The organism is Staphylococcus sp. ZWU0021 (genome assembly GCF_000798895.1).
GTDB lineage: Bacteria > Bacillota > Bacilli > Staphylococcales > Staphylococcaceae > Staphylococcus > Staphylococcus saprophyticus.
In genome coordinates this window covers 358-58028 of record NZ_JTLN01000008.1, presented here as the reverse complement: position 1 = coordinate 58028, position 57671 = coordinate 358, and the positions used below count along the sequence as shown (strand labels likewise).

Below are 57671 nucleotides of genomic sequence, written 5' to 3'. Positions count from 1 at the left end.
GGGAACTTGTTAAAGATAGAAAACTTGCAATATTCATTAGAAAATCTTAATGATTCAGTTCGAAAATGGAAAGCTTCATCATATGGTAAGTATTTATTGAGATATCCAACGGTTTATATAATAAACGATAAAAAGCGTGGAAGTGATTTTGAAGTATATGTTGGGGAAACTGCAGATATTAGAAATAGAACTAGACAGCATCTTAATGTAGATAGAAAAATGAAAACATTTTGGGAAGATTTTTCTGAATCAAATAGTTCATCAATGTATGTTATAGGTCATGAATTATTCAATAAGTCATTGACCTTAGATATTGAAAATAGATTAATGCAGTATTTATTAAGTGTAGATAATATTTCTAGGGTTCATAATAGTAGAACAAACCAACAAAATGAATACTTTACTTCTGATAAATTAGATGAGATATTTTCTGATATTTGGAAATCACTAAATAAGAAAAATAAATCTTTATTTCCAATTGAAAGCATAATTAAAGATTCAGCAATATTTAAAGCTTCTCCTTTTCATAAACTAACTCAAGAGCAAATAAATGCAAAAGAAGAGATATTAGATAAAATAAAGGAAGCAGTTATTCTAGATGAAAAAGGACAATTGATAATTGTTGAAGGAGAAGCTGGATCGGGAAAAACTGTTTTGATGAGTACGTTACTTTATGAAATAGGGAAGTACAATTTAGATTTAGATAAAAATCTAGATATTCATTTATTAGTAAACCACAATGAGCATGTATCAATCTATAATCAAATAGTTACTAAATTAGGTCTTTCTACTAAATCTAATAATATTGTCAGTAAACCTACTAGTTTTATTAATAATCATTCATCAAACGAAAAAGTAGACGTTGTAATTGTAGATGAAGCACATTTACTTTTAACTCAAGGTAAACAGAGTTATCAAGGTGAAAACCATTTAAATGATTTGTTAGAAAGAGCTAAAGTTGTAGTTATTGTTTTTGATTTAAAACAAGTACTAACAACTGAACAAATATGGGAAGTAGATAAGTTGAATTACCATTTTGATTCAGCAAAAAATAAGAATAATCATATCATATTAAGAAATCAAATGCGTATAAATAGTGACGAAACAACAATTGAATGGATAAGAAATTTGGTTGATAATCAAAAAGTACAAAATATTCCTTATGATAAAAAAGGATATGAAATTAAGGTTTTTGACAATCCAAATGAGTTAGAACAATCTATAAAAGACAAGGCACAAAATACTGATAGTGGTATATCTAGAATGCTTGCTACTTTTGACTGGCAATATAAGACCAAACCTCCTGAAAATGAGGATTATTGGAGAGTGAAGGTCGGTAATTGGTCAATGCCATGGAATTATCAGTTTAAAGTAAGTAAAGAACAATCCAAATTACCATGGGTTGAACAAGAGCAATCAATAGATGAGATAGGATCAACATATACCATTCAAGGTTTAGATTTAAACTTCGCAGGAGTAATAATTGGACCTTCTGTAAAATATAGAAATGGTAAAATAGTTTTTGATGAACAGAGTAGTGCTAATAAAAAAGCTACACGTCGAAGAACCTTAGAAGATGGTTCAAAGCAGTATTTCTCAGAAACACTATTAAAAAATGAATTAAATGTTTTGTTAACACGTGGTGTAAATGGATTATATATTTATGCAGTAGATAATCAATTAAGAGAAGCACTTAAAAAAGCATCAAAAGGTGATAAAAATGAATGAAATAAAAGAATTACTAAAAGAAATCAATCAATTTAGAGACGAGCGTAACTGGAGACAATTTCACAATGAAAAAGATTTATCTTTATCGATAAGTTTAGAAGCAGCTGAACTACTTGAATTATTCCAATGGAAATCATCTGAAGAAGTAGTAGATACTAAACAAGAGAGATTAGCAGAAGAACTAGCAGATGTATTAATCTATAGTTATATGTTAGCGGATAATCTAGACTTTGATATTAATGAAATCATCCGTAAGAAATTAGTAAAAAATGCTGAAAAGTATCCACTAGACAAAAGTAAAGATAATAATACTAAATACAAAGATTTATAATTAAGTGGAACATCAGTTCAAAAGTAATTCGTGAAAGGGAATTTGAATTATTAGCTAATGATTGGCATGAAGCAATTAAAGATGACCAGGTAGAACCTAGTTCAATTGTGATATCTTCATTTTCATCAGTGTAAAAACAAATAAAATATTTAGTGAAATCCAAATTGCCTATTAATGTTAATAGTAAGAAAATAAATATGTAGGTGTATAAATCTATAGGGACTGTTCATACTTTTCAAGGATAAAAAGACAAAATGTTTACTTTGTAGTAGGTATTGGCAACAATTAAAATAGTGCTGTGAACTGTGGTCGTGTGAGAAACTTAACTAATTAGATGTAGCCGTTACAAGAATTGAAAACAGAATACTTTTATCAGTTAATAGATTCGATCAGTTCATCGAATTAACCTAAAAGAAGCCCTTCACAAGTATGAAGGGCTTCTTTAGATTAATATAATATATGTTTTTCTTTTTTAATCAGTTCTATAAAATCTGTCGCTGCAAATATGTGTTCTTCATCTTCACCATGTTTGCGAATAGAAAGGGTATTGTCTCTTACTTCATTATCTCCAATGACAATAGTATAGGGCACTTTCTTAATTTGAGATTGTCTAATTTTGTAACCCATTTTTTCATCACTGCTATCCTAGGTAATTAAAATACAGTTAGACTTTAACTGCATTTTAATTTGGTCTTCATAAGCTAAATATAATCTTTTGTTTATTGGTCTAATATTAACTTTTTGGGTGCTAACAATAATGGTAAATTGTCTGGAAAGAAATAATAGTAAGATTAAATTTTACGTATATATATAAGTTCTTTATAAAAAAACTAGTAATAATGAAAATAAAAAGTATATGAAGTGAAAAAATCACTTTAATATGTGTAGAAATATATTGCGCGGTGTATTATTATAAATATATGGTTTAAAATGTTTTATAAAAGAAAAAAATAGTTTTTTTATCTTTGAAAAAGGGGGGTGTAGATCATATTTAATTTTCCTGATTATTTCGATTTGGATGAGGTTAAAAAGCACAGTTACTATATGTCTAAATACTTTAATGATAAGGTAATGGACAATATGAGAGAGTTATATAAACAAGACAAAAAAAGATTGAATCAATTTCGTAAAGAATTACATATTAGAGGTATTGGATTTAAGGAAGAATTACAAAATAATTTTCTCAAAGGTATAGATTATAATGTGTATCCTTATATTAGCATTAGTGATAATAAAGATAGATATAAGTCTTTTCCTTTCGAACTATTTGGATTAACACAAATAGTGGCTGATTTAAAAATAAATTCAGATAAATTTTTTAGTTATGTACCAGTTAATGGTTTTGATAAATTTATAATACCCGAACGAAAAGAGTTATTTATATCAAAACTAAAAGAATATGGTTTTGATGTAATATATAAGCAAGAGAATATTATTGAAAAAAGATCACATAATGATCTAGATATATCTAATTATGTTCCTGATAAATTATTTTCACACTTCATTAAATATTGTGACAAGAATGACTATACTATTAATGAAATCGATGAGGCTTTAGTAGAATACAAAAATGCAAAAGGAACTAGAAAAAAAACATGGGAAAAGATATACCAATACTGTGTTGAAAATGAATTAATAAGAAATAAAAGTATCTCAAAATACAACTTTCATAATAAAGAAATAGATGCACTATTAAGTAGGTATAATAAAAGTTACTTGGAGTTTATGGATGTGTATTTTAGTGAAGACAATTTATTATCAAAAAGGCCATATTTATATGGACAAAGTGTAATATGGGAGATTTTTGAAAATAACAATGTTCAACATGAACATTATTTATTAAATCTTAATTCTAAATTGACAGAATTGAAAAACCATGTTAATTATGTATTTATTAAGGATATGACTATTTCTGACATTATAAATTTTTATGAGTTATCATATATATTTTTAAATGAAACAAGATTAGTAAAAGAATTAGGAACAGAATTTTATGATAAAGCAATTGTAGAAATACTTTTGGATTTTATAGAGAAATTACCTGATTTTACAAAAATTAAAGATGAGATTTTAAAAACAATATCTGAAAAAGAATTTAAAGTACTCAGAGATAGAAATAAAGGTAAAACCTTAGAAGAAATAGCTAAGGAAATTCAAGTTACGAGAGAAAGAGTAAGACAAATTGAAGCAAAAGCTAAACGTAATCTGAAAGAATCAAGTGAACTAAAAAAAATGATAAAGTTCATTCTATTTAAATTTAGAAAGAAATCTATCATCCAATTAGCTCAAATTATAAAATATTTAAGTATAGAATTAGAATATAACTTTATAATTGCTATTTTACTAGAAGAAAATTCTAAATATTTAGTAAACAATGAATATATGCTTTTGATTTCACATAAATTATATAGAAATATAAAAGATGAAATAGAATGGTATGTTGCAAATGGTAGTTTGGTGATACCTTTAAATGAATTAGAATATATATATGAAGAAAACATGGAATTCGCTACAAAATGGTTGAATGAATTTAATTATAAATTAGTAAATAATAATTTTGTTCAGTCTAATATAACAATTGTAGCGGCATTAGAGTATGTTATGTATTTGAACAAAGATAAAATATTTATAAATAATGATGAAGGATATCAAATTTTGAAGCATAAAGTCGAGACTTTATTTGATAAAGAAATTAATTCTAATCCAAGAGCATTATTCTCAAGAGTAGCAGATGCTAAAAATGTCATTTTAATAGACAGAAATGCTTATAAATATGAAAATTTTGAAGATATTGATGGAGAATTTTTAGTTGAAATTAAACAACTTGTAAATGAAGAACTTACACAAGGTCAGTATGCAGATCCTAGATTAATTTATAAGAATCATTCAAAATTAATGCAAGAGAACAATATCTATTCTTATTCACACTTGTATTCTATAATCAAAAATTTTTATTCAGAAGACTTTAAAGTTGGACATCAAAACACACTATATATTTATCCGAAGGAATCAAACAATTTAACTGTTGAAGACATATTAACTAAGTATTTGGATGAATGTCCAATTGTTTCGATTGATAAAGTATTAAAAGATTTAAAATGGAAACGAATTAAGTTAGAACAAATGATTCCAAGACTCACCAACGTAATACTTAATGGTAATCAAGAAATCATTTTGATTAAAGGTATAGAAGAAGAAGAAGATTACGATGTGCTGTATAATTTAGTGAATAATGAAGTAGCAAAGGGCTATCTAATCACAGCAGACTTGTATATTATGGTTGCTTTTGATGAAAAGTTATCTGTATTGATAAATAAATATAATATTAAAGATCTTCATAGTTTTGCGCAATTTGTAAAATCTAAATTTATGTATATGATGGGGCATTCACAATTTTTATATAGTAAATATACAGAGTATAGAAATATAGAAGATATAATAGTATCTAAATTGCCTCAAATGATTACCACAAAAGAATTGCGGAATTTTGTTGTTGAAAAAGGATATTCAGAACAAAGGTATTATAAAATGAAAAACATATTAGTCGATGAAAATAAAATAATCCCATATAACAATGATATTTTTCTGAATCTTGAAAAATTTAACCTTTCGTCAAATATAGAAAATAATTTATTGGAGATATTAAAAGTTAAATTAGACGAAAATATATATTTAACTAAGAATCAGCTTCAAAAAATAAATGTTGAGATTAATGAGTCGCTTATGGCAACACCTGAAATAATAGCGCATATTGCAAAAGTAAATGGTTATCATTTACTTGAGGCATATTATGGTTCTACTTATGAATTACCTATTATAACTAACAAATTCAAATCTTATTCCGAACTTGTTTACACAATTATAAAAAAAGACTTTAAAGGGATATATAGTGAAGAAAAATTATTATCCTTTTTAAAATTAAGAGGATTAGTAACTGAAAATTCAGATCAAATATATTTCACAATTAAAGAAAGTGACTATTTCACTTTTGACAATGTAGGTTTTTTTAACTTAAATGAAAGAGGTGTGTAAATGCTCGATAGTTTAACGTTCAAATTACAATATAGGTCAAGTCACGATAACTTGTTTGAACATTTTTATAAACCTTGTTTAAATAAGGCAGTTAAGTATGATAGGGCATCAGGATATTTCACAAGTGAGAGTTTGAAATTATTAGCTGAAGGTTTAGACGTTTTTCTATTGAATGGTGGACAAATTAGAATTGTAGCTAATCCTAATTTATCACAAAAAGATATTGAAGCCATTGAAAAAGGGCATGCTGCTCGTGAGAGTGTGATTGAAAGACATCTATTAAAAGAAATTGAATTAAGTTATAAAACAATTGAAGATGATACACTCAATGTTTTATCTTGGTTAATTTATAGAGGACAATTAGATATTAAAATTGCTTTTGCTACTAATGGTTCAATATATCACGAAAAATTTGGAATTTTCACTGATCAAAATAATAATTCAATTGCATTTTCAGGTTCTGCTAATGAAACATATAATGGATTAAGTCAAAATTTTGAAAAAATTGATGTTTATTCAAATGAGCAAGATAAACATAGAATTGATAATGCAATAGTTGATTTTGAAAAGTTATGGTCAAATGAAACTAATGAATTAAAAGTAATAAATTTACCAGAAACTATAAGAAAAAAAATGATTGAATATAAATCTTCGGAACCACCACTTGCCTTAAAAAATAAAAAATTAGAAGCAAATGAAAGAAAAATTGAACCTAGAAAATATCAAAAAGAAGCAATCAATAGTTGGGAAACAGCTGGATACAAAGGGATATTAGAAATGGCTACAGGAACAGGTAAAACGATAACTAGTCTATTAGCTGCAAAATCTTATAATGAAACAGTGAAAACTTGTGTGACTGTTATAGTAGTACCATTTCAGCATTTAGTGAACCAATGGGAAAAAGATATAAATTTTATTTTAAGAACAGATGTAGTTAAATGTATGGGTTCTCAATCTTCGTGGATAAACAAAACTAAAGAAATGGTTCAAGAGTATAATTTAGGACTTATTGATCAATTTACAGTTGTGACGACTTATAAAACTGCAACGTCAGCTCATTTTAAAAACCTGTTTAGAAAATTGAACGATTCGGCAATGCTAATTACAGATGAATGTCATTACATAACTTTTAAAGGATTCAAAGATTTTCCATTTGAAAAATTCGATGCTCGATTAGGTCTGTCAGCGACGCCAGATCGTTGGTGGGATGAAGAAGGGACCGCATATATGAAAAAATCAGTTGGAGAAGTAGTCTATGAATATACTTTAGATCAAGCTATTAGTAATGAAAAATTAACGAAATATGATTATTATCCACATCTTGTCGAATTTACAGAATCAGAAATGCAAGAATATAATAAAATTACGCAACAAATTATTAATAATTTAAATAAAGATGATGCTGACACCAAAGAAAAATTAGAGATTTTATTTAGAAAAAGATCTAATTTAATCAATAAGGCTAGTAATAAGATAAATGCTTTCTTGCAAGATTTTAAAGCAGAGGACCTTTCTAAAATCTCTCATACACTAGTTTATTGTGCGCCTGGGGATATAGAAATGATTGTGAAATCAATTTCAGATTTAGGTGTAAAAGTTTCTAAATTTAATTCGGATGTTAAGAATAGAGATAGAGAAAAGTTGCTAACTATGTTTGAACAAGCACAAATACAAGTTTTAGTTGCTATTAAATGTTTAGATGAGGGTGTGGATGTGCCTGCAACTAAAACAGCATATTTTTTAGCAAGTACATCTAATCCTAGAGAATTTGTACAAAGACGTGGACGAATTCTTCGAAAACATAAAGGGAAAACTTTTGCGATAATACATGATTATATTGTATTACCAATTGGATTAACTTATGATGATTTTTATAAAATTGCAGTAAAGGAATTACCTAGATTTTCTGAATTTAATGATAGTGCGGTAAATACAACACAAAATAAATTAGAGATGAGTAAAGTATTAGAAGATTATAATTTAACCCTCTTAATGTATAAAAAACCGTGGGATGTATATAAAGAAACGAAGGAGTTGTATGATAATGACAGCATTAAATAATGAATTAAGTAAAAGATTATCAAATTTGGACGATGAGTATGAAACATTATTAAGACCATTGCTTAATGATTTAGCAAGTGCGAATACAAGTACAGAAGAAACATTAGCTAAAGATAAGTTCAAAAAACACTTGAGTGAATTTGTCAAAGAAAGAGATGAACAATAATATGAAACTTATTAAAATGGATTTAGAAAATTTCAGACAATATTATGGTAAGCAGTCTATTGAATTTGCATATCAAGGCGACCAAAATACTACTATCCTTTTTGGGGAGAACGGTAAAGGGAAAACAGGCATATACAGAGCGATTATGTTTGTGTTATTTGGTTCAAAGAAAATATCTCAAGATGCAGCGAATGAAAATATACATTTGACAAATTTTAAAGTTATTGATGATACTTCGGGGCCAGCTCAGTCTTCTGTTACATTAAAATTTGAGCATGAAAATAATGTGTATGAAATCAAAAGAGTGATGAGAGCTATAAAAATATCTTCAAATTCAATTCAAGAACAAGAAGGGGATGTAAGTCTCCTTGAGATTGATGCAAAAACTGGGAACGTCAAAGCGAATGCTTTATCTGACAAACAAGAAATTAATATAAAAATAAATAAAATTATTAATGAAGATATTAAAGATTTCTTTTTATTTGACGCTGAAAAAATAGATACTATAGCAAAAGCAGATTCTAACGTGAGAAAAGAAGTTAAAAATGCAATATTTAGTTTGCTACAATTAGATAAAATTGAAACTGCTAAATCATTTGTGAAGGATATTAGTAAAGTTGTTCGTCATCGCTTGTCAGAAGGTATGAAAGATGGTAACGCGAACCAAATATCAAAGAAAATGAGTGATATTGATATAGAGACGGAAGAAATCAAAAGCATACTAGTTAAAATAGATGAAGATAAACAAGTAATGGATGAAATGATCGCAAAGCATTCATTAACACTAGAAAAAAACAAACATATTGTTGAGACAAAAAATAGAATTAAAGAAAAAGAAGATCAAATAGAATTATTGCAAAATCAATTAGAGAATAATAAGACACAACTGAGTCGCAGTTTATTTGAGGTTGGTCCATCTTTATTATTGGAGGGCTTCCTAGATGAAAACAAAAATTATTTTGATAATTTTTTAGGTGATAATAAAGTAAGCATACCAAAAGAAATTTTGAACTTATCATTATTAAACGATAAGTGTATCGTTTGTGATAATGATTTAAAAGAACATGAACAAAACAAGAAATACATTGAGTCTTTACTAGAAACATATAAACACTCTGAATCATATGAACTAGCAAGAAATTTATTAAAAGAAGCAAAAGATAGTTTAGATGAGCATAAAAAAAGTGAACAAGATTTTAATAGTAATTTAAAGAGTTATAAAACTTTGAGTAACCAAATTTCAAAAGAAGTAGATTCTATTAAAGACTTTAAAGATGATATTGCTAATTCAGCTAAAAATTCTGTCGATTTAGCAGATATTCAAAGTATGATAGAACAAGAGGAAGCGAAAAAGGAAAATGCTATTAGAGAAATCGCACTTAAAGAAAATAAACTTGAAGAATTAGACGTGCAAAAAGAAGAACTTGAAAAGCAATATCAAGAACTTTTGAAAAAGGAAAGTAGAAATGAATTTGATCAATCACAGTTACAAATGTTGGTAACACTTGAACATGAATTAAAAGATATTTCAAAAACATTTAGCGAAGATGTAAGAAGTTTACTAGGTAAATATACATCTGATATTTTCAAAAAGTTAATAGATAAAAAAGATATCGAGGTTATTAATAATGTTGAAATAGATGCACATTTCCAAATTGTTGCCTTTAATAATAATGGATATAAAATAACTCAAGATATTTCACAAGGACAAAGACAGATACTCTCCCTTTCTTTTATAACTGCATTAGCTAAATTAGCAGTTAGAGAAGATTCTGTTGATAAAATTGACTACCCACTATTTATGGATTCTCCATTTAATAGATTGAGTGGAATGAACAGAGATAATTTAATTGAAAAGATACCAAATTTAACAGCACAGTGGATACTACTTGTTACAGATACTGAATTAACTCCGAGTGAAGAAAAAGTGTTTAAATCGACAAATCGTTTAGGGCGATGGTATAGAATAAATCAATTAGACATACATCACTCTGAAATTGAAGCTGTAGATTTAAATGAAACAATGTCTACTAGAGGAGGGCTTTAAATGGGTATATTAAAAGATAATCAAATGATATTTTTTACCGACAGTAAATATAATGATGTTTTTGATACTTTTAACAAAAAAGAATCAAAAAACAAAATAGAAATTAAGCAACTATATATACTGGCTGCAGCAGTAGGATTTAAAAATTCAAAACGTGTTCAAATTGAAAATAAAGGTAAAGAAACAAGAACTAGTTATTTATCATATAAAGAAGAAGCATTATTACTTAATATGGTTTTTGCTGATAGTGAAATAGATAATAATATTGATGAAATTGTAAATTTAAATAATAAAATGAAAATTAAAAATATAATCGATGAATATGCAAATGGAGGATTAGAACTAATTGTTGAAAGTGGATTATCTCATAGATGGAATGGCGAGTTTCTTAACAATGAAGATGGAAATTTAACATTTGATTTATCAAAGTATATACTTTCTGAAGTTCAAAATATACCATTTTAATCAATGTGGATTTTAAATGTTTAAATTTAAAACAAAGCATTTTCGACAATAAATCGCAATGGTTATTGTGTATCTGTTAGTTATTTTTACATTAGTATATATAAAGAATAAGAACTATCAGTTTCAAAAAAATAATTTATATGCCCATAATATATTAATTTTGATAAAAATTACGATATACTGTACTAGTTATCTGCGAAGAAATGGGAAAAGAATAAACATTAAAAATCAAAGACATAGAACTGCTAAAATACAACCTCCCCTATTCAATAATGATTAGGGGGATTGTTGTATTTATTGAATTTATAGTTATTAAATTTGTTGCTTGGCGCTATTAAAATATTGAAACATCTCATACCAGGATGTTTCAATATTTTAATTTAATCCAAAAAGTCCACTGCGTCCTAATATATAGATATCTGGTCCAGCTTTTTGAATCTTTTCAAATGTATTTTTATTCTATGACCCATCCATTTCAATAAGATAATTGTAGTTATTATTATCTCTAAGAATACGTAACGCTCGTATTTTTTCTAATGTATTATCAATGAATTTTTCACCTGCAAAACCTGGATCAACAGTCATAATCGTTATTTTATCGACTAAATCTATATAGGGCATGATGATATCAATTTTAGTTTCTGGATTTAATACTACTCCAAATTTTAAATCTGCGTTGTGCACTTGATTGATTAAACGATAAGCAATGCCGTTCATAACTTCTGCGTGTACACATATAAATTCACTTTTAATTTTTATTAACTGATCTATCCATTGCGTTGGATGCGTGACCATTAAATGTGTAGAAATTGGTACGGAAGAAATTTTTTAACTTGTTCAATAAACCATGGTGACAACGTAATGTTTGGAACATAGTGTCCGTCCATAATATCTATATGATACGAATCTACATGTTGATCTAAGAAAGTGATTTGTTCTTTAAATTTATCTAAATCCATCGTCATTAATGACGGCGAAAATTGTGCTTTAACCATAAATGTCCCTCCTCAAGAAATTTTTAGTTCATTTAAATCTATATCGTCTTCTTCTGTTTCTTCTTATATATCATTGGATTCATCGATCGGTTTTTTTAGAATAGTGAGTACTAATGCAGTAACAATTACGGTATGGAGATATTGCATTCGCACATGAACTAAACTCAATATTTAAAAATACGAAAATTAAATTAACATATGAGGCAAAATTTGAAGATTGGTTGACGTCACATGCTGCTTCAATTTTACCAATCAACATGCTTTTTATTCTAAAACAAAGTAAAAAACATCACACGGATGCTTTAATCAAAGAAACAATAGCTGCTTTTAATGAAATGTATCAATTGTTGGAACATCAAGGTCATCGTATTAGACCGAAAGCACAGACTATTATTTTTAAAAAATTTAAAGGTTTATCCTATATATTATTGAAAGTAGTTATGAACATTGGACTTATTGATCAAACACAAGGTTCATTTAAAGAGCTTGAAGCAATTTATAACGATATTAAAGTGCTAAATCAAGATACTGCCTTGACTACACGTCATCTAGATAATCTATTTGAGAAAAATAAATCTGTCAGTGAAAACAACTAAAATCACCGAAGCTAAAATGAAATGTATCCTAAGGTAACGTATGCTACTTCACTATTCTAAAACACACTCTTAGTAGTATTCGAAAATATAGCAAGTAAAAAAGGTAGTATAGAAAAATAAAGTCTAACCCTGCCAATCTATTTCAGATATTGCAGGGTTAGACTTTATTTTATATTTTTGATTACTTCTTGACGAAGTTTGCCTCTTAATTCTGCCATGGTATTAAGGTGATATTTTTTATAATCTCCTGAATCAATTCTGAAAGCATGTACTCCTAAAATTTCATTTTTGCTATTTAAAATTGATCCACCAGAAGACCCTGGTTCAGCCATCATTTGATAATAACCCATTGGATTTACATTTCGAGCCATGAGTGAATATTTACCTTTTGAATGATACATAGTACCCATTGGATCTTTTTTATATTTTCCAGTTGGTAAACCGTAATGATATAAGTGAATAGGTGTATTGGATTTGATATTTGTAATCGATTTTTCAGGAGCAATTTTACGTATCTTCATATATTTTGAAATATCTTCATTTGTATACACTAAAGCAACATCGCCATATTGTAACATTTTGACACCAGTTATTTGGAGAGAGCGCGCCACTTTTGAACCTTCTTGTAATAAGTTTATTCTTAAATTTTGTGTTGATGAAGGTGTCATCGGTTTATGTACTTGTTGATTATTGGTGACATGGTTCGCTGTTATTATTGTATGTTTGCCAATTGCAGTTCCAGTGCCATAAGTTAACGCTTTTGCTGTAGGATTCCAATTGAATACAGTTGCAATATTAGCTGCTTTTGCATTTGTATGTTCTAAAGTAACGCCTTTATTACCTGAAGCTTTCATAATTTTTAATGCATCATTGATACCAGAAGCACTGGTTGTTTGACCGAAGTCTCGAACATTATCACTACCAGGTATCTTGGATGACCATCGTTTTGGCGCTTGATTATAGTAGTTAGGGTTTGTCTGTTTTTTTTTGCTTGATTTTGGCGTAACTTTTACACTTTTAGATGCCTTTGCTTTTTTTATTTGTGTGTTTGATGGTTTGTTTTTTACAGTTGCTGATAATATTTGTGGTTTTTGAATTTTAGTTTGATTGTGTTTTGGTGATGGTTCCACTGGACTTTTCTTAAACTTCGTTACTTTACTAGAAGTTGATAGTACCTGTGGCTTCTTCGCTGTTACTTTGCTAGATTTTTGCCCGGTTTTATTAAGTTTAGTTGATTGAACTTGCGTTTTTACCTGCTTAAATTGTCTTGGTAAAGTATATATTTTTTTCTTTTCACTTTTGATTGCTTTCACATTAGTATTTGTATTATTTTTGGTTATTGTATTCGATTGTACGAGTGTTTTGTGGTTTTGTATGGGTTGTGTTATTGTTTGTAGTTTTTTAGACTTTAGTATCTGTGATGCAGGTTGTGCTTTTTGATTTACAGCTTTTTTAGAAGATGAATAAATACTATTGTTTTTAACGATATTTTTGGCAACTTGTTTCTTATTGTTATGGTCCAATAAGTTATTTTGATTAAATTTGGTATCCTTTGTTTGAATTGAATTGTTTTTAGTTAATTTATAGTTGGCTGCATGGTACTCATTAGTAGTCGTTTCAGCTGCTTGTAATTTAGTCATATGAAATGTCATTATGAATACAATTGCCATTAATAATGATATAAAGTGGTAAACATATTTATATAAACTTTTGTTCACTTAACCTGTCCCCTTACTGTTATTTGTGTAAAAAGTTAACGCTAACGTATTTATTCAATATTATATACATGTGCTATTTAGTATAGCAATATATTTTTCAAGTCAAAATAAAGAAAATTTTTAAAGTTTTAGATTCACGGTATTTTTTAATAATAAAAATAATGATATATCAGAGATTAGTAGGATGAAATATGCAAAAGAGAAATGATTTTATAGTTAAATTATTAGAAAAAGCATCGATCCAAAACGGAATGCGTGTACTGGACGTAGGTTGCGCTACGGGCGAGGTTACTCAAATTGTTGCCAATAAAGTTGGTGACCAAGGTGAAGTAATTGGTGTGGATATGAACCAAGATATGCTTCATATGGCTGAGGAAAATAATCAATTTGAGAATGTAAAATATATTAAAGGTGATATTTATAATTTGCCTAAAGACATTAGCAAGTTTGATGCAATTGTGGGTAGAAGAGTTTTGATGTATTTACCAGGTGCATATAAAGCTTTAAATGTATTGAAAGGTCATTTGAAACCTAATGGTATATTCTGTTTTCAAGAAAGTGATGCTATTAATGGCGGTGTAGGCGCAGATAATTTACCAATGCATCAAAAAGCGATTCAACTAGTATGGGAAACTGTAGAAAGTGAAGGTGGCGATATTCATATTGGCCAAAAACTTTATACATTATTTCAAAAAGTAGGCGTAGTGCCTGTAGAATTTATCGCAGAAGCAGTGATTCAAACCTCAGACGATAATGATTTGAAGTGGCTTATAGATATCATGGCTACCAGAATGAAAGAACGTCAGGTAGTTAAATCATCTTTTTCTATTGAACAATTTTTAAATGATCTAACAAATGAATCTGAAAAGCATCACAGTGCTTTTATAAGAGATATGGCATTTGGCATTTGCGGTAGGATTTGATGAATCAGCACTTTAAATGATAAATAATAGGAAAAGTTTCTAAGAAAAATTAATAGCAACAGTGAGTATATTTGAAAAGTCTTTACAATAGATGAATGATAATAAGGAGCGGGGTCATTCACTGTAACTATAGGCTTATACAAGCGTTAGGTAACTATGCGGTTTGTCTGAAGTTAGACTGAACGTAGGATAATGTGCAATAAAAAAAGCTAATTTCATACAAGGTGAAATTAGCATGTAAGTTATCATTCCATAAAGTTGATCAAACAATTTTTCGACATTAATTTCTTGTTGCGAGTAATATACAATGTTATAAATATCTTTCTTTTCAATTAGGTGATTTTTCATGCGATGAAATCCTTTCATGATGTCCAATTTTAAGCAAAAACAGTAATACAATTAATAAAATAAATGATGGTAACCAAACAAAATTTAAATTCAATATGCTTAAATAAATACATAGCGCAAGAATAGGGAGACCTAAAGCATTTCCCAGGGAATAAATGTGTTTTACGGTATGGCTCGCATAGGCTGTAACAATCATTTTTCTGAAAATAATTCTAGCACCACCAAAAGTTAAACCGAATAGTAACATTAAAACTAATTTAAATAAGAGTATATCTTCTAATACATACCATGAGATAGTGATTACAATACTGAGGATGAATAATAAATGCATCCACTTACTTGAAATAAATTTACTAAATAGTACACCAATGATAGCCATGCCTATACCTAAAACACTGTCTAATAGCGCGACTTCATGAACTTCACCGCCTTTATAAGTTGTAAGCGTAGGTAGCATAAAGTTAATCGTTCCCAATATTGGCCACATCAGCATGCTCATAAAATAATGTATTAATTTTACAGATGACTTGGGTGGAGATGATTCGTTTATAGAGGTAAGATGCATCATCTTATTTCTACTTCTAATTGCTAAGCAAAGAATTAGGTAGGCTAAACAGATAAAACGGTATAATGCAGTAATTATTAAATAATTAGTCATGATGCGCATCACTACAATCAAAAATTTTAGATGCCAGTTCATTGGCTTTATGAATATGTTTGAAAGTTTTTGTAGTCGATAATTCAGGCCAGCTAAACTGCACAAGTCCTTCACGACTGCTCCAATTTTCAGGATTGGTTACATTGTCTCCAATCCCCTTTAATAAATTTACTTTTTTTATTTCAGAATCATTGGCTATATCACGATAGTTAATATTTTGTATCTTACCTTTTTTAGCTTTCATAAAAGCGATAGCAGACGTACGTTTTGGTGTGAATATATCTGCTGATTTAACTTTATTATTAATGTACATAGAAATATGGAGTTGATAAGGGTTCATATCATAAGCATTTTCAACTAAGTCCATTATAACGTCACCACCAGGTCTAGCAGCAGCTTCTATGACATAGAGTTGGTCGCCTTTGATTTTTATTTCCACATGAGCAACGCCTCGCGTAATACCTAAAGTCTGACACGTGCGGATTGCAAGGTTTTTAATATCTTCATTTTTATATCTGTGACTTGGGACTAAATGACCCATTTCAGTAAACCATGGTCTGGGAGATAAATATTTTTCGGTAACTGTAATGACCTCATAAAAATGATGACCACACAACACTTCAACTGAAACTTCGTCATCACTATCAATAAATGTTTCAATCAGAAATTTATTTTTAGATACATGAAAGGTATCAGCATAAGTCTCCATAATTTGTTTCGATTTTCTATAGGCATCCATGCATTCTTTTTCGTTATTTGCTAAGTAAACCCCATCACTGCCTCCAAAATCCATTGGTTTTATAATTACTGGGAAAGTAAATTCTTTGATACATTCTTTCAATTCTGTTGCATCATTAAATTGTATCGACTTTGCTGTAGGAATGTTTGCTTTTTCAAATAAGGATTTCATGATGTGCTTGTTTCTGCAAGCTTTAATAACCTTTGGTTCCAGGTAAGGCAAACCGTAGTCTCGATTTAATTGATTAGCTACTTCTAATGTCCAATCATTTAAGGGGACGATGCTTTTTGGTTCGTACCCCTGAATTTGATAATATGCTATCTCTTTCTTTATCTCTTCATAGCTTAAAGGATTGGCATCAATGCAAAAATCAAAATACGCATTGTACTTATATTTTGCATTTTGAATTGCTGTTCATATTTGAAAATCACCGATTGCTTTGCCACCAGCGTAAGCACGTTCTCTTAAAAACTAATCTGCACCTAATAACAATAGATATTCTGTCATATGAGCTTCCTAATTTTTATGAAATGATTAATATATAAAAATAATACTATATAAAATTATATTTGGAATATAGTTGGAATGAATTTTGGGAAATATGAATTTTATTAATTTGAGTATTTTGAATTGGTTTGAGAGAAGTGTAATGAAATTCGAAGCATGATTAAGAAGATTGGAAATATAAAAAAAGACTAATTCGCTCAAGCGAATTAGTCTTTTTACAATTAAGAGTGGGGGTCGTTCTAAACTCTCAATTGAAGCCCTACAATTGTTAGTTGTTTTTAATATTCGATATTCGGTGCTTTATTCACGTGTTTTTGATAACGTTTTAAAGCGCAAAAACCGATAGCGCCGATTACTGAAACTACTAATAGTTTTTTCATTTTTTTCACAATCCTTTAAAATTATTATGCATTAAACTACTATTTACTATAATAGTTTAGGTTTAAGCTTTTAGAAGTTTGTTGACGTGTACGTCTCATTAAATCAGGATCTTCAATTAATGATTGACCATAAGATGGAATCATTTTTTTGATTTTTGGTGTCCATTCTGATTTATATTCAGGGAAGTTTTTCTCTAATACTTCTAATGCAACTGATACTGAAGTAGAAGCCCCTGGAGATTCACCTAATAATGCAATTACAGTATGATCTTCAGAATTAACCACTTCTGTACCGAATTGGATAAAGCCTTTACCGTTTTCAGGTGTATCTTTGATTACTTGAACACGTTTACCAGCATTGTATAATTGCCAGTCTTCGTCACGTGCTTCTGGGTAGAATGTACGAAGATGGTTCATAGTACCTTCTTTAGTCATCAAGATTTGATCAATTGAATATTTAATTAATGGTAAGTTTTTAACTGCTGATGCTAATAAAGTTGTGATGTTATATGGTTTAACAGATTTAAATAAATCTAAATTAGAACCTTGTTTAAGGAATTTAGGTCCAATACTAGCGAATGGTCCAAATAGTAATGTACGTTCACCATCAATATAACGTGTATCTAAGTGAGGTACAGTCATTGGTGGTGTACCTTGAGGTTCTTTACCGTATACTTTAGCATCATGTGCTTGTATAACATCTGGATTTGTACAGATTAAGAATTGACCAGTGATTGGGAATCCACCTAAGTGTTTACTTTCAGGAATACCTGTTTTTTGTAATAGTGGAATTGCGCCACCACCTGCACCAATAAATACATAATCAGCTAGTTGTGTTTCTACACTACCACTGTTACGTTGACGTACTTTAACTTCCCATTTACCGTCTTTACGTTGGTTAAAGTCCATTACTTCGTGGTTGTATTGAACATCTACATTAGGTTGTTTTTCTAAGTTTTTGGCCATTTTACGAGTAAGTTCACCAAAGTTTACGTCAGAACCTTCATCAATTTTACTAGCTGCCATAATGTCACCTGCACTATGACCTTGCATCATTAATGGAATCCATTTTCTCATTTGTTCAATATCTTCTGTATATTCAATATTGTCGAACATTGGGAATTCTTTCATAGCTTCATAACGATCTTTTAAAAATTGAACATTATTTTTACCTCTTACAAAGCTAATGTGTGGTAGCGGACGAATAAATTCTTCAGGGTTACTGATTGTTTTGTTTTGAACTAAATGACTCCAAAATTGTTTTGATAATTCAAATTGTTCATTAATCTCTTTCGCTTGCTCAATGTTAATTGAACCATCTGGTTGTCTAACTGTATAATTCAATTCACATAAAGCAGCGTGTCCTGTACCAGCGTTATGACGCTCGTGAGAACTTTCATCACCTGGACGATCTAAACGCTCGTATAATTTAATATCCCATTCTGGTGCTAATTCTTTAATCATTGTACCGAATGTAGTACTTAATACCCCAGCGCCAATTATTACAACGCTTTTTGACTCTTTGTTAGTAGCCATTATCTAATCACCTTTCCTTATCTCTACTTGCAACTATAGTATAATACTAAATCACCTATCATTAAAATACATATTTTTTATAGGTGCCATTCTAATATGGAATCTTTTTTATTTCTACTATTAAAACATAGAGAGAAATAAATTTTTTAAATATCTTTTTTGTTATTCTATTGATGTATAACTTCATTTAAACAGAAAATTTACAAACATTCCATAATATAGCATTGCTAATTAAATATAGAAAAATTATAGTTCTATGTAATTTTACCCCGATCAATCTTCAACAAACACAACTATTAAAATATATGTACATTTATTTATGCACGCACGCGTGTAAGTACTAAATAAGAGAGTTTAATTTTTCAAGTATCAATATATGAGCAACTGGAAAGATAATAGCTATTTTAAAAACTTCCTATATAATAGTTATCCATATACACGCAAATTATCCAACTTTCACATGTTCTAACCATTACTTTTTTCTATGGGTTAGATAGATAATATGTATTTTATATATATGTTGCAGCGTTTTATAATAAGTATGTAATCAATTTACAGCGCAAATCATTCGTTATGACATGCCATGGTATAGGACTAAATGTGAACAGCGCTAATTTAGAGTATTAAATATGAATTTTTCATAATAATGTAATGAGATTAAATTTTTAATACATTGTTAAGTGAATAATTTAAATTGCTTGCAATGATTAATGATTTTTTGCATTAAATGTTGAAAGGGAATGAATGTAAAATGGCTGACAAAAATTATACAGCAGCAAATATGGTAATAAATACTTTGAAAAATAATGGTGTGGAATATGTATTCGGTATCCCAGGTGCTAAAATCGATTATTTATTCAATGCACTTGAAGATGATGGCCCAGAACTTATTGTAACGCGTCATGAGCAAAACGCGGCAATGATGGCACAAGGTATTGGACGCTTAACAGGTAAACCAGGTGTTGCCTTAGTAACAAGTGGCCCAGGGGTAAGTAATTTAACGACTGGACTTTTAACAGCGACATCAGAAGGAGACCCTGTATTAGCATTAGGTGGCCAAGTTAAACGTAACGATTTATTACGTCTAACACACCAAAGTATTGATAATGCAGCATTATTAAAATCTTCAACAAAATATAGTGAAGAAGTTCAAGATCCAGAGTCATTATCAGAAGTTATGACAAATGCGATGAGAACTGCAACTTCAGGTAAAAATGGCGCAAGTTTCATAAGCATACCGCAAGATGTTATTTCTGCACCGGTTGAATCACAAGCGATTGCACTTTGCCAAAAACCTAGCTTAGGTGTGCCAAGTGAACAAAATGTTAATGAAGTAATTGAAGCGATTAAAAACGCGAAATTCCCTGTATTATTAGCAGGTATGAGAAGTTCAAGTTCAGACGAAACGAATGCAATCCGTAAATTAGTTGAAAAAACAAATTTACCAGTTGTAGAAACATTCCAAGGCGCGGGTGTGATTAGTCGTGAACTAGAATCCCATTTCTTTGGTCGTGTTGGTTTATTCCGTAACCAAGTCGGTGACGAATTATTAAGAAAAAGTGACCTCGTTGTTACGATTGGTTATGATCCAATTGAATATGAAGCGAGCAATTGGAATAAAGAATTAGATACTAAAATTATTAATATAGATGAAATTCAAGCGGAAATTACAAATCATATGCAACCAGCAAAAGAATTGGTTGGTAATATTGCTGGCACAATCGAACTTATTTCTGACAAAGTCGATGAACCTTTTATCAGTCAAAAACATTTAGACGAATTAGAAACTTTAAGAGCGCATATACTTGAATCAACTGGTATCAAACCAACACATGAAGATGGCGTGTTACACCCAGTTGAAGTCATTAAGTCAATGCAAAAAGTATTATCAGATGATACAACAGTAACTGTAGACGTAGGTAGTCACTATATTTGGATGGCACGTAAATTTAGAAGTTACAATCCAAGACACTTGCTATTCAGTAATGGTATGCAAACGTTAGGTGTTGCGTTACCATGGGCTATTTCAGCTGCTTTAGTACGTCCTAATACACAAGTTGTATCCGTTGCTGGTGATGGTGGTTTCTTATTCTCAGCACAAGACTTAGAAACTGCTGTACGTAAAAATCTTAATATCATTCAATTAATTTGGAATGACGGTAAATATAACATGGTTGAATTCCAAGAAGAAATGAAATATGAACGTAGTTCAGGTGTAGACTTTGGTTCAGTAGACTTCGTTAAATATGCTGAATCATTTGGTGCTAAAGGCTTACGTGTAACAAATCAAGAAGAATTAGAAGCGGCAATTAAAGAGGGATACGAAACTGAAGGACCAGTATTAATTGATATCCCAGTGAATTACAAAGATAATGTCAAACTTTCAACAAATATGTTACCTGACGCTTTTAACTAATATCGAATCAAACGGCGAAAATGATTAATTATTTATCAAAATAGGAGTGAATAAAGTTATGACTAACGTACTATATCAACACGGCACACTAGGTACATTGATGGCAGGCCTTTTACAAGGTACTGCTTCAATCAATAATTTATTAGAACATGGAGACATTGGCATTGCGACTTTAACAGGTTCAGATGGTGAAGTGATTATCGTTGATGGTAAAGCTTATCATGCCAATGAACATAAAGAATTTGTAGAATTGAAAGGTGATGAATTATCACCATATGCAACCGTATCAAGATTTACACCTGATAAAACGTATAGCACAAGCAATAAATCTTTAGCAGAAGTTTATGATGAAGTTAAAGAAAAAATGTTAAGTGAAAATTTATTTTCTGCTGTTAAAATTTCAGGAACATTTAAAAAAATGCATGTACGTATGATGCCAGGACAAGAGCCACCATATACAAGATTGATTAACTCAGCGAATAGACAACCTGAACAAATTGAAGAAAATATCAAAGGTTCTATTGTAGGCTTCTTTACACCAGAATTATTCCATGGTATTGGTTCAGCAGGTTTCCATGTTCATTTCGCTAATGATGACCGTAATTTTGGCGGACACGTATTGGATTTTGAAGTTTCAGATGTTACGGTAGAAATTCAAAACTTTGAAACATTTGAACAACATTTTGCAGTCGATGATGAAGCATTTACAAATACGGATATTGACTACAAAGATATTGCAAAAGAAATAAGACAAGCAGAATAAAGGAGTAGCGAGCAAATATGTTAGTTGAAAGTTTTAACCCTTTTAATAATCTGCTACTTTCAAGTATTGTAGCCGCAATACCAATTATATTATTTTTATTATGTTTGACTGTATTTAAAATGAAAGGTGTTTATGCAGCAATTACAACGTTAATCGTTACAATTATTGTTGCTATGGCTTTCTTTAAATTACCAGGAAGTATTGCAGGCGGCGCTACTTTAGAGGGCTTTTATCAAGGGATTATCCCAATAGGCTTTATTGTAATCATGGCAGTTTGGTTATATAAAATTGCTACAAAAAGCGGCCAATTTGCTATTGTTCAAGATAGTATCGCGAGTGTCTCACGAGACCAACGTGTTCAATTATTATTGATTGGCTTTGTATTTAATGGATTTTTAGAAGGTGCTGCAGGCTTTGGCGTACCTATTGCCATTTGTGCGGTACTATTAACACAATTAGGTTTTAAACCTTTGCAAGCTGCGATGTATTGTTTAGTAAGTAATGCAGCAGCAGGTGCTTATGGTGCGGTAGGTATACCGATTGCTATCGTGGATACTTTGAATTTGCCAGGTGGTGTAACAACATCTCAAGTAGCGTTAATTGGTAATTTAACGTTAGGTTTTATTAGTTTCGTTGTGCCATTTTTATTAATGTATATTATGGATGGCTTTAAAGGTGTGAAAGAAACTTTCCCAGCCACTTTAGTTGTGGCAGTTACTTTCACAGTTTTACAAGTGCTTATTGCAGCTTTTGCTGGACCAGAGTTGGCTGATATTATCCCTGGCCTTGTAGCAATGATTGCATTAGCATTGTTCTCAAGAAAATGGCAACCTAAAAATATTTTCAGAATTAATAAAGATGAAAAAGCAGATGCCGTGCCTAAACATTCTATTGGACACATCACTTATGCATGGAGCCCGTTTATCATTTTAACGATTGTTGTGATGATCTGGAGCTTACCAGCATTTAAAGGTTTATTTGAAAAAGGTGGTGCCCTAAGTGCACTTGTTGTGAACTTTAATGTGCCGGGTACGATGAATGCTGTGACTAATAAACCGAATGAACTGACATTCAATTTCTTTGCTCAAACAGGTACAGCGATTTTAATTACAGCGATCATTACAATTATTATTGCGAAAAATATGAGCTTTAAAACGGCTGGTCATTTACTGGGTCTCACAGTTAAAGAATTATGGATTTCAGTGTTAACCATTTGTTTCATTTTAGCAGTATCTAAAATTACAACATATGGTGGATTAAGTAATGCTATGGGACAAGGCATATCTAAAACAGGCGCTGCCTTCCCATTATTGTCACCACTACTTGGTTGGATTGGTGTATTTATGACGGGATCCGTCGTAAACAATAATTCATTGTTTGCGCCAATTCAAGCCTCTGTTGCTGAACAAATTGGTACAAAAGGTTCATTACTTGTTGCAGCTAATGTCGCTGGTGGTGTAACTGCTAAGATTGTATCACCACAATCTATAGCTATCGCTACAGCAGCAGTTAATAAAGTAGGTAAAGAATCAGAACTGATGAAAATGGCAATGCGTTTCAGTATCGGATTGTTAATTCTCGTTTGTATTTGGACATTTATTTGTAGTTTATTTATTTCATAAAATGAATTTGAAAAGACCGAAATTAAAGCATATCATGCTCGCTACTTAGCTATATGAGCATGTATGATAAGTTAAAAAGTTAGTGGAAATACCGCATAGATTATTTCCTGGAAAATATTTATTATAAAACCAATTAAAAAACACTAAAGTCGATGGCGTTTTGTCATACGACTTTAGTGTTTTTTGTGTTCCTCAAAGTTTTGCTGTATATAAAGTATTATTTATGCTAAAGATTCCCCAATCAATTCTATACACATTTTCAATTTTATTTGGACAAAAATGCTAACTGCGATACACCAACTCTAACTATAAAAATTGTGTTAGTTATCGCTTTTTAAAATTAAATATAGGTGTGGCTAGCAGTGGTTTAGTTAAATTGTTTAAGTGTTAAGTCAATGAATTGATCACTTGCTTTTGTTAAATTTTCTAATTTGTTATAACCAATCACTACTGTGTTTGTAAATGATTGATTTAATTCAACGTAAATGGCGTCACTATTATGTTCAGTAGAACTACTTGGTATAAATGTGAGGACGCCTGTAGAAATTGCAAGGCGATCGGCATTGTCTACGTTTGAAGTTTCTAAAATAATATTAGGGTAAATGTCGTATGTTTCTAGAACTTTATTGATGATCTGTTTAAGTCCGTATCTATCTTTTAGAATGATAAAGTGATCGTGAGATATGAGTGACATGATTTCATTGGAATTTAATTCATTTTGTTGGATTCTTTTATATAAATGGTGCTGAGGTGGCACAACTAAATATATCGGTTCCGTATAGATTTGAGTGTATTGAATATTTTTATTCCATAATGGTAGTGTATTTAGACATAAATCGACTTTACCCTCTAGTACTTGTTTTTCAATGTCTTGGGAATTACCTTCGATTAAGTTAATTTTATTATTAGGAAAAAGATTCATAAATTTAGGCAGAATTTTATGTAGTATATGGAACGCTAATGTAGGTGTAACACCTATGTTTAAAAAACCGGAATTCAAGTTTGAAATATTAGTGATTTTTCGCGTTACATCATGATAAAGTCGCTCTTGTTCTTGTAGATATTTATAATAAAGTTGACCTTCGGGCGTAAAGGTAATGGGATGTTTTTTACGATTAAAAATAATGATGTTCCACTCAGTTTCAATATTTTTGATAAAACTACTGAGATAGGGCTGGGAAACATAGAGTTTATTGGCTGCCTTGGTTATTGTTCCTTCATTGATGATCGTTTCAATATATTTATAGTTACGGTTAATAAGGCTCCCTACTTAATGACATAAGTAATTACTTATATGTTATATATACTAAAAACTATTTTACATTTAGTCAATATGAACAGACAATATATATGTTGCGTTTAATTCTTAAGGGGAAGGCACTGTAACTAGAAAGGAAGTCAATTTTTTATGGAAAATAGTACAATGGATATGGAATGAATTTGGACAAAAAATTTCACGATGAATTTTGTAGTTAACTTTTTGGTTAATTTGAATATGTATTTACTGATTGTTTTAATTGCAGGCTATGCGCAGTCTCAATTTAATGCCTCAGATAGTTCGGCTGGGCTGATAGCAGGTTTATTTATAGTCGGATCACTGATGGGTAGATTTGTTATGGGGAAATATATCAATAGTTTAGGACCTAGAAAGGTACTCTTAATTGGAACTGTATTATTTACAATTACGAGTGTTTTTTATTTTGTAGAATCTTCATTATTATTTTTAATTATTGTTAGAATCATTAATGGATTTTCATTTGGGATTTGTACAACTTCAACTGGATCAATAGCAGGGTATATAACACCGGAAACTAAAAAAGGTGAAGGTATCAGCTTTTTTAGTTTGAGTATGGTGCTTGGTGCAGCCATTGGCCCATTTTTAGGTTTATTGTTAATGCAACAATATTCAATAGAAGTCATCTTTGGACTTAATCTTGTATTGAGTTTTATTTCATTGATTTTGGCAATATTTATGAAAGTACCTTTTGAAACAATTGCTAGAACAGCAGAGGATAAAGGGTTTAAGGTTTCAGATTTTATCGCGAAAGAAGCCATTCCAATTGCCATTATCGTGTTTATAGTTGGTCTTTCTTATTCTTCTATTCTTAATTATATTAAAGTTTTTGCGCAAGAGAGAGACTTAATTACAGCTTCAAGTTATTTTTTCGTTATCTATGCAATCGTCTCAATTTTTTCAAGACCAGTTTGTGGTAGATTAATGGATGCAAAAAATGAAAATATAGTTATATACACTAGTATTATATTTCAGGCTATCTGTTTCTTAGTTATTGCATTTTCACATTCAGCATGGATGTTATTAATTGGTGGTGCTTTATTAGGATTAGGTTATGGTAATATCACGTCTACGTCTCAATCGGTATCTGTCAAAGTCGTACCAAAAGAAAAAATTGCGCGAGCAACCTCAACATTCTTTATCGGTTTAGATTTAGGCTTAGGATTTGGGCCCTATATACTAGGTTTGTTTACTAATCAGATCGGGTTAGGCAATATGTATATAGTAATAGCTGTATTATTAATTGTCATTTTCTTTATCTATCACTTCATACATGGTAGAAAAGTGAGTGTGTCAAAAGCATAATCATGCCCCTCGTGAAATATTGAATCCATTTTCAAGAATTTGAATTATTTAATTAACATATGCCCCTTTCAATGATGGCACATATAAGTGCAAACTTGAGAGGGGATTTTTATATATTTTAAATGATCACACATATTACAGCTGCTAACAAATTGATTAAAGCCTGAGCATCTATTTATGTTATACAAGCGCAATCAGTTTACGATATGTACAAAGCTGTAATTTTAGTTGTTTAGTTGGTACACTGAATATACAGTAGTTGTTAATACAAATACATAAAAATTATAAGATAAATGAAAGGAGGTTGTTTATGTTTTTAGCATGGAATGAAATAAAGCGTAACAAATTGAAATTTAGTCTGATTATCGGTGTCTTAATTATGATTAGTTATTTGCTGTTCCTATTATCAGGTTTGGCAAGTGGTTTAATGAATATGAATAGAGAAGGTATTGATAAATGGCAAGCAGACGCCATCATTTTAAACAAAGATGCGAATCAAACGGTTGAACAATCAATGTTTGATAAAAAGGATGTTGCAGATACATATAAAAAACAAACAACGCTAAAGCAATCCGGTGTCATTGTATCTAATGGAGATAATGAAGAAAATGCATTGCTATTTGGCGTAACAGATGATTCTTTTCTCGTGCCGAATATGATTGATGGAAAGAAATTTAATGCTGATAATGAAGTTGTTGTTGATGAAACGTTAAAAGAAAAGGGATTCAAACTAGGTGATACATTATCGCTATCACAATCCGACGAAAAGTTAAAAATAGTTGGGTTTAGTGAAAGTGCTAAATATAATGCTTCTCCGGTACTTTTTTCAAATAACAAAACCATTCAAAAAATTAATCCGTCTTTAACTGAAGATAAGACGAATGCAGTTGTTGTAAAAGATAAAGATTGGCAGTCTAAAGATTTGAATCATAATTTAGAAGCGATTGGTATTGAAAGTTTCGTTAAAAACTTACCAGGTTATACAGCGCAAAACTTAACGTTAAACTTTATGATTTCATTTTTATTTATCATCTCTGCTACAGTTATTGGCATCTTTTTATATGTCATTACATTACAAAAAACGAATTTATTTGGTGTATTAAAAGCACAAGGCTTTTCAAATGGTTATTTAGCCAAAGTAGTGTTGTCGCAAACGTTTATCATTGCCTTGATTGGTACGGTCATTGGACTGGTATTGACCATAATTACAGGAGCGTTCTTGCCGAGTGCGGTACCGATTAAATTTAGCGCCACAACATTATTAATTTATGGGGTTGTCCTTATCGCTGTTTCATTAATAGGTAGTCTATTCTCCATATTAACGATAAGAAAAGTTGATCCACTGAAAGCGATAGGGTAAATGAGGAGTGTATAATAAATGCTAGAATTTAAAAATGTCACGAAATATTTCCAAGATGGAAACCAAAAAATAGAAGCTGTGAAACCTACCTCACTAAAATTTAATCAAACTGAACTCATTGCAATTATAGGACCTTCAGGATCTGGGAAAAGTACTTTCCTAACTATGGCGGGCGCACTTCAAACACCGACGTCTGGAGAGATTCTCATTAATGGTAAGGAAGTCTCCCAGATGTCTCAGAAAGCATTAGCAAACACGCGGATGCAGGAGATTGGCTTTATACTTCAAGCAACTAACTTGGTGCCTTTTTTAACGGTGAAACAGCAGTTTAAATTATTGGCTAAACAAAAGAAAGATGTATTAAGTCAAACTGAATATAAGCAGTTGATGTCACAACTCAATCTCGAAGCAATTGAAAATAAACTGCCGAGTGAAATTTCTGGTGGGCAAAAGCAGCGTGTAGCCATTGCTAAAGCGCTATATACACAACCTTCGATTATTTTAGCGGATGAACCAACGGCTTCGCTTGATACACAAAATGCGATGGAAGTCATGGAAATTTTAAAAGCACAAACATCAGAAAAAAATAAAACGTGTATTGTGGTTACACATGATGAACGACTTACATCCTATTGTGACAAGGTTTATCATATGGAAGATGGCGTGTTAACACATACTTAAATAACGGTTTAATATGGGTACGGTGATATTAAATTATTGTGAAAGTTAAAGTTATAATCTCTAAATAAGGGGATGAGCATAATCAAACATAGGCATGAAATGGAATTGTTATGGAAAGCATATAAATATGAGGTCATGTGGCATAGTCAACAAAACTATAATGAGATTAGAGAAATGCTTAAAGGGCAATGTGAATATAGAGATGTTGAAGAAGCAATTGATCATGCACTGTCCATACAGCCTAGCAAAGGTTCGGTAATCAATACATTTAGCCATATATGGGGTTATTTTAAAAAGTTTTGTAGCGCCTCAGAGAAAGCATTATTTAAAAAGCTGAAGGCACAATACTTACTAGATCGAATCGATACACATACGCTCATTTTCTTTATCTATTGTATGACAAGATATTATGATGTTACGTATCTCAAGGAATCCACATTAATCAAAAATTTTTCAATCGCAAATAGATCATTTAAATAGGATGATTTGCTAACACGATGGTTGATTCAAGTTTATGATATACGCTGTGTGATTTAGTCGATGGTATGGGCGATAATTTTAATGTCATTACAATATAAAGTTTCTTAATCTTAACGGTTGGTGCATATGAAGCATCAATCGTTATTTTTGTTTTAAATTTAAAGAAAGTTGTTTCATATACTGTTTATATAACTAATTGACTCTATAATAATGGAATGGTAATATTATCCCTATTAATCCAATCGGAATAATAAGTGTGTGGAGGGATAAAGATGAAAAGAATGAAATTAGGATATTTTTTAACTGGTTTTGGTCACCATGTTACGAGTAGTAGACACCCAGATGCATTAGAACGTGGGGGTATGAATTTAACGAAAACCATTGAACAAGCAAAAACGTTAGAGCAAGCTAAATTTGATTTTCTATTTGTGTCTGATAGTTTATATCTTGATAACAAGACGCATCCAGATATGTTTACGATGTTTGAGCCAATTTCTTTAATGTCTATTGTAGCTAGAGAAACTCAAAATCTTGGATTGATTGTGACAGGATCTACTTCATTTTCAGAACCATTTAGCCTTGCGAGAATCTTTTCGTCTTTAGATCATTACAGCAATGGCAGAGCGGGTTGGAATATTGTTACATCAGGTATTAATCATACAGCGAAGAATTTTAATGGCACTACGAATGCAAATCATGATTTACGCTATGATCAAGCCGAAGAATTTGTGAATATTTCTAAGCAATTATGGGATTCTTGGCGTGGCGTTAATACGGAACATCTTCATGCTGCAGGAGGCTTTTTTAGTGAAAAAGAGCCAGAACCAATTAATTATCAGGGGGAATTTTACAGTGTAAAAGGCCCATTAAATATTGAAGCATCACCTCAAGGTTATCCATTACTTGTACAAGCAGGTTCTTCAGAAAAGGGTACAGAATTTGCGTCGAAACATGCAGAAGTTGTATTTACAGCGCAAAATGATATCAACGATGCAATCACGTTTGCACATAATTTGAAAAATAAAGTTGAACAAAAGCACGGAAATGCACATGAAATTGTTATTATGCCAGGTATTTTTCCATTTATTGGAGAAACACGCGAGGCAGCGGAAGCGCAATTCCAAGAATTACAAGATCTCATTGTGCCAGAGATGGGAATAGAGTTATTATCTTCTTATTTAGGTGATACAGATTTAAGTCATTACGATTTAAATACACCGTTTGAAAATATTGAAGTAGAAAAAGGAAACAATATACAAAGTCGTGTAGACTTAATCAAAGATACAGCGAAGAAGAATGAATATACTTTAGAAGATGTAATGAAGCACGTTGCTGGTGCAAGAGGGCATCATATCGTCGTTGGTACTGCTGAAGATGTAGCGGATAGAATGGAAGCATGGTTTACAAGTGGTGCAGCAGATGGATTCAATATTATGCCACCGCTCAATCCGACGCAGTTTGATTTATTTGTCGATAAAGTGATTCCGATTTTAAAAGAAAGAGGTTTGATTCAAGCGGCTTATAGTGAAGGGACTTTACGTGAAAAGTTGGGATTAAATCAAAAAATACATAGTTAATATGGATAGATAAAAAGCTAGAAAAAGTGACGACATCGCATCCATTTCGATATTAATTAGAAGGTATTTGCATATAAAAAATAAACAAAAAGAGAACGCACCGTTTAAAAGCGCGTTCTCTTTTTTATATGTGCAAACGCAACATATAGCCTTTAGCTAACTTCATTAATCACGAATCGCGTTAACTACATCAACCATGTCATCGTGAATAACAACATCTGCATCTCGATCATAAGGCGTTGCATCCTTATTAATGATAATAAGGTGTTGACCTTCAAAATAAGAAATGAGACCTGCTGCAGGTTGAACTACAAGAGAGGAACCTAAGACGACTAAGGTGTCAGCTGCTTGAATTTTTTGAATCGCATTAGAAATAGTCTGTTGATCTAACATTTCACCGTAAAGTACAATATCGGGTCTGATTGGACTACCACATGTTTCGCAATGGCGTAGATGCTTTGCCATCACTGTGGCTTTATCATATTTATGTTCGCATTGGATACAATAGAAGCGGTTTAAGGTTCCATGAAGTTCGTCAACATTCGCGCTTCCAGCATCTGTATGCAGTCCATCGATATTTTGAGTAATAACACCTAATGAACGTTGATGGTGTTCAAGTTGAGCAATCCATTCGTGTACGACATTAGGTTGCTTGTCTGCCAATAGTAGGCGCTTATGATAAAAATCAACAAATCCTTCTGGATCATTTTGTAAGTATTCAGCGCTTAGTAAATATTCTGGAGCGTAGCCTTCCTTTGAAATCTCATCAAACAAGCCGCCCATAGATCGAAAATCAGGCACGCCACTTGCGACAGAGACGCCAGCACCTGTGAAAAATGTAATCTGATTCGCATCTTTAATAATCTTTTTTAAGTGTTTAATATTTTGATTCATTTATCTCACTCCATTGGAAATTTTAAATAATATGATGCAAATACGAGTAATATGCGTTGCGCTTTTAATATAATTTTAAATTTTAGAAAGTATTTTAGCAAATATAAGAGAATTTAAATGATGTTCAAAAGAGGTTCGTCAGATACAAGACAATTTTATGAAGCATGCTTTATAATGGGTTTAAAACGAGAACCGAGGTTATTTTAGTGAAGAAATTGTGGATTTGGGGAGCAAGTATCATAGCGATAGTTATTGTAGTAGGGATTGTGATGGCAGTCTTTGTAAGTCAAAAGCCATCAAAACAGGTAACACACTCAAAATTCGTGAATCATCCGATACCTACATTATTTTTACATGGGTATGGTGGCAGTGCCAATTCAGAGAAGTTCCTGGTACAACAAGCTGAAAACAAAGGTGTCACTCACGATGTCATCACCGCAGTGGTATCTGAAAATGGTAACGTCACGTTTAAAGGTCAGTTAAACAAAAATGCCATCAATCCTATAGTGAAAGTTGAGTTGGAAAATAATAAAGACGGTGACTACGATAAAAATGCAAAATGGTTTAAAAATGTTCTGGTAGCCCTACAAAAGGAATATCAATTCAAGCAATTCAATTTTGTAGGTCACTCTATGGGAAATTTATCATTTGCGACGTATATGCTGAATTATGGTAACGATGCCTCTCTACCACGTTTGAATAAACAAGTAAATATTGCGGGGTCATTTAATGGTGTCTTAAATATGAATGAACAAGTTAACGAAATCAGTGTGGATAAAGAAGGGAAACCAAGTCGTATGAATCCACCGTATCAGCAATTGCGTGAATTGAAAGCAATTTATCAAGGCAAACAGATTAAAGTGTTGAATATTTATGGTGATCTTGAAGACGGCACGCACTCTGACGGTCGTGTATCGAACAGTTCTTCAAAGTCATTGAAATATTTATTGAGCAGTAGTCCGGAAAGTTATCAAGAATCAAAATATCATGGTAAGCAGGCACAACATAGCCAATTACACGAGAATAGAGATGTCGCTAATGAAATTATTAAGTATTTATGGGGAACGTCATAAAATTAAACATTTAAGGGTTAGAATTGAAAATTTATAAAGCGTGAATTGGTTTATTGTTATGGATAAATTATACAGTATAAAAGACCTAGAAATGCATGGAAAGTGCGTTGCCTAGGTCTTTTATATTTTGTCGTATTATCATTGTTAAGCTTCAAAGTAGAGATAGCGAAGTCGAAGTGTTTAACTTTTCATTATGTCGTGAAAGGTGTTCACGTAATGTATTTTTTATGTTTGGGCTGTGTAATGAGTTGGTTGCTATTAGCTTAGCAACATATTTAATATAAGTTGTTAAGGATCAGACAATTTTATTGTTCTGAGCCTATGTTCGGGTCAGTAATGATTTGCATTAACTTAGAAACTTCGGAAATTAATGTTTCTTGGTATGGTGAGTCTGCACTGAGGTATAAATCGATAAGGCGCACCATGCCGTTACTAATAAATGTAAGGTATACATAGTCATCTAATTTTTGATTTAAGCCTTCTTCATAAGGAATTTTTTTCTCGAATTCTTTTTCCATAAAAGTACGCAAATTTTTCTTATATTTATCAGAATATTGGATACTGAAGAGTTTGGTGAAAAACGCTTTGTTTTCTTCAAAAAACGCAAACCAAATTTTAACACCCTGCTGCATACCGAGTTCTTTTTGGCTTCACAAATTTCTTCGAGCGCTTTGAATTTTTTATCGACAATACGGTCTAATAAGTCATATTTATCAATATAATGTAGATAAAATGTTTTTCTCCCGATTTGCGCGTGTTCTGTAATATCTTTTACTGTAATTTTATCAAAATCTTTCTGTTCAAAAAGCTCATAAAAACTATCATTAATGGCCTTTCTTGTTTTTACAATACGTAAATCCATCGTGATTACACCTTTCTTATAACCCACTTTCAATAAAATGAGTATTATTTCTCATATTGTACTACTTATGAATTGTATAATTGATTCTATTTGTTATGATTCAATTATACACACATGATACATAATTAGTTGTCAAAAATCTTTTTATTGGGAAATATTATTGTGATAATTTATGCATAATACATTTATTATTAAACAAATTTCTTGAACAATAATTACTCTAGCTAATAAATTAAATATTAGTAAAGAATAATTTGATTTAAAAAGGCGTCATAGGGATGTCTGATCACAAGGAGAAGAAAGTGCTTCAAGAATTAAACGATTTTATAAAACATTATATCAGTCGCTAGGAGATGCTCACTTCAATGTTATCATTATAGTGTTTTACACAAAATCATATTTTAAATAATTGCTTTTAATATATAAAGGACAAACAAGCTTATATACAAATGACGCACCTCAATTTAAAAGCGGTTAGTCTTTTTTATTGGATATATCTTTCGTAAAACACCAATTTAAGGTAGAAAACAACTAAAAAATAATTTAATATTAATCTAAGGAATAATATGACCTGGCTTATATATTATAGAGATGCATACGGACACATATACCTTAAGTAATGAATCATTGTGGAGGTTTGTAATGTCAACAGAGATTAAGGGAATTACATTTTTTACAGATAATTTAGTGGATACATCATCCCATGCTTGTAATACATTCAACGTCAATCCAACATACAAGGAACTCTTTTTTGATAATAATGTTTATACCATGTCGAGTGCGCAAGGAAAATTCAGGTTGTCAAATAACCACCCATTAAAAGTAGCAAATTATGCACAAATTGAACAATATGCAATATTTTTTGTAGGAAATGTGTTTCATACTATGGGTGCTTTTAGTTCAACGAATAGTCAATTACCAGTTAATACAATCGTTGGTCGCTATAGCTCAATCGCTGCTCAAGTTAGAAGAATGGCTGGCAATCACCCGATGGAACGTTTTACAACGTCAATGTTAACTTACAGTAAAAATACTTGTGCATTTAATGACTATCTTGATGCGGCAGGCGTTGAATTCGATCATCGCCCCTCAACAGTCGGTGGCATGGAACCGATAGTTATTGGGAATGATGTATGGATTGGACAAGATGTATTGTTTTCTTCAAAAGGTATCGCTGTCGGTGATGGTGCGATAGTAGCAGCTGGTTCAGTGGTTACCAAAAATGTGCCACCTTATGCAATTGTGGGTGGTAATCCCGCTAAAGTAATAAGATATCGATTTGAAGCACATATTATTGAAAGATTACTTAAATTAAAATGGTGGCAATATGGATTTGCAGATTTCAAAGGCGTGACTGCAGACGATTCGATTGAGGTATTTTTAGAAAAAGTAGAAAAACTTGTGTCTACAAATCAAATTCAGCCATTTCGTCCTACAACCATATCAGTAAAAGACTTTTTAGATATTGAAAAAAGTTCAGAGGAATAATTTCAAATATGGATGTATGAATTGTATAAAAGTGAAGATGGTACACGGAGTCCTATTAATTGGTTTTCGTGTACCATTTTTATTTGTTAATATGCGAGTTAACAAAGGGGAATCAAGGTCAATTATGAATGTTATAATTAGTTGCTAATTTTATACATATAATACTTTACTTAATAAAAAACGGGACAGCAGCTGAATTAAATCAGGTTTGCTGTCCCGTTTCGGGCTGGAAAGGATTAAGTTTAGAATGGATTGGTTATAGTGTGTGTATTGAAGTTTTAGCTAAATTTTAATTATAATTCTATTAGTTTTGTTCGTTACTACCTTCAAACAATGCAATCAGTCCATAGGGTGCATCTTGACCTAAGCACAAGTCTAATAATTCATGAGATTCTTCGGCCTCTGCGGCACTACGTTTAAATAGGGCTTGTTCATAGTTTTCAAGTGCAAGTTCAATATCATTTGGATATTCAACAATTAACTTGCCAAGCTCTGCTGCATCATACATTGCTAGGTTTGCGCCTTCTCCAGATGGTGCCATTAAATGCGCAGCATCACCGAGTAGCGTAATATCAGGTGTACGTTGCCAACTAGGTTTTACAAATAATTCAATACCATTTGCAATTATATTATCAGTATTATCATAAAGCTGATATTCAAAATAAAGTTCGTTCAAGGGTATATTTGCTAAATCATTTAAATGAAGTCCAGATAATTGGAAATGGTGATTAGCAGTGACTGTTACAGGCACTTCTCCAGAGTTTAAAAGGTTATTATAATGTTTAAGTTGCCATGTAAAAAGTCCTTCAAATGAATGCGTTAAATCGTTAACAACTGTCATGTTTACACTTTTATGGCTTATGTGAATGACTGGAAGGACAGATGCATAGAAACGTTTAGTGAAATATTGTTGCGCTTTCCATCGACCATAATAATCTACCCCCAGACCATGAAATGGTTGGCCAACAATCATTCATTTGCCATAGTAGCACACCACGACAATAATCATTTTCTGAACGGAAATGTTCAACTGAATAGCGCATCACGATACCGGCAAGTATTTGTGATAAATATACATAATCTGTAAAATCTTCAGTTAATTTAAACTCGGCTTGCATATAATTATCAATAATTTGATTGCCATCTTTACATTTTTGATGGGTCAACATCACTGACGAATTGGGAGATTGATCACTTGTTTTGGAAAATGAGTCAATCGCCTTCATACCAGGATAACTTTGAAAGCCCATTTCTGAAATGAAACGTGCATGAAGTTGTTTGATAGATTCGTAAGGTGCTTGGCCATCATAAGCTAAATAGTAATGAAAATCGCCATCCTTAGCGTAATCAAAAATGGACTTAGACGTATGGTTTGATTTCCTGTTTGGAGATGAATGAGCGTAAGGTACTTGTGGTGCACTCCGTTTCGTAATATCAGGTATTGTTTCAAGAAATAGCGTCTTATAGCGTGTTTGCATTATATGTTTCATATTTTCATCTGTGATTTTCGATACCTCGAAGAAATCTCGTGTCTGTGCGGTACGAGGTCCATCACTTGTTAACATTGTATAGGTCATATCGATTTCATTGTTTCCAAATAGCAATATTAAACTTGGGTGATGTGCCATGCGTTCAATATTTTGAATCAGTTCCATAGTCACAGTGACCATGAAATCCATATCTGTTGGGTAAGACATACTCGTAAACATACAATCTTGGATAACTAAAATACCGTATTGATCGCACAAATCAAAGAAAAGGTCTGACGGGTAGTAGGCGCCTCCCATACACGAATACAATTGATATTTGCACGCACACAATCTTTAATTTGGGCTGTTAAACTATAGCGACGTGATTGCGTTAAAATGGCATCTTCAATAATCATGTTCGTACCTTTAATAAACACAGGCGTGTCGTTAATTATAAATTCGAATTTAGAGGCGTCTCCATCATTGTCTCGATTTAATTTGACCGTTCTTAGGCCAATCGAATAGCTTGTGTGATCTATGGATTGGTTACCTGTATATAGTTCAACGTCCACAGTATATAACGGTTGCTCACCGTAACCTATTGGCCACCATAACTGTGGATTTTCAATTATGAAAGTGTGCTTGAATGTATGACTATTGTTAATCGTAATAGATTCGATAGCCTGATTGTTGGGATCGTACAATGTGCATGTTAAAGATGTGGCTTCGTCAATAGCTTTTTTTGAACGTACATTTAATTCAACTGTTTGTGTATGGTGTGTCTGAGTAAATAGAAAAGGTGGTATGTTCATGTAATCGCCGTATTCAATCGCAATCGATTTCCATATACCGAAATCAGGCAATTTAATGCCCCAGTCCCAGCCAAACATGCATTGAGCTTTTCTTAAGTAAGCTAAGCCATTTTCACCTTGCAGTTTTATTTCTTTTAAATACTGTACTGGAGAGTAAAATTGGATTTCTATAATGTTTTCACCAAGTTCGACATAAGGCTTAATATCAAATTTATAACGACGAAACATATTATCCGTTTCTAATACGTTGGTATGGTTGATGAAAATCGTTGCTAACGTATCGAGACCTTCACAATTTAATAGAATTTGCTCACTCATTAATACCTCGGTTTCTAAAGTAAACGTCCTAGAAAAACTGTAATGATCATTAAATAAATATTGAATTGCGTCTTCGTTATTTCCATAATAGGGGTGATTGATTAAATTATTTTCAAGTGCTCCGGTTACGATACTACCAGGTATTGTGACAGGCATATCGTGGAAACGTGTTGTGTTTGTGAGATTATTTAATGTCCAAGTACCATTTAAGTCAATTACATTCACTGTGTCCATCTCCTTAAATATCTTGATATATAAAAGTTTAGCACTTTTATAATTCATAATAAAAAATAAAGTGGCGTAAAATCTAAAAATGTATTGGTATTAAATATCTTCCAAGACAGGTATTGCTTTTCTTTGTTTAGTAACGGCGTTCGTTTGAATGTCTATTTCAAAAACCATTTCTGAATGACCAGCTTCAACAAGAATTTCTCCGTTAGGGTTAACAACCATAGAATGGCCAGCATAACTATTCCCCTTGTGATGTTGATGATTTACATTACCCACGCTATTGCATGCAATGACAAAACAATTATTTTCAATGGCACGTGCTTGTAATAAAATTTGCATCATTCTTAATAGAAGCTCTTGCTACTTCAGGATATCTCAGGTCGTAGCATATTATTTGTGATGCTTGAATGCCATTAATAGAAAAATTGTTAGGTTGGTTTAATCCTGGCGATAAGTAAAAAGGTTCATCTAGCATAGGTACCAAGTGAATTTTATCCGTAACATTTAATAATGTTTTATCTTTTGAAACTGCAAAAGCAGTATTATAGATGGCGTTAGTTCTCATATTAGCTACAGATCCTGCTACTATATGTGTTGTATACTGTTGTGCAAGTTGTTGTATAAATGGTAGAGATTGTTGTAAATCTATGTCCGCTTTATCTTTTAACTGATTTAAGGCATAACCATTATTCCACATTTCAGGTAGCACAATGATATCAGCATTTGTGTAATGCGTTTCTATTAATGAAGAGATCTTTGCTTTGTTTTGTTTGAAATTCGCTTCTGCAACTTCAAATTGATAAATTTGTAATTTCATATTGCTTACTCCTCGTACTTAAATTTATAAATTGAATAAATGTCATCTGAATAATATAGATCATCGCCATGTGAAGTTGTAATTAATCTGGGACAAAGATTATCTATGATTTGACCGCTTTTGATATTTTCAGTCATGTTATAAGTGAATTTTTTGATAGGAATATGCAGATGTTGCGCATCTGAAATAAATAAATCTCCGCATATTAAAATTTTATCTTGATTATGAAAATAGATGACATGACCTGGTGCATGACCAGGAGTTAAGTAATAATTGAAGGGCAGATTTGTATTAGTTTCTAGAGGTTTAACAATGTATTGAACACCTGTATTTTCGGTATGCGTTTTATTTGGATAAGGCAGCTCACCATTGATATAAGGGAGTTCATATTTATGTGTAAAGATAGGTGTTTTCAAAGCTTCAGAAATACGTTTTGCGCCATTGATATGATCTAGATGTCCATGCGTTAAAAAAATGCCTTTAGGATTACCGAGCGATTTAGCAATCGTGATTTGTAGCTCAGCATAATCATCCATACCTGTGTCTATGATATAAACGTCGTTATCATTCACAATAAACCAAGTGTTGATTTGTATCGGAATACCAACTGTTGTCTGTATATTTAATTTATAAATATGGTCTGACATTTGAATGAGTTTCATTATTATCGCTTCTTTCTATTATTTGTTATAACTAAATGGTAGAGGATAAGCGACAATGTCATAAGAAGGCACAAATAAGTAACTCACGTTAATGAGGAGGTTCATATGTTAAAAAATAGCATGGACTATGGTAGCTGTAATCTTGTAATTCAACGAGGATGTCCGATAGAAGAAACATTGATGTCATTAGGTGGAAAATGGAAAGGTATTATTATCAATACGCTTTATGATGAAGCTTACTTTTATAATGCATTACATCGTGAAGTTTTAGGTATAAGTAGAAAGATTTTGACAGAACAATTAAATGATTTGATTGCTTTGCAAATTGTAAAAAGAGAAGAAACGAATGATTATCCTAAAAAAGTTCGTTATTCCTTAACTCAACGAGGAAAATCCGTCTACCCATTGATAAATGAATTGGCGCAAGTGCTTAAAATGAATTAACTATGTCGTGTTATTGTGGAAGTTTAATAAAAAGGCAAGCTATCTGAATTAAAAATGCTCCTCTCAAAGTTTTCATTTTTTAATGTCTATTTTGAGAGGAGTATTTTTTATGTGTTAGTCTGTATTTGTTTGGTGTACTGAAAAACATGTACGATATTCAGAAGCACTTATTTCAAAATGTTTTGTGAAATTTTTAGAGAATAGCAGTGGGTCTTTATAACCTATTTTGCTAGATATTTCATTTATCAATAAATTGGTATTAATTAAAAGTTGAGAAGCATGATACATCCTAATATAAGTTAAGTATTCCTTAGGCGAACAGTTTAAATTTCTTTTAAATAATTTGAATAAATGACTTCTTGAGATATTGACTGATTTTGCAACATCAACAATTGTAATATCTTTTTGGTAATTAGAATTTATATATTCGACAGCATATTGAATGTCTTCATTTACAATATCAACTTGAACAGAAAAGTGTTTTGGAAACTTGTCTTGCAAGGCATAAACCAGTTGATATATATGTTGCATAATCAGTATGTCATGAGAATTATTAGATTGAATCGTTTGAGATAGGTTACAAATTTTTTTAATAATAGATTGAATATCTTTAGTGTTTTTATTAATAAGAACGTGCGTATCGACGATACTAGAGCGAGATAAATATGTAAGAATTTGTTTGCCATTAATTCCCACCCAATAATAAGTCCAAGGGTTTGAGAAAGAAGGTTTATATTCAACTTCCATACCTCGTTCTAGTAAAAACATATCTCCCGCTTTCAGATGATGAGTTTCATTATTATATGTAAAAATACCTTCACCTTGTGTGACGATATGTAATACGGCTTGTTGAAAAACGTTATAGCTATAGCCAACATTCGGCACACCAACTTCAATACCGCATTCTGCCAAGTTGGCATCTATCAATTTCTTTTGAAACTTTTTCCATAGTACTTGCATAATATCCCTCTTAATTAAAAAATGATTTTAATTTGTATTTATATAAATACATAGTAATATGAAATGAAACATTTTGCCATATATCATCACCATTATGCTATTTATCCCTCTATATCTGTATTGATAAAATAAAAACAACAAACATGAAAGCGCTTTACTTAAAAAGGATTTAGAGGTGGAAAAATGGACAGACATTTAACAGGAAAGCAGAAGTTTGCATTTGGATTTGGAGCAATTGGTAAAGATGCCATATTTAATATCGTCGGTGTCTTTTTAATGTTTTATATCACAGATATTGTAGGTTTATCACCCGCATTTGTTGGTGTTATGCTATTTGTTGCTCGTATATGGGATGCCATAAATGATCCAATTATGGGGATGATAGTTGATAACACTAGAAATAATTTCGGGAAATTCAAAACCTGGTTGTCTATAGGAACGTTAGCGAATGCAATTGTCACCATATTACTATTTACTAACTTTGATTTACCACAGACAGCAATGTATGTTTACATATCAATTTTATATATTTCCTGGGGAATGACTTACACAATGATGGATATTCCTTATTGGTCTTGGTTGCCGAATTTAACACATAATCCTAGAGAACGTGAAGAAGTGTCAGTAATTCCAAGATTTTTTGCGAGTTTAGCAGCATTCACAGTAGGTACATTTGGACTGTATTTTATTCATCAATTAGGAGACGTTTTTGGTAATGGCAGTGATTCAGTAGGGATATTCATATTTGCAATCATTTGTAGTGCAGTATTTATAATTACAATTGGTGTTACTGTTTTTAAAGTGCCTGAAGATAAGGAATTAGAACAACAAATTGGTATTAAAGTTAATTTTAAAGATATTGGACGTATTTTATTTAAAAACAAAGAGTTATTGGCAATTATGGGGGTATTACTAACTTTTAATTTATGTTTACAAACTTTAAATGGTTCTATTATTTACTATTTTAAATATGTGGTAAATGCAGAACATTTATTTTCAATTTTTAATTCGATGATTTTATGTGAAATGGTTGGTTTATTATTACTTCCTAGATTTATCAAATGGGTAGGTAGAACAAAAGCGTTTAATACGGCTGTTTCATTTATTATTTTAGGATTATTGATTATTTTAATAGCTGGATTTATCGCTCCGAAAAGTACACTTTTAATTATTTTAGGTGCGGGCATTTTGAGAATTGGTTCTGGCTTCATGATAGGTATTACAACAGTTTCATTAGCTGATGTTATTGATTATGGTGAAGTTAAATTTGGACAACGCAACGAGAGTATCATCACGTCAACGAACACTTTCTTAACTAAGGCTTCACAAGCTGTTGCAGCATTAATAGTTGGTGTCGGATTATCAATTCTGGGATACACGCCAAATGAGTCACAATCACTCGTTACAATTAATGGCTTAAGAATCATGATTATCATAGCACCACTGTTATTCGTTTGTTTAACTGCATTTTTATATCACAAAGCCTTTAATTTGAAAGGAGATTTTTTAACGGATATTGAAAAGACTTTGCAATTTAAACGTCAACGAGAACATAGAGAAAGAATTAAATAGGGGGATGTCATATGTTTAAAGAAAAATTTCATGAAGATTTAGAAAAACAAAATGTGAATTTGTTGTCTAGAAGAGCTTTTTATATACCATATCAGCTTGGAGAAAAAGATTATGATTTCAAAACGAGATATGAAACTCAAAATATCACATTACTTAATGGTAAATGGCAATTTGAATTTTTTAATTCATTGGAAGACTATACAAATGAAGATATTAATAGCAAAGAGCAATATTTAACAGTACCATCTGTATGGAATTTGTATGGGTTTGATCAGATTCAGTATTTAAATACACAATACCCTATACCGTTTAATCCACCATACGTGCCTAGAGAAAATCCATGTGGTCGATATAAACGTTCATTTGAAATAAATGACTATAATGAACAAAGCGATTATCATTTGAACTTTGAAGGTGTCGATAGTGCATTCTATATCTGGATCAATGAACAGTTTGTAGGATATAGTCAAATTGCACATTCAATTTCAGAGTTTGATATTACACCATATGTTCAAAAAGGAAGAAATTCAATTGAAGTCATTGTACTTAAGTACTCTGATGGAACATATTTTGAAAATCAAGACATGTTTCGTCATTCAGGTATTTTTAGAGATGTATATATATTAAAAAGATCTAAATCGCGCGTGGACGACTTTAAAATTGAGACAACAATAAACCATGAATCTAATAATGGAAAAATAAATTTCACTTTACAAGGAAAGCATCATTTAGGGAATATTAACTTGGTTTTATATAATCCTAAAGGGCTAGAAATAGATCGCGCAATTGTTTCAAAGCATCATCAATTTGTAATAGATAATCCACAATTATGGTCATCTGAGAATCCAGTACTTTATAAGATAATTATTGAAACAGAAAACGAAGTAATCACTCAGAAAATTGGAATAAGAGAAGTTAAAATACAAGATAATCAATTCTATATTAATGGAAAATCAATTAAAATACGGGGAGTAAATTACCATGATAGCCATCCTCAAAATGGTTTTGTCATGTATGAAAAAGATTTTGAAAAAGATTTAAAATTAATGAAACAAGGCAATTTTAATGCGATTCGTACTGCGCATTATCCGAAGGCACCATTATTTTATGAAATGACTGACCAATATGGTTTCTATGTAATGAGTGAGGCAGATTTAGAAACTCATGGTGTAGTAAGGTTATATGGAGAAGAAAATACAGAACACTTTAATATTATTGCTGATAATCCAAAATTTGAAACATCTATTATTGAAAGAATAGAAGCCTCTATCAAGCCATTAAAAAACTATAGTTCTATTGTTTCTTGGTCAATAGGTAATGAATCTGGATTTGGCATCAATATGGTTAAAGGATTGGAACGGGCAAAGCAATTAGACACGACAAGACCATTACATTATGAAGGTGCATTGTATCGAGATAAAGAAAAAAATTATGATATGTCCAATGTTGATATGATAAGTAGAATGTATGCTTCTCCAGAAGAAATTTTAGAAACATATCTAGAAAATCCCAAATTAGATAAACCGTTTATATTATGTGAATACGCACATGCAATGGGAAATTCACCAGGAGATCTTAATGCATATCAAACATTAATTGAAAAATATGATAGTTTTATTGGCGGTTTTGTTTGGGAATGGTGTGATCATAGCATTCAGGTTGGGATAAAGGAAGGTAAACCAATTTTTAGATATGGTGGAGATTTTGGTGAGGCCTTACATGACGGTAATTTTTGTGTTGATGGTATTGTTTCGCCAGATCGAATTCCACATGAAGGTTATTATGAGTTTAAACATGAACATAGACCTTTGAGATTGGTTAACGAAGAGGATTATCGGTTTACATTGAAGAATCAATTTGATTTTACAAATGCGGAGGATAGTTTAATTGTTGAGGGAGAAGCTATTTATTTAGATGGTGAGAGAAAGGTGTTTAATATTCCATTAACTGCTTTCGCGCCTCATATAAGCCAAACTTTTGATTTAAGAGATTATGTAACGCTTGATAATATAAGTAGTTTGATGCTTCGTTATAAATTAAAAGAAGAAGAAAGCTATAGAGATAAGTATTTTGAGGTTGGACATGATCAAATTATTTATCAACGTCGAGCATTACCATATCTCAATGAAGAAAAAATGGAGTTTCAATGCAAAGATATGGAACATTCGATTAATATTTCGGTAGGCAACAAATATGCATATAGTTTTGACAAGAAACAAGGATGCTTAAAATCAGTGCTTCACAATAATGAAATCATTTTCAATAACAATACCGAAACTAAAATTTGGCGTGCCCCGATAGATAATGATGCATATATTAAAAAAGAGTGGTTATATTCTGGTTATAATAACATTCAAACACTTGTGACAAATTATAAAATAATTGAAGATGAGTCTAATATCAGTCTCGTTTTTGAAATTAATATAGAGTCAGAAGCCGTGCCGCCAGTTTTGAAAGGATCACTTACTTGGACGGTTTATCAAGATGGAAAAGTAAATGTAGATTATAACTTAGAAAAAGATAACAACGCACCATTTTTACCAAGATTTGGTTTACTAATAACTTTACCTTCAACATATGAACAAATAAATTACTATGGAAATGGTCCAATGAGTAGCTATCAAGATAAAGGGATAGCAACATACTTAGACATGTTTGAAACAACGGTGACAAATAATGGTGATGTGCATATTAAACCTCAAGAAGCTGGTAGTCATAATCAAACAACAATTATGAATATTACCAACAATGAGCATACGCTTACTATCACTAGTGAAGATACATTCAGCTTTAACGCATCACATTATTCTTTAAATCAATTAACAGAGGCAAAACATGTGGATGAATTGGAAATAGAAAATAACACATATTTATATGTCGATTATGCACAAAGCGGTATAGGTTCAAATAGTTGTGGTCCTGAATTAAATGAGGAATATCGATTAAACAATAAAAAGATAACGTTCAATTTTGATTTGAATATTTATTAGAATAAAAATTCAAATTTATAAAAAGTTCTAATCCTGATAGATTAGAACTAATTATTTATGGATTTTAGCTAGGCCGAGACATGATTAAATGCCTCGGCTTAGTTAATGATATGGATAGTATATGAATAAACTGAAAGGACAAGTACAACTTTTATAAATTATTACGTTATTGAAGCGGATAAAAGATATTTAAATTATTTAAAATAACTTATTGCTATATGATTATTTTGATTTTTGTTTTCTACCAATTAGTAGTAAAGCAACACCTAAAATTAAAGATGACCAAAGTGGGGCATGGTTTTGACTTTGACCTGTGTTAGGGAGTTGTTGTTTATTAATTGAATGGTTGCCTTCATTTTTAGCTTCGGGATGTTCTATTTCAGTATTTGTTGCGATAGGACTATTCATATTTATAATCTTTTGATGATTTATTTGGTTAGTTTTTTTTGTAGCTAGCTGATATTGATTATGGTTTAGTCGTGTATTCGCATCACTCATTTTCAATGTATGATTAGATGCTTCGTTTACAAATGATCTAGAAATTTTAGAAATGTTTAATGTCGCATTATTATTTAAATGCGTTGGTCCATGATGGACTGCTACTATATTTTCTGAATTTAGATTATCCGAATTATCAATGTCTGTAGTTTGATTGATAGCAGGACTTTTGCCAATGTTTTCAATCACATTATCTTCTATATTTGTTACTGAAGTTACACTATCATTATCTTGTGTCGCTACAGTATCCTCCTCATCATCTTGTGTTTCAACATCGGTATTATATTCACCTTTCGTTTCATCTGTATCATCATGTTCATCACTGTTATTAGATTGTTGTGCATTATCAGTATCATTTTGTCCGTCCGGGTGTGTTTGGTCAAAAGTTTCATCAATTTCATTTAATTCAAATGTAGATGTTGTTCCTGATAACTCGAATGACACCATTAACATGGGTTTACCAGTAGGGCTGTCTTCTAATGATACAAATGTAATGCCCTCGGGAGAGATATCTTTATTTTCTTCATCGTATAAGTATTGTGTGAATTGAGGTGTAGTTGGGTTTGTAATGTTATAAATCATCACACCGCCTACGCGTTCTAAGCCAACAAAGGCGTACGTTTGATTGCCGATGGTTCCAACTTCGATGGATTCAACCTCAGGACCTTTGTCATCACTTCTTCCGTCTACTTCTATATCATTAAAGTCTTCGTAATTAGCATTAAAGCGCCCTGGTAAAATATCTTTTATGCGTTGTTCGATGTCGCTACCGTTATCGTAAACCATAGATAAATCAGAGCCTTTTAATATAGAAAATGAGCGACCGCTAAACGATACGAGTGCATTATATTTTCCATTTTTATCTCTAAATTTATGAGAAGTTGTCACTTTTAATCTACCTAATTGATCATCATCAAATAATCCATTGGCTACAAGTTTATCTAGTTCTGCTTGTGTATAGCCTTCATAGTATTTAGCATCTAGTTTGATATCGTCTTTAATATCTTTGACACGGACTTCTTCACTATAGCCATCATAGTCTTGTGCATCACCTTCATTAGCAATTAATAAGTATGTTTCGCCATTATATTCATATGCGGTAATACCATCTGGTTGTAACATGCCGAGCACAGGGACAGGGCGTAATGCTTTTTTACCATCTTTGTCTGAAGGGTCCATAGCATTTTCTGGTAAAGAATGATCTTTATAAGGCAAACCTTGTACTTTTACGAATTCACCTTTTTCAATATCTAGTTTCGCTATAGCACTAGATTCTTGAATTGTGACATAAGCGTATTTCCCATGTTCATCAGGAACGATGTACTCAGGTTCTAAATTTAGGTAAGCTGTTGATTTATCAGGACCTAATTCGCGAATAGAGTCGTTCATATGTGCCTGTGTGAGGGGAACGGTGTTTACATTTGTTTGATTTAATTTAGATGGTGAACCGGACGTATCAATAATTGACACAGAACCTTCTGGATTCTTTTTGTTTAAATGTGAAAATAAAAAGAATCATTAGAATTAAAATTTAATTAATTACCGAGTGATGAAAAAATAAATACTACATTCTACTTTTAATATTGTATAATATGAAATATATTAATATTTATATAATTAAAATCGAAAGAGGAGCACTGTATTTTATGATTAGAATTTTAATTCCATGTTTTAATGAGGCATCAGTGCTAGAACAAACATATGCCAAATTAACTGAAATTATGCAACGAGATAGTATCAGCAACAATTATAAATATGAATTGCTTTTTATAGATGATGGAAGTAAGGATCGCACACTAGCCATTATTAAAGCATTAGCACAGCGAGATCATGCGGTAAAGTTCATATCATTTTCAAGAAATTTCGGAAAAGAATCTGCAATGTATGCTGGATTATGTGCGAGTACTGAAGCGGAAGCATTAGTTATATTAGATGGTGACTTGCAGCACCCGCCAACCCTTATTCCACAGATGATTGCTCATTATAGAGATGGTGAAGACCAGGTTGTGGCAAAAAGAGATAGAACAGGTGAACACGTCATTCGCAAGACTGTATCTCAATTATATTATGCAGTAATTAATAAAATTGTAGATGTGGATTTAGAAGACGGCGTAGGGGATTTTAGATTATTGAGCCAACGTGCGATCAGAGAAGTAGTGAACTTAGGAGAATACAATAGATTTTCTAAAGGTTTATTTGCTTGGATTGGATTTGAACCTAAAGTGATTGAATATGAAAATGTTGTGCGTGCCGATGGTGAGTCTAAGTGGACGTTTAGTTCTTTATTGAATTATGGCATAGATGGTCTCATTTCATTTAATAATAAACCGTTACGTGCCATTTTATACTTTGGTTTATTTGTGTGCGCGATGAGTTTCCTTTATATATTATTTAATTTTATTTATACAGTCAGTTATGGTGTTTCGACGCCAGGTTATTTCACAACGATTGTCGCAGTATTATTTCTAGGTGGTGTTCAGTTAACATCATTAGGGGTCATTGGAGAATACATAGGCAGAATTTATTATGAAGTAAAACAACGACCGCTCTATATCATACGCCAAACCAATTTAAGTGATTGCGAGGTGGACTGAAATGAGAGCTTTACATATAAATAAAATCCATCTAATACTTACAGGATTATTTATTTTTTATATACTAATGGCTATTTTTACGCCATTAACCCATGATGACTGGGACTGGTATAGTCAATATGGTATTCAAATGTTGCAAGAACATTTTGCTAATTTAAACGGCCGTTATCTTGGTAATTTGTTTGAAATTGTAGCAGTTCGATTTGACTGGTTTAGGTGGTTGGCGTATGCCGTATTTAGCATGTTGATCATATGGGTCATCAGTCAATTTGTTAAACATAAACAGACTTCTATCATTTGTTTAGCGGCATTTATTTTAATGGTGACAATGCCAAATGAAATCTATAAACAAACGTATGGCTGGTTTGCAGGATTTTATAATTATGTACCAGCAACGCTGTGTGTATTATTTATTCTATGGTTTATTGTAACGGTACTATTTTACCGGAACAGTCATAAACCAAGTACGAATATCATTTTTTATTGCGTGTGTTTTGGTGGTCAATTTTTCATTGAAAATGCAACATTATTTAATACATTAATCATAGCAATCGCACTTGTATTACATATATATTTCTATAAAAAAGCGTATCCTAAATTTGTTGTAGGATGGTTCATTTCTGCTTTAGGGACAATCATTATGTTTTTGAATCCGAACTATCGCAAAATATTTTTTGAAGGTAGCGATTATCAACAGGTCTCTAGTGATACGGGTATCGTTGATAAAGTTTATAAAACGGTAACAACCATATTGCCGGATTGGATTTTCTTTAATCAAATTGTGATTATTACGATAATCGTTGGTATCTTACTTGTTATGTTGTATAAAACACGACAAATGACGAAAACATATACAAGTAGATATTGGTTCATCGTATGTGGCTTAACGCTATTACCGATATATTATTTTTTTATTTTTAAACAATTTGAATTACACCATTTTCACATGATTACACTTACTAATATTTTAAATACTATGGTATGTTTTATCTTTTTGTGTGCATTGATCTTGGCTATCCATACGGTCATATCTCAAAAGGAAGTTCGATATACGCTTTACTTATTAATCGCGTCAATCATACTTGTGTGTGGTCCTTTAATCATCGTATCACCCATAGGTCCACGTAATTTTTACACAGTATATGCAATTTATGTTGTCATATTATTAATTTTACTTGCGCAACTGGAAGTGTTTAACAGGAAATCAGAAAAGTGGATTACTGGATTAGCTATCCTTTGTGCAGTGATGTATTTAGGGGTATTCTACAATATTCACGCTGCAAATGAAGCAAGAATTAGTCAGCTAAAAGAAGCCGTTCATGCAGATTCTAAGCAAAGAATTTATAGTATGGAAAAATTACCTTTTGAACATTATTTACATCATGCCACACCAACAAGTGCTAAGTATCAAACGTTATTTAATGAATATGAAGGCTTACCAAAAGATACGAAAGTGAAGTATGTGCCCTATGGCAGTATTAGTAACCAAAAACAATCAAAATAATATTGTTTTTAAGTACAACAAACAAAATAAAAAGCTTTTATCCGATTTTTCTGAAAATAAGTTTGCAATACGTCGCCAAAGATGGTTAATTAAAGGTATACTTGAAATAAGAGGCATGTAGCAGTAGTACTTGGGATTTATGTGGTTTAACTGAGCAACAAGTGCATGTAGCAGTAGTGTTGACACAATCGCATTTGGACGTGTTACTTCAAATTTGGGGCTAATCATCTACGTTTTAGATGATTAGATAGAGAGACAGTTATTTATGTATTGGACAATGGATTAGTTATAATTTGATTGTAGAAATTATAAAAAGAAGGTATTTATATGAGTGAAAAAGAAATTGAAAATCATGAACTTGAGCAATTGAATAAGGAAATTGAAGCGGAATTAAACGCATATGACGCTGATAAAGAATTCCAAAAAGAAAAGAAACAATTTTTAACGCTTACATTTATTTGTAAATTGATTATTGTGTTGTTAATGCTAATGGGGTTAGTGAAGTTATTTATATAGAGTCATAGACAAATGCATATAGAGGTGAAATAGGTGACAATCTATAATATTAATTTTGGGATTGGCTGGGCGAGTAGTGGTGTGGAATATGCACAACGTTATAGAGCGCAGTTATTGAGAAAATGTAATGAAACGATAAAATTTGTGTTTTTAGATTTTATTAAGAATGAAAACATTCAAACATTGACTGAAAATATAGGATTTAAAAATGAGGAAATCATCTGGCTGTATCAGTATTTTACAGATATTAAAATAGCACCTACAAGTGTGACTGTAGATGAAATTATCAAACCATTGTATTCAGAAATCACTAAAGTTGAAGATCAAGGTAAAACTCGAAAAATCCATTTTAATCACAATAGTAATTATTTAGTATGTTATTTAAAAAATGAAGATAGTGATGTTGTAGATAGAGTGGAATACATTTCTAGAGGCAAGTTGCTTAGGAGAGACTATTACTCTTATGTACGCGTTTTGTCTGAGTACTTTGCACCTGAGGATAATTCGGCCAAATTATATATGAGGTCCTTTTATAATGAGGATGGATCCATTGCATATAACGAATATGTTAATGATGAGGAAAGTATGTTTGTTTTTGAGGATAATATTCTGTACGGTAAGCAAGCATTAATAGCTTATTTTTTAGAAAAATTGCATTTAACAGATAAAGATATGTTGATTGTAGATCGCTCAAAAGATATTGGACAAACGGTTTTGCAAAATAAAGGATCAGCACGCTTAGGAGTTGTGATTCATGCTGAACATTATAATGAATCGACAACAAATGATACATACATATTATGGAATAATCATTACGAATATGTGTTTATGAATGCACATGAGATTGATTTCTTTATTACAGCAACGGATATTCAAAATCAGTTGTTAGCACAACAATTTGAAAAAAATTATCATAGGAAGCCTAAAATTTATACAATTCCTGTAGGTAGTTTAAGTGCGTTAGTGAAGCCAAATCGTAGAAAACCTTACTCAATCATTACAGCCTCAAGGCTAGCGACTGAAAAACATGTCGACTGGTTAGTAAAAGCCGTATTGAAAGCGAAAGCATCTGTTCCTGAAATAACATTTGATATCTATGGCGAAGGTGGCCAAAGACAATTATTAAGTAAACTAATTCAAGAAAATCATGCTGAAGATTATATCACATTAAAAGGACATGTTAATTTAAATCAAGTTTATCAAGATTATGAACTTTTCTTATCGGGTTCAACTAGCGAAGGTTTCGGTCTTACATTAATGGAGGCTATCGGTTCAGGTTTAGGTATGATTGGTTTTGATGTGAACTATGGTAACCCAACGTTTATTAAGCATCAAAAAAATGGTTATTTAATACCGATTGATTTAAATGAGGATAAAGAATCTGAAATTATAGATCACCTTGCTGAAGGTATTGTTAATTATTTCGATAATGACACAAGCCGATTTAATCAAGCTTCATATGAAATCGCTGAAAACTTTACCCAACCGGTTGTCGTACAAAAAATGGAACAATTTGATTAGTGAGGTGCTATATGATTAATTTATTTGATGTTTTTGATAAAAAAGCCATTATCTTATATAAATCTTTTAAACATGCTGGTAAGCAACGCAAAACAATCGTTATTGAAGAAAATGGATTTTTACCAGATGATATATTAACACCTTACGCTTTTTTCGCGAATAATCCTGAAACAACTTCACAACCTTTATTTTTTAATGAAGTACCGATTCCAAGATTTTGGACGATAGAAGGTAATAATAATACTGCCTTTATCAAAAATTTGGATGAGGTGAAAGCGAGAATTATTTATAAAGCAAATTATAAACATAGAATTGTTGAACGTGTAGAATGGTTAAATAAACGCGGGCATACGCAATACATAGATTATTACAATAAAGTAGGTAAGCGATACGCACAAGTGGTATTGGACGCAAACTCACAAAAAAGCATTTTGAAAAGGTATTTTAACTATAATAATGAAGTAATGATGGTAGAAAATTTTGTGACTAATGACATCATGTTAACTTGGAAAAACAAAGCCTATTTCTTCCATTCAAAGATACAGTTTGTCAATTTTTACTTAGAAGTTGCGCAGCTTGAGTCTGAAAACTTTATGATTAATTCACTATCGATTTCTTCTGCCGTATTAAATGGTTTGTCTGAATCTGGAAACGACTCTATTTTTTGGCAGGGAGATATTACGCCTGAAATTATGAAACATATGGAAAATGCACTGGCAAAAGAAAAACGAAATTTTAAAATTATTTTGCCTAGTCCTTCAGCGTATGAAAAAGTAATAGAGCTCATCGATGAACAATATAAAAATCGTATCTTCCAATCAGGATATGTTTATAGATTTGTGAAAGAGAATCGTCATTCTAATCAGGTATTAACTTTGACAAATTCAGACCAAATCCCGCATTTAGAAGAAATCGTACAAGCCCATCCAAATCTAGAGTTTCATGTTGCAGCTTTAACAGAAATGTCTATGAAGTTATTAAGCCTCAATAAATATGACAATGTAAATTTATACCCAAATGCCAAAAGGCAAAAATTTATTTCGTTATATAAATCATGTGATATTTATTTAGATATAAATAAAGGTAATGAAATATTAGATGCTGTAAGAGCGGCGTTTGATTACAATTTAGTCATCTTAGGATACAACGAGACATCTCACAATAAGGATGTTACGCCAGAGAACAATCTTTTTGAGGAAGTACAATTTGAGATATTAAGTAGTATATTGAGGGATATTGTTGCTGAACCATCTCATTTAGATCAAAGGTTGAGACAACAATGGCAACAAGCAGGTTCAATCAGCAAAGCTGAATTTATCCGTTCATTAGCGCAATAATTCATTTTATTACAGAACATAAAATTTTAAATAGGTTACCAATACCAGGAGATATAAAGGTATTGGTAACCATTTTTTTATTTATTTTTCTCTAGTATCACTTGTTTATAATCATTTATATCAATACGTCTCCAAATTTGCTTTTTAATGTCTTGAATATGTTGCATTTTATTCATATTACTCGCCATGTTTTTAGGTTGATACTCTTCCCATTTTTCTAATTGTTTAAATAGTGTGTGTAGAGATCTCATAAAAATAACCGCCTTTTTAATTTTTATAAATAAAATAGCCCTTCTTAGATAAGAAGAGCTTCCACACAACTTCCCATCTTTCAACTCAATCGTCATACTGAGTTGTTGGATTTAGCACATCGCATATGACTGCTGTTGCTGGAGTTTCATAGGGCCAAGTCCCTCCACTCACTCTTAATAAGAGAACTATTTTATTTAAACATCATTATAGCAAATGAATGTAAAATGACAAACAAAGTCATACAATACACTATTTTCTTCGGCGTGCGTATTTATAGTAATTGATGAATATTAATACTAAATTGACCATACCAATGATTAAACCAGTTAATAATGAGAAAAATGCAAGAATAACTAGAAACCAGGGTTCTTGTAACACACCATCTTGAGAGACATGTGAAGATAAACTTGTGAAAAGCAATGCGGATACTATAGCAATTAAGATAAATATCATACTTAATATACTTAAGCGAATGCGTTTCACAAACTTCGTATCATTAACTAATTTATCCTTTACCACAGTATTACCTAAGATTAAATCATCTAGAGATAAATTAAAGGTTTTGGCAATTTCTACTATCATTTCAATATCCGGTAAGTAACGATTATTCTCCCATGCAGATACAGTTTGTCGTGAAATATTTAATTGATTGGCAAATTGTTCTTGGGTCAGTTAATTTTCTTTTCGAATCATTTTAATTTGAGTGCCAAAATTCATATGTTAAATGTGCTCCTTTTAAATCGTATTTTGTTTATAAAAAGTGTGGTTAAGCGAACGCTAGTGATACTTTACATGCTCCGCAAGTTCACCTAGCGCGCATATTTTAAAATGCTAGCAATGCTTTCTTTTAAATAAAATAAGCTTATTCAATAATAGATGACATCAAGTAAATTTAAAAATTTAGGAGGCATAATAAGTTTATGAATAAAAAGTTATTTTTTGCAAGTATTATAAGTATTGTTTTAGGTGCATCGTTAGGGATTAGTTTTCTTTTAATTCCAAGTTATGTAAATGAAAATGGCATATTGAAAGAGCCTTGGTATTTAGTAGAATCTGGATTTTCATTTGTCATTATTGGAGGTTTACTCATGTTTTTTGCAATAGGTGGTTATTTATGTCACTATTTTGAAAATAAGATTCATAAATAGAGTGGTTTGAAATAGGAAATAGGCTGAGGCATGTTTAATGTTACAGCCTATTTTTTGAGCTTATGGTTCAAAACGTAGGGATTTTATATGGTAAATACATTCAAAACAGATGAATTATTATAAATTTGCACGATATTTGTTATACTAATTGTAAGCGCTTACTAAAAATATTTAGACGCTTTAGTATAAATCGTTTTTAAAAGGAGAATGCACATGAATGGTAAAGTGATGATGGTGACTGGTGGAAGTAGTGGCATGGGCAAAGCAATGGCGCAAAAATTTGCTGAAGCGGGTGCAAAAGTGGTTATAACGGGTCGCTCATTGGAACGGTTAGAAGCGGCAAAAGAAGAAATAGAACAATATGAAGGACAAATTCTTTGCATAGATATGGATGTGCGAGATCCTGAAAGAGTGCAATATACAGTGGATAAAACGGTTGAAACGTTTGGCAAAATAGATGGTTTGGTTAATAATGCAGCAGGTAACTTTCTATGTGCAGCTGAAGATTTATCATATAATGGATGGCATTCTGTCATTGATATTGTCCTTAATGGGACATGGCACTGTACACAAGCTGTAGGAAAAGAATGGATTAAAAATGATCAGCGTGGACGTATTATTAATATGGTTGCGACTTATGCATGGAGAGCTGGTATAGGTGTGATACATTCAGCAAGTGCAAAAGCAGGCGTGTTATCAATGACTCGAACACTGGCTGTTGAATGGGGCTCTAAATATGGCATTAATGTCAATGCAATTGCCCCAGGGCCAATCGATAATACAGGTGGATCGGGAAAGCTAAGTTTATCAGAAGAAGCAAAACAACAAACGCTGGATAGTGTCCCACTTGGAAGGATGGGTCAACCTGAAGAAATCGCAGGTTTGGCAAAATTCTTAATGTCAGAGGATGCGAGTTATATTAATGGTGCATGTATGACAATGGATGGTGGACAATGGCTGAATCAAAATCCATTTTAAAGTATTATAAAAACTTTAATAAAGATAATCGGTGTGCAATGTATGTAGAGAGAAGACTGACTGATGTCTAAAGGGTGTCTAATCGCTTTAGAATTGGAATCATGACAATCTCATTTTATGAGTTTACTTAGATTGCTTTAAATAACGAAGTAAGTTCAGATTCAAAGGAAGACTTAAATTTTTCTATTGTTCCATATCTATGAATGAAGCAACATTTAAGATACCAACTTTCTAAAAACATAAGAATCATTGTAGTGGATACGTCTTTATTCACTGAAATTTCAATACTATTATAGTAATTTGCAATGTTAGTATCTAAGATTTGGTGAATATTTTTGATGTGTTGTAAAAATTCATCTTTGAACTGAAATGGTGCATAAGAAAGTTGCAAATAAAGGCGGATATATTTTTCGTCAATATTGAAAATAAAATCAAATAAAAATTAATGTAAGTTTTCAATTGAATATTGTGTATCCTCATGTGCTGCTTTTATAAAGCAGCTAAAATAATTAAAACATGAATTAACACAAGATCGATAAATTTCGTCTTTGTTTGCATAATGATAGTATAAACTTGCTTTTTTAATATCCACGCTACTCGCAATTTGGTTTAGTGTAGTTCCTTCATAGCCGTTTTCAGAAAATAAGGAGATAGCATTTTCGATAATTTGTTCTTTTACCCCTAGTTTCAATTTAGGTTTGAGCCTCCATCTATATCAAATATTGTCATATAAAAATTAATTCAAAACATAAATTATTTCAAGTATAACAGTAATCATTAATAAAATGAAAGCGATTGTATTAATATAGTGTGTGATGTGATTTGCAGAGAATTAATTTGTATGGTTAATTCGTTCTTAAGTATCAAATTAATTTTTGAATAGTACATAAATGAGATTAAATCTGTCTTGATTTATTAAAAAGTGCTAGGATGTGACAGGTTAATGAGGAAATATTATTTAGATAGGTGTGAAGCATACTAATCATATGTTCAAAATTTATTCACTTAAATAAATTTTTAATCTATATGGCTGCTTACCAATTAAAAATCTAAAAATGTAAAACTCACGAAGCAAAATGCCAACACCTACACATAATCATATGATAAAGAGCAATGAAATTGCTACAAAAATAATGGTAGCATTTTCAAAAGTGGAGGTGTAACTATATAAAGCGTCTAAAATAAGTGGATGCATTAAATAAATGAAAAACGAGAAAGTGCTGATTAAATTGATAGATCCATACATTATTGTCTTAAAATGGATGCATATACCAAGAAGTAGTAAAAACATAAATGTATGATACGAAGTAAGTGCATAAGTAAAGCTAGTCACATTCCAGAAATCGTGTTCTGTAAATAGTACGAAATAGGTAAAGGCAATGATAGCTAATGATAGAATGATAAATATATATTGATGTAAGAAGTTTATCGTTTTTTCATAGTTAGCTCCGATGTATCCACCAAGAAAGAAGAAAAATAGCCAACCTAAAATGAATATATTTTCACTTAACGGATAAATGGTATGGAACGTGTGTGCAAATGTCTCGGAATGGTTTAATAAATATAAAAATGTCGTTTGTAAAATAATAGTAGTTAATTAATAAAAGATATGTTGAGGTGTAATAACAACATATCTTTTATTTTTATAAGGCGAGATTTCTTTATTAACCATTGAAAAACATGTATAGTTGTCGCAAAAATTACATGAATATTACAAGGTTTTATGGCTGAATTAAGTAACTCATGACTTTCATGACAGTTTTGAGTGGGTGTTTATGGTATATAAAATCCTATGGCGCGTGTCATTAGGATGTAAAAAAGTAAGGGGGTATTTTAATTTCGTTGTAACCTACATGCTATTTATGGATGTTATAGTGTTATTTGTGAGTCAGTTGAAAAAGTAAATTATCTATTTAAGGTAATTGAAATTCAACATTAAATCTTAAAAATAATAAAATCTAAAAATTATCTTCTGGGAGGATTATTAATAATGAAAAAAACAA

Annotated in this window: 47 protein-coding genes, 6 pseudogenes and 1 riboswitch (1 of these 54 running past the window's edge); of the genes and pseudogenes, 29 read left to right on the top strand and 24 right to left on the bottom strand. The window is 31.3% G+C overall.

All coding sequences use genetic code 11. The features are described from left to right. Both L987_RS03485 and L987_RS03480 read left to right on the top strand, forming a co-directional pair. Window positions 1–1728: the 3' portion of a DUF2075 domain-containing protein gene (locus tag L987_RS03485; protein WP_047502980.1), read on the top strand. 3 nt of this gene lie to the left of the window's left edge; the window shows 1728 of its 1731 coding nt (coding positions 4–1731); its start codon lies off the left edge, out of view; it ends in the stop codon at window positions 1726–1728. After that, window positions 1721–2059, top strand: coding sequence for a nucleotide pyrophosphohydrolase (locus L987_RS03480; RefSeq protein WP_047502978.1), 339 nt, complete (start codon window positions 1721–1723; stop codon window positions 2057–2059). The genes L987_RS03485 and L987_RS03480 overlap by 8 nt, the downstream gene beginning before the upstream one ends. Window positions 2060–2506: 447 nt before the next feature. On the opposite strand, the pseudogene L987_RS03475 reads toward L987_RS03480, so the two are convergent. Beyond that, window positions 2507–2692, bottom strand: a pseudogene (locus L987_RS03475) (His/Gly/Thr/Pro-type tRNA ligase C-terminal domain-containing protein); the annotation flags it as partial. 381 nt (window positions 2693–3073) lie between these two features. Here L987_RS03475 and L987_RS03470 point away from each other — a divergent pair. The 5 genes from L987_RS03470 to L987_RS03450 are packed head-to-tail and all read left to right on the top strand — an operon-like array spanning window position 3074 to window position 10830. Continuing rightward, window positions 3074–6091: a sigma factor-like helix-turn-helix DNA-binding protein gene (locus L987_RS03470; RefSeq protein WP_128424698.1), complete on the top strand. Its 3018-nt coding sequence runs from the start codon at window positions 3074–3076 to the stop codon at window positions 6089–6091. Continuing rightward, window positions 6092–8152 (top strand): DEAD/DEAH box helicase family protein, encoded by a 2061-nt coding sequence (locus L987_RS03465; protein ID WP_047502972.1) that lies wholly within the window; start codon window positions 6092–6094, stop codon window positions 8150–8152. Then, complete coding sequence (locus tag L987_RS03460) at window positions 8136–8318, top strand: hypothetical protein (protein WP_047502970.1); 183 nt, start codon at window positions 8136–8138, stop codon at window positions 8316–8318. The genes L987_RS03465 and L987_RS03460 overlap by 17 nt, the downstream gene beginning before the upstream one ends. A gap of 1 nt (window position 8319) precedes the next feature. Beyond that, window positions 8320–10365 (top strand): AAA family ATPase, encoded by a 2046-nt coding sequence (locus L987_RS03455; RefSeq protein ID WP_047502968.1) that lies wholly within the window; start codon window positions 8320–8322, stop codon window positions 10363–10365. Then, window positions 10366–10830 (top strand): hypothetical protein, encoded by a 465-nt coding sequence (locus L987_RS03450; protein WP_047502966.1) that lies wholly within the window; start codon window positions 10366–10368, stop codon window positions 10828–10830. 459 nt (window positions 10831–11289) lie between these two features. On the opposite strand, the pseudogene alsE reads toward L987_RS03450, so the two are convergent. Next, window positions 11290–11789: pseudogene (gene alsE, locus L987_RS03445) on the bottom strand (D-allulose 6-phosphate 3-epimerase). Window positions 11790–12046: 257 nt separating this feature from the next. On the opposite strand from alsE, the gene L987_RS03440 reads away from it, so the two are divergent. Then, a complete protein-coding gene (locus L987_RS03440) occupies window positions 12047–12421 on the top strand; it encodes a hypothetical protein (RefSeq protein ID WP_231558568.1) in 375 nt (124 codons plus the stop codon). A gap of 164 nt (window positions 12422–12585) precedes the next feature. On the opposite strand, the gene L987_RS03435 is transcribed toward L987_RS03440, so the two are convergent. Continuing rightward, a complete protein-coding gene (locus L987_RS03435) occupies window positions 12586–14139 on the bottom strand; it encodes a trypsin-like serine protease (RefSeq protein ID WP_047502964.1) in 1554 nt (517 codons plus the stop codon). Between the two features lie 191 nt (window positions 14140–14330). On the opposite strand from L987_RS03435, the gene L987_RS03430 reads away from it, so the two are divergent. Continuing rightward, a complete protein-coding gene (locus tag L987_RS03430; RefSeq protein ID WP_047502962.1) occupies window positions 14331–15062 on the top strand; it encodes a methyltransferase domain-containing protein in 732 nt (243 codons plus the stop codon). Window positions 15063–15390: 328 nt separating this feature from the next. Here L987_RS03430 and L987_RS03420 read toward each other — a convergent pair whose 3' ends face one another. The 4 genes from L987_RS03420 to lqo all read right to left on the bottom strand — a co-directional run bounded on the left by L987_RS03420 (window position 15391) and on the right by lqo (window position 19230). After that, the gene (locus L987_RS03420; RefSeq protein WP_225791512.1) at window positions 15391–16068 is read right to left on the bottom strand and encodes a hypothetical protein; all 678 of its coding nucleotides are present in this window, start codon (window positions 16066–16068) and stop codon (window positions 15391–15393) included. Continuing rightward, window positions 16061–17029 (bottom strand): ATP-grasp domain-containing protein, encoded by a 969-nt coding sequence (locus tag L987_RS03415; RefSeq protein ID WP_269199440.1) that lies wholly within the window; start codon window positions 17027–17029, stop codon window positions 16061–16063. Before L987_RS03415 ends, L987_RS03420 begins: the two co-directional genes overlap by 8 nt. A 563-nt stretch (window positions 17030–17592) precedes the next feature. After that, window positions 17593–17694, bottom strand: coding sequence for an SE2200 family small protein (locus L987_RS13390; RefSeq protein ID WP_019468545.1), 102 nt, complete (start codon window positions 17692–17694; stop codon window positions 17593–17595). Between the two features lie 39 nt (window positions 17695–17733). Then, window positions 17734–19230 carry an L-lactate dehydrogenase (quinone) gene (lqo, locus tag L987_RS03410; RefSeq protein ID WP_019468546.1) on the bottom strand — a complete coding sequence of 499 codons (1497 nt, stop codon included), beginning with the start codon at window positions 19228–19230 and terminating at the stop codon, window positions 17734–17736. Window positions 19231–19981: 751 nt separating this feature from the next. Between lqo and alsS the strand changes: the two genes are divergently transcribed. From alsS to L987_RS03395, 3 genes are read left to right on the top strand one after another with little or no spacing between them, the layout of a single operon-like run. Beyond that, the gene (alsS, locus tag L987_RS03405; protein WP_011302083.1) at window positions 19982–21646 is read left to right on the top strand and encodes an acetolactate synthase AlsS; all 1665 of its coding nucleotides are present in this window, start codon (window positions 19982–19984) and stop codon (window positions 21644–21646) included. A 58-nt stretch (window positions 21647–21704) separates the two neighbouring features. After that, window positions 21705–22409, top strand: coding sequence for an acetolactate decarboxylase (budA, locus tag L987_RS03400; RefSeq protein WP_047502956.1), 705 nt, complete (start codon window positions 21705–21707; stop codon window positions 22407–22409). A 17-nt stretch (window positions 22410–22426) separates the two neighbouring features. After that, window positions 22427–24031 carry an L-lactate permease gene (locus L987_RS03395; RefSeq protein WP_047502954.1) on the top strand — a complete coding sequence of 535 codons (1605 nt, stop codon included), beginning with the start codon at window positions 22427–22429 and terminating at the stop codon, window positions 24029–24031. A 367-nt stretch (window positions 24032–24398) separates the two neighbouring features. Here the strand turns inward: L987_RS03395 and L987_RS03390 are convergent, their stop codons facing one another. Next, window positions 24399–25268, bottom strand: a complete 870-nt coding sequence (locus L987_RS03390) for a LysR family transcriptional regulator (RefSeq protein ID WP_443027613.1) — start codon at window positions 25266–25268, stop codon at window positions 24399–24401. Between the two features lie 222 nt (window positions 25269–25490). Between L987_RS03390 and L987_RS03385 the strand changes: the two genes are divergently transcribed. The 5 genes from L987_RS03385 to L987_RS03365 all read left to right on the top strand — a co-directional run bounded on the left by L987_RS03385 (window position 25491) and on the right by L987_RS03365 (window position 30728). Next, the gene (locus L987_RS03385; RefSeq protein WP_052190944.1) at window positions 25491–26630 is read left to right on the top strand and encodes an MFS transporter; all 1140 of its coding nucleotides are present in this window, start codon (window positions 25491–25493) and stop codon (window positions 26628–26630) included. Window positions 26631–26940: 310 nt separating this feature from the next. After that, window positions 26941–27990: an ABC transporter permease gene (locus L987_RS03380; protein ID WP_047502948.1), complete on the top strand. Its 1050-nt coding sequence runs from the start codon at window positions 26941–26943 to the stop codon at window positions 27988–27990. 18 nt (window positions 27991–28008) lie between these two features. Continuing rightward, window positions 28009–28671 carry an ABC transporter ATP-binding protein gene (locus L987_RS03375; RefSeq protein ID WP_011302090.1) on the top strand — a complete coding sequence of 221 codons (663 nt, stop codon included), beginning with the start codon at window positions 28009–28011 and terminating at the stop codon, window positions 28669–28671. Window positions 28672–28770: 99 nt separating this feature from the next. Further along, a complete protein-coding gene (locus L987_RS03370) occupies window positions 28771–29151 on the top strand; it encodes a YbgA family protein (RefSeq protein WP_231558567.1) in 381 nt (126 codons plus the stop codon). A 272-nt stretch (window positions 29152–29423) separates the two neighbouring features. Continuing rightward, on the top strand, window positions 29424–30728 hold the full coding sequence (locus L987_RS03365) for an LLM class flavin-dependent oxidoreductase (protein ID WP_047502944.1): 1305 nt from the start codon (window positions 29424–29426) through the stop codon (window positions 30726–30728). Between the two features lie 165 nt (window positions 30729–30893). Here L987_RS03365 and L987_RS03360 read toward each other — a convergent pair whose 3' ends face one another. Further along, on the bottom strand, window positions 30894–31622 hold the full coding sequence (locus L987_RS03360; protein WP_047502942.1) for an NAD-dependent protein deacylase: 729 nt from the start codon (window positions 31620–31622) through the stop codon (window positions 30894–30896). Between the two features lie 269 nt (window positions 31623–31891). Between L987_RS03360 and L987_RS03355 the strand changes: the two genes are divergently transcribed. Next, complete coding sequence (locus L987_RS03355) at window positions 31892–32695, top strand: alpha/beta hydrolase (RefSeq protein ID WP_411847905.1); 804 nt, start codon at window positions 31892–31894, stop codon at window positions 32693–32695. A 305-nt stretch (window positions 32696–33000) separates the two neighbouring features. Here L987_RS03355 and L987_RS14335 read toward each other — a convergent pair whose 3' ends face one another. Next, complete coding sequence (locus L987_RS14335; RefSeq protein WP_119497705.1) at window positions 33001–33327, bottom strand: TetR/AcrR family transcriptional regulator C-terminal domain-containing protein; 327 nt, start codon at window positions 33325–33327, stop codon at window positions 33001–33003. A gap of 116 nt (window positions 33328–33443) precedes the next feature. Then, window positions 33444–33557 (bottom strand): annotated as a pseudogene (locus L987_RS14330) (TetR/AcrR family transcriptional regulator); the annotation flags it as partial. 642 nt (window positions 33558–34199) lie between these two features. Here L987_RS14330 and L987_RS14295 point away from each other — a divergent pair. After that, a complete protein-coding gene (locus L987_RS14295; protein WP_011302096.1) occupies window positions 34200–35045 on the top strand; it encodes a CatB-related O-acetyltransferase in 846 nt (281 codons plus the stop codon). A gap of 304 nt (window positions 35046–35349) precedes the next feature. Here L987_RS14295 and L987_RS03340 read toward each other — a convergent pair whose 3' ends face one another. The 5 genes and pseudogenes from L987_RS03340 to L987_RS03320 all read right to left on the bottom strand — a co-directional run bounded on the left by L987_RS03340 (window position 35350) and on the right by L987_RS03320 (window position 39339). Next, entirely contained in the window at window positions 35350–36018 is a 669-nt protein-coding gene (locus L987_RS03340) for an FAD-dependent monooxygenase (RefSeq protein WP_156105198.1), read from the bottom strand. Next, on the bottom strand, window positions 35942–36742 hold the full coding sequence (locus tag L987_RS03335; RefSeq protein WP_197050270.1) for a hypothetical protein: 801 nt from the start codon (window positions 36740–36742) through the stop codon (window positions 35942–35944). The genes L987_RS03340 and L987_RS03335 overlap by 77 nt, the downstream gene beginning before the upstream one ends. A 26-nt stretch (window positions 36743–36768) precedes the next feature. Then, window positions 36769–37878, bottom strand: a complete 1110-nt coding sequence (locus tag L987_RS03330) for a glycosyl hydrolase 2 galactose-binding domain-containing protein (protein WP_158259446.1) — start codon at window positions 37876–37878, stop codon at window positions 36769–36771. Window positions 37879–37968: 90 nt separating this feature from the next. Continuing rightward, window positions 37969–38692 (bottom strand): annotated as a pseudogene (locus tag L987_RS03325) (nitrilase-related carbon-nitrogen hydrolase). A 5-nt stretch (window positions 38693–38697) separates the two neighbouring features. Then, window positions 38698–39339: an MBL fold metallo-hydrolase gene (locus L987_RS03320; RefSeq protein ID WP_443027612.1), complete on the bottom strand. Its 642-nt coding sequence runs from the start codon at window positions 39337–39339 to the stop codon at window positions 38698–38700. Window positions 39340–39459: 120 nt separating this feature from the next. Here L987_RS03320 and L987_RS03315 point away from each other — a divergent pair, with 120 nt between their 5' ends. After that, window positions 39460–39798 carry a winged helix-turn-helix transcriptional regulator gene (locus L987_RS03315; RefSeq protein WP_047502933.1) on the top strand — a complete coding sequence of 113 codons (339 nt, stop codon included), beginning with the start codon at window positions 39460–39462 and terminating at the stop codon, window positions 39796–39798. A gap of 114 nt (window positions 39799–39912) precedes the next feature. Here the strand turns inward: L987_RS03315 and L987_RS03310 are convergent, their stop codons facing one another. Then, entirely contained in the window at window positions 39913–40758 is an 846-nt protein-coding gene (locus L987_RS03310) for an AraC family transcriptional regulator (protein ID WP_011302104.1), read from the bottom strand. A gap of 183 nt (window positions 40759–40941) precedes the next feature. Between L987_RS03310 and melB the strand changes: the two genes are divergently transcribed. Together melB and L987_RS03300 are read left to right on the top strand one after the other, a co-directional pair. After that, window positions 40942–42330, top strand: coding sequence for a melibiose:sodium transporter MelB (gene melB, locus L987_RS03305; protein WP_011302105.1), 1389 nt, complete (start codon window positions 40942–40944; stop codon window positions 42328–42330). Window positions 42331–42341: 11 nt separating this feature from the next. Beyond that, window positions 42342–45320 carry a glycoside hydrolase family 2 TIM barrel-domain containing protein gene (locus L987_RS03300; protein ID WP_047502931.1) on the top strand — a complete coding sequence of 993 codons (2979 nt, stop codon included), beginning with the start codon at window positions 42342–42344 and terminating at the stop codon, window positions 45318–45320. Window positions 45321–45542: 222 nt separating this feature from the next. Here the strand turns inward: L987_RS03300 and L987_RS14290 are convergent, their stop codons facing one another. Together L987_RS14290 and L987_RS14285 are read right to left on the bottom strand one after the other, a co-directional pair. Next, window positions 45543–45728 carry an LPXTG cell wall anchor domain-containing protein gene (locus L987_RS14290; RefSeq protein ID WP_053092667.1) on the bottom strand — a complete coding sequence of 62 codons (186 nt, stop codon included), beginning with the start codon at window positions 45726–45728 and terminating at the stop codon, window positions 45543–45545. Between the two features lie 507 nt (window positions 45729–46235). Continuing rightward, window positions 46236–47297 (bottom strand): annotated as a pseudogene (locus tag L987_RS14285) (choice-of-anchor I family protein); the annotation flags it as partial. A 167-nt stretch (window positions 47298–47464) separates the two neighbouring features. Between L987_RS14285 and L987_RS03290 the strand changes: the two are divergent. The 5 genes and pseudogenes from L987_RS03290 to gtfB all read left to right on the top strand — a co-directional run bounded on the left by L987_RS03290 (window position 47465) and on the right by gtfB (window position 53290). Further along, complete coding sequence (locus L987_RS03290) at window positions 47465–48412, top strand: glycosyltransferase family 2 protein (RefSeq protein WP_011302108.1); 948 nt, start codon at window positions 47465–47467, stop codon at window positions 48410–48412. A gap of 1 nt (window position 48413) precedes the next feature. Further along, window positions 48414–49916 (top strand): DUF6056 family protein, encoded by a 1503-nt coding sequence (locus tag L987_RS03285; RefSeq protein ID WP_047502929.1) that lies wholly within the window; start codon window positions 48414–48416, stop codon window positions 49914–49916. 327 nt (window positions 49917–50243) lie between these two features. Next, window positions 50244–50432, top strand: coding sequence for a hypothetical protein (locus L987_RS03280; RefSeq protein WP_047502927.1), 189 nt, complete (start codon window positions 50244–50246; stop codon window positions 50430–50432). 33 nt (window positions 50433–50465) lie between these two features. Next, window positions 50466–51972: pseudogene (gene gtfA, locus L987_RS03275) on the top strand (accessory Sec system glycosyltransferase GtfA). Then, window positions 51965–53290 (top strand): accessory Sec system glycosylation chaperone GtfB, encoded by a 1326-nt coding sequence (gtfB, locus tag L987_RS03270; RefSeq protein ID WP_047502925.1) that lies wholly within the window; start codon window positions 51965–51967, stop codon window positions 53288–53290. The pseudogene gtfA and the gene gtfB overlap by 8 nt, the downstream one beginning before the upstream one ends. Before the next feature lie 77 nt (window positions 53291–53367). On the opposite strand, the gene L987_RS13880 is transcribed toward gtfB, so the two are convergent. Then, window positions 53368–53541, bottom strand: a complete 174-nt coding sequence (locus tag L987_RS13880) for a hypothetical protein (protein WP_182580248.1) — start codon at window positions 53539–53541, stop codon at window positions 53368–53370. Between the two features lie 70 nt (window positions 53542–53611). Beyond that, window positions 53612–53725: riboswitch (SAM riboswitch) on the bottom strand. A gap of 66 nt (window positions 53726–53791) precedes the next feature. Beyond that, the gene (locus tag L987_RS03265; protein ID WP_269429205.1) at window positions 53792–54214 is read right to left on the bottom strand and encodes a helix-turn-helix domain-containing protein; all 423 of its coding nucleotides are present in this window, start codon (window positions 54212–54214) and stop codon (window positions 53792–53794) included. Window positions 54215–54462: 248 nt separating this feature from the next. On the opposite strand from L987_RS03265, the gene L987_RS03260 reads away from it, so the two are divergent. Further along, window positions 54463–54690 (top strand): DUF3955 domain-containing protein, encoded by a 228-nt coding sequence (locus tag L987_RS03260; protein WP_011302113.1) that lies wholly within the window; start codon window positions 54463–54465, stop codon window positions 54688–54690. 213 nt (window positions 54691–54903) lie between these two features. Beyond that, window positions 54904–55668, top strand: a complete 765-nt coding sequence (fadH, locus tag L987_RS03255; protein ID WP_047502923.1) for a 2,4-dienoyl-CoA reductase — start codon at window positions 54904–54906, stop codon at window positions 55666–55668. 127 nt (window positions 55669–55795) lie between these two features. Here fadH and L987_RS14035 read toward each other — a convergent pair whose 3' ends face one another. From L987_RS14035 to L987_RS14365, 3 genes are all read right to left on the bottom strand, one after another. Further along, complete coding sequence (locus L987_RS14035; protein ID WP_231558565.1) at window positions 55796–56059, bottom strand: hypothetical protein; 264 nt, start codon at window positions 56057–56059, stop codon at window positions 55796–55798. 51 nt (window positions 56060–56110) lie between these two features. Beyond that, entirely contained in the window at window positions 56111–56359 is a 249-nt protein-coding gene (locus L987_RS14030) for a TetR/AcrR family transcriptional regulator (protein WP_225310469.1), read from the bottom strand. A gap of 405 nt (window positions 56360–56764) precedes the next feature. Next, a complete protein-coding gene (locus tag L987_RS14365; protein WP_422396500.1) occupies window positions 56765–57253 on the bottom strand; it encodes an acyltransferase family protein in 489 nt (162 codons plus the stop codon). Window positions 57254–57671: the final 418 nt, after the last annotated feature.

Bases quoted from the DNA above. Each gene is read 5' to 3' on its own strand.
- L987_RS03480 (WP_047502978.1), top strand. From the start codon at position 1,721: ATGAATGAAATAAAAGAATTACTAAAAGAAATCAATCAATTTAGAGAC.
- L987_RS03465 (WP_047502972.1), top strand. From the start codon at position 6,092: ATGCTCGATAGTTTAACGTTCAAATTACAATATAGGTCAAGTCACGAT.
- L987_RS03460 (WP_047502970.1), top strand. From the start codon at position 8,136: ATGACAGCATTAAATAATGAATTAAGTAAAAGATTATCAAATTTGGAC.
- L987_RS03455 (WP_047502968.1), top strand. From the start codon at position 8,320: ATGAAACTTATTAAAATGGATTTAGAAAATTTCAGACAATATTATGGT.
- L987_RS03450 (WP_047502966.1), top strand. From the start codon at position 10,366: ATGGGTATATTAAAAGATAATCAAATGATATTTTTTACCGACAGTAAA.
- L987_RS03430 (WP_047502962.1), top strand. From the start codon at position 14,331: ATGCAAAAGAGAAATGATTTTATAGTTAAATTATTAGAAAAAGCATCG.
- L987_RS03420 (WP_225791512.1), bottom strand. From the start codon at position 16,068: ATGACTAATTATTTAATAATTACTGCATTATACCGTTTTATCTGTTTA.
- L987_RS13390 (WP_019468545.1), bottom strand. From the start codon at position 17,694: ATGAAAAAACTATTAGTAGTTTCAGTAATCGGCGCTATCGGTTTTTGC.
- lqo (WP_019468546.1), bottom strand. From the start codon at position 19,230: ATGGCTACTAACAAAGAGTCAAAAAGCGTTGTAATAATTGGCGCTGGG.
- alsS (WP_011302083.1), top strand. From the start codon at position 19,982: ATGGCTGACAAAAATTATACAGCAGCAAATATGGTAATAAATACTTTG.
- budA (WP_047502956.1), top strand. From the start codon at position 21,705: ATGACTAACGTACTATATCAACACGGCACACTAGGTACATTGATGGCA.
- L987_RS03395 (WP_047502954.1), top strand. From the start codon at position 22,427: ATGTTAGTTGAAAGTTTTAACCCTTTTAATAATCTGCTACTTTCAAGT.
- L987_RS03385 (WP_052190944.1), top strand. From the start codon at position 25,491: ATGAATTTTGTAGTTAACTTTTTGGTTAATTTGAATATGTATTTACTG.
- L987_RS03380 (WP_047502948.1), top strand. From the start codon at position 26,941: ATGTTTTTAGCATGGAATGAAATAAAGCGTAACAAATTGAAATTTAGT.
- L987_RS03375 (WP_011302090.1), top strand. From the start codon at position 28,009: ATGCTAGAATTTAAAAATGTCACGAAATATTTCCAAGATGGAAACCAA.
- L987_RS03370 (WP_231558567.1), top strand. From the start codon at position 28,771: ATGGAATTGTTATGGAAAGCATATAAATATGAGGTCATGTGGCATAGT.
- L987_RS03365 (WP_047502944.1), top strand. From the start codon at position 29,424: ATGAAAAGAATGAAATTAGGATATTTTTTAACTGGTTTTGGTCACCAT.
- L987_RS03360 (WP_047502942.1), bottom strand. From the start codon at position 31,622: ATGAATCAAAATATTAAACACTTAAAAAAGATTATTAAAGATGCGAAT.
- L987_RS03355 (WP_411847905.1), top strand. From the start codon at position 31,892: ATGGCAGTCTTTGTAAGTCAAAAGCCATCAAAACAGGTAACACACTCA.
- L987_RS14335 (WP_119497705.1), bottom strand. From the start codon at position 33,327: ATGCAGCAGGGTGTTAAAATTTGGTTTGCGTTTTTTGAAGAAAACAAA.
- L987_RS14295 (WP_011302096.1), top strand. From the start codon at position 34,200: ATGTCAACAGAGATTAAGGGAATTACATTTTTTACAGATAATTTAGTG.
- L987_RS03340 (WP_156105198.1), bottom strand. From the start codon at position 36,018: ATGATTGTTGGCCAACCATTTCATGGTCTGGGGGTAGATTATTATGGT.
- L987_RS03335 (WP_197050270.1), bottom strand. From the start codon at position 36,742: ATGTCTTACCCAACAGATATGGATTTCATGGTCACTGTGACTATGGAA.
- L987_RS03330 (WP_158259446.1), bottom strand. From the start codon at position 37,878: ATGGACACAGTGAATGTAATTGACTTAAATGGTACTTGGACATTAAAT.
- L987_RS03320 (WP_443027612.1), bottom strand. From the start codon at position 39,339: ATGTCAGACCATATTTATAAATTAAATATACAGACAACAGTTGGTATT.
- L987_RS03315 (WP_047502933.1), top strand. From the start codon at position 39,460: ATGTTAAAAAATAGCATGGACTATGGTAGCTGTAATCTTGTAATTCAA.
- L987_RS03310 (WP_011302104.1), bottom strand. From the start codon at position 40,758: ATGCAAGTACTATGGAAAAAGTTTCAAAAGAAATTGATAGATGCCAAC.
- melB (WP_011302105.1), top strand. From the start codon at position 40,942: ATGGACAGACATTTAACAGGAAAGCAGAAGTTTGCATTTGGATTTGGA.
- L987_RS03300 (WP_047502931.1), top strand. From the start codon at position 42,342: ATGTTTAAAGAAAAATTTCATGAAGATTTAGAAAAACAAAATGTGAAT.
- L987_RS14290 (WP_053092667.1), bottom strand. From the start codon at position 45,728: ATGAATAGTCCTATCGCAACAAATACTGAAATAGAACATCCCGAAGCT.
- L987_RS03290 (WP_011302108.1), top strand. From the start codon at position 47,465: ATGATTAGAATTTTAATTCCATGTTTTAATGAGGCATCAGTGCTAGAA.
- L987_RS03285 (WP_047502929.1), top strand. From the start codon at position 48,414: ATGAGAGCTTTACATATAAATAAAATCCATCTAATACTTACAGGATTA.
- L987_RS03280 (WP_047502927.1), top strand. From the start codon at position 50,244: ATGAGTGAAAAAGAAATTGAAAATCATGAACTTGAGCAATTGAATAAG.
- gtfB (WP_047502925.1), top strand. From the start codon at position 51,965: ATGATTAATTTATTTGATGTTTTTGATAAAAAAGCCATTATCTTATAT.
- L987_RS13880 (WP_182580248.1), bottom strand. From the start codon at position 53,541: ATGAGATCTCTACACACACTATTTAAACAATTAGAAAAATGGGAAGAG.
- L987_RS03260 (WP_011302113.1), top strand. From the start codon at position 54,463: ATGAATAAAAAGTTATTTTTTGCAAGTATTATAAGTATTGTTTTAGGT.
- fadH (WP_047502923.1), top strand. From the start codon at position 54,904: ATGAATGGTAAAGTGATGATGGTGACTGGTGGAAGTAGTGGCATGGGC.